Below are 57,671 nucleotides of genomic sequence, written 5' to 3' on the forward strand. Positions count from 1 at the left end.
CTCATCCGTCTCGGCGCTGCGCGCCGATCCACCTTCTCCCACAAGGGGAGAAGGGAAGAGTGTGCTACGGCATCAACTGATACTCATAAAGCTTCTGGTATAGCCCACCCTGCTTGAGCAAGGTCTTGTGCGGGCCGCTTTCCACCACCTTGCCGGCTTCGAGCACCACGATCGTGTCTGCCTGGTGCACCGTCGATAGACGGTGCGCGATGACGATCGTCGTGCGGCCTTCCGTCAATTGCTGCAGCGCGTCGCGGAACAGCGCTTCCGATTCGGCATCAAGCGCGCTGGTCGCTTCGTCCAGCAGCAGGATCTCGGCATTGCGCAGCATGGCGCGTGCGATCGAGATCCGTTGACGCTGGCCGCCCGATAGCAGGCCGCCATTCTCACCCACATCCGTCTCGTAGCCTTTCGCCTGTGCGCTGATGAAGTCATGGGCGTTGGCCGCCTTGGCGGCGGCGATCACCTCTTCGTCGGTCGCACCCTCGCGCCCAAGCCGGATGTTGTGCATGATGGTGCCGGCAAACAGGAATGTATCCTGGCTGACATAGGCGATCTTTTCCCGCAGCGATGCGAGCGTCGCATGGGAAATATCCTGGCCGTCGAGCAGCACCCTGCCGCTCTTCGGGTCGTACATGCGCATGATCAAGTTCAGAACGGTCGACTTGCCGCCGCCGGAAGGCCCGACCAGCGCCGTCATCTTGCCGGGCGCAAGCGTCAGATCGAACCTGTCCAGCACCGGCGGCCCGTTTTGATAAGCGAAGTCGACGGCGTCGAACCGGATCTCGCCCGGTCCGGCCAGAAGCGGCTTCGCGTCGGGCTTCTCCACCAGAGTCAGCGGCTGGTCGGCGAGCTCGAACATCATGCGCACGCCGACAATACCGCTTTCCAGCGATATGCGCACGCGCGCAAGGCGCTTTGCCGGCTCATAGGCAAACAGGAGCGCCCCGATGAAGGCCATGATGTTTCCCGGCATCTGGCCGCCCTGCAAGACCAGGAAGCCGCTGACGAAGATGGCCCCGGCAATTGCCAGCCCGGCCAGCGTCTCCATCACTGGGCTTGTCGCAGCCTCCAGCGTCGCGATGTTATTGGCCCGGTTCTCGACGTCCGACACGGCCTTGTACATGCGGTTGCGCATTGCGCCTTCGAGGTTGAAGGATTTGACGACGCGCACGCCGATTGCCGTTTCCTGCATCACCTGCACGATCTGGCCGACCGAGCGAAACTCCATCGCGGCGAACTTGCGAACACGTTTGAGGATGCGGTTGACCCCGTAGATAGCCAAGGGGCCGACGACGAAGCAGATTATAGACAAGGCTGGCTGCTGCCAGACCATGACTCCTACCAGGACAACCAGCGACAACAGATCGCGCACATAGGACGTGACAACGAGGTCGAGCACGTTGCGCGCCGCCTGCGCATTGTTGGTCATGCGTGTGATCAGGTCGGACGACGAGGTCGAATGGTAGAATTCGATGCCTTGCGCCAGGATTCGGTCGTAGATCTTGCGCTGGCGATCGGCGATGATGGCGTTGCCGACCCGGCTCATGAAATAAGCCTGGATGAAGTTGGCGAGACCCTTGAGAATGAAGATCGTGGCGACCCCCGCCGCAATCAGGTTGACGCGGTCAATCCGCTTGAAGACCACGAATTCGTCGGTGATCTCTTTGAGAATCCAGGCGCTGGCGCCGGTCGTGGCGGCCACCACAAGCATCGACAAGATGGCGGCGCCGTAGCCAAACCTGTGCTGATAAAAGGATTCCCGGATCAACCTCGCAACGAGGCGCTGGTTTTCCGTCGAGCGGAAGAAACGAAACAAACGGCGGATCCTTGAAACCGGGACAACGAAGGCGGCTTATAGAGGGAGTTGCGGCCGGATGGAACCATCCGCGGCCGCCGCGGACAAACCGCTGTTGCAAGCGGCATCGACGGGATGCGATTTTCAGCCTCGGCACTATCAGATGATTCTTTTGACGGGATGACGACAGATGGCTTTCGACCTTATCGTTCGCGGCGGCACACTGCCTGATGGCAGGGTTGCCGACATAGGCATCAGCAGTGAGACGATCGCGGCGATCGAGCCCACCCTGCAGGGTCCTGCGCGGACCGAGGTCGACGCCCGCGGCAATCTGGTCTCGCCACCCTTCGTCGATCCGCATTTCCACATGGACGCGACGCTCTCCTACGGCATTCCGCGCATCAACGCGTCGGGTACGCTGCTCGAAGGCATTTCGCTATGGGGCGAGTTGAAGCCGCTTTTGACGCATGAGGCGGTGCGTGATCGCGCATTGGCCTATTGCGACTGGGCGGTGTCGATGGGCCTGCTCGCAATCCGCACCCATGTCGATGTCTGCGATGACAGGCTGCTGGCGGTCGAGGCGCTGCTCGAGGTCAAGAAGACGGTCGCTCCCTATATCGACCTGCAACTGGTCGCTTTCCCGCAGGACGGGTTTTATCGCGCTCCATCGGCGCGTGAAAACACCATTCGCGCGCTCGACATGGGCGTCGACATTGTCGGCGGCATCCCGCATTTCGAGCGCACCATGGCCGACGGCACGCGCTCGGTAACGGAGCTGTGCGAGATCGCGGCCAGGCGCGGCCTGATGGTCGACCTGCATTGCGACGAGACCGATGATCCGCTGTCGCGTCACATCGAACAGCTTGCGTATGAGACGCAGCGCCTTGGTCTGCAGGGCAAGGTCGCCGGTTCGCACCTCACCTCGATGCATTCGATGGACAATTACTATGTCTCGAAGCTGCTGCCGCTGATCGCCGAGGCCGACGTCTCGGTCATTCCCAATCCGCTGATCAACATCATGCTGCAGGGCCGCCACGACACCTTCCCGAAGCGCCGGGGCCTGACTCGGGTCAAGGAAATGCTGGCGCTCGGCATTCGCGTCGGCTGGGGCCAGGATTGCGTGCTCGATCCCTGGTATTCGCTAGGCACCGCCGACATGCTCGATGTCGCCTTCATGGGCCTGCACGTCGCTCAGATGTCGAGCCCGGCCGAGATGGCGCGCTGCTTCGACATGGTCACCAACGTCAATGCCGCGATCATGGGCCTCGATCATCTCGGCCTGGCGGTCGGCAAGCGCGCCAGCCTGGTCGTCCTCGATGCCGGCAATCCGGTGGAGGCCCTGCGCCTGCGCGCCGAACGCCTGTGCGTCATCGCCAGGGGCAAGGTGGTGGCGGAGCGGACGAAGCAGGAAACCAGGCTGTCCATCGACGGAAGGCCGGTACTTGTGAACCGACGGCACCATTCGCATCAGGACCAATAGGACACCGCATCTGCATCAAGGCTCTGAGCTTCGCCCGTCCGGAAATAAGTCTACATTAAGGCTCCACTTTTATTCGAGGAGGATTCCATGTGGCGCAAGACTGTGATGGCGGTGGCGTTGACGGTGCTTTGCACCGGCTGCACGACGGTGACGGCAGAGGACCGCCGCGCCGCCGACGAAGCGAAATGCCGGTCCTACGGCTTCGTCAAGAAGAATGATGCCTTTGCCGAGTGTCTGCAGCGCATCGATCTGGAGCGGCGTGCGGAGCTCAGACGCACCCCGGCTTTCGACCCCTGGGACAGGCCGGTGATCTATCGGCCCATTATTCTCAGGCCGCAGCCAAAAGGGAACTGAATCGCGCAGACCCAGCCGATTCCCGAGGCTGGCCTTGCCGATTTCCGGTTTTCTCCTCGTCAAAGCCGCCGCTTCCGTCTACGACGCGGCTAACTAGGGAGGAATCGGGATCGGCATGACGCAGCCCGTGGCGCAGAATTCGACGATCAGGAATGTGCTTCTGGCCGGCATTCTGCTGATGCTGGCCGGCGACTTCCTGTTTGCGCTGAACGACGCCATGGGCAAGTGGCTGGTCGCCAGCTTCTCCGTCGGCCAGGTGGTGCTGATCCGCTCTATCGGCGCCTTCTTCGTGCTCGGCCCGATGATCGCCAATCAGGGCCCGGCCAAGCTGTTTCGCATGGAACGCCTGGAGCTGCAGCTGCTGCGGGTGGTGATGACCACGCTCGACACCGCGCTATTCTATGCCGCCGTGGTCTATCTGCCGCTTGCCGATGTGATGAGTTTCTACATGGCCGGGCCGATCTACGTTGCGGCACTCTCGCACCTCCTGCTTGGCGAAAAGGTCGGCTGGCGCCGCTGGATGGCGATCCTGCTCGGCTTCTGCGGCGTTTTGATCATGCTGAAACCGTCCTCGGCGGCGTTCTCGCTGTCATCGGGTTTTGCGCTGGTAGGCAGCATCTCCTTCGCCTTCGCCATCATCCTCAACCGCCGCCTGCGTGGCACCAGCGACACCAATCTGGTGACATGGCAGACCATCGGCACGCTGCTGGTCGGCGGTGTGCTGACCATCGGCGCCTGGCAGACGCCGTCGGCACTCGATCTCGGCGCCATGCTGCTGCTCGGTATCGTCTCCTGCGGCGCCCACCTGATGATCACCAGGGCGCTCAAGCTGGCGCCGGCTTCGACATTGGCGCCGCTGCACTACACACTGCTGCTGTGGGCGGTGGTGTTCGGCCTGGTGTTCTTCGGCGACGTTCCCGGTCCGCGCATCCTGATCGGCTCGGCCATCGTTGTTCTCGCCGGCCTGTTCATCTTCCATCGCCAGAAAGTGGTCGAGACCACTGTGCCGCCCGAAAACGTGCCGAAGGGCGTGAGTTAGTCCAGGCTCAGCCCCGGTGTATTGCTGCCAGATGCCGCGAAAACTCCGGCGTCTCCATCAGCGCCTTGCAGCGAGCGAAACGGCCATCGGCATAAGCGCGAAAATCATCGACCGGGTTGTTGTTGGCAAGCTGGATCAGCCCCCACAAGGTCCACAACAGGTCGCACATCGCCTTGTAGATGACGATGCGGCCGCGCTCCGCCGGCCTTGCCTCGCCGCCGAAATAGGCGCGCATCATCTCTTCGTCCTGGGCCGTGTCGAATTTGCCTTCCACGCTGAGGTCGCCAAGGTCCCAGAGCGGATCGTTCATGCCCGAATATTCCCAGTCGACTATCCACATCCGCTCGCCCGTATCGAGAAAGTTCTCGCACAGCGGATCACAGTGGCAGGCGACGATCGGCAGCGGATGGGCGGCCAGCGCCGAGCGGACGCTCTCGGCGTCTCGCACCACGTCATGATAACCGGCGGGCAGGGCGACCTCCTTGGTGGATAGCACCTTGAGGTAATCGTCGATCATCGCGAACAATTCGAAGCGGAAGGGAAACACCGCGCCTGAATCGTGCAGCTTGCGAAAGGCTTCGCCGGCGCGTGCCGGACTGCCCGGACGTGTCCGGAATTTCTCCGGCGACATCGTTTCGGCGCCGGCGATGTAGCGTGTCACCATCACCCCGGTACCGGGGTCGACATGCAGCACCTCGGGACTGACCCCCGCTTTTGCAGCTTCGCGCGCGGCCACCGCTTCGTTGGCCCGGTTGATGTATTCCTCGGTGCCCTTGCCGGGAATGCGCAGGCAGAAGTCGCCGGCCTTGAAGACGAGATTGGTGAGGCCGCCCAGCCGTTCCAGCGGCCCGCTGTAGCCGGCCAGCATGGGAATGGCGTCCAGTGCGGCACGCGCCTCGTCTGTCACCATGCCTGCGCCCCCACGCTGTTATTTGTCGCAGCGACGGTTCCACAATTTTCGCGCTTTGGCTATCATCACTGCGAGATCAAAAATTGGCGGACTGGATAAAAGTGGCGGACAGCAAACATCAGGGCGCGCTCGGCGCGGCCTACGCGGCAAAACGGCCCGAAGAGGTGGCTGCACTCTATGACCGCTGGTCGGAAACCTATGACGCCGACATGTCGGCCGCCGGCTATCGCCATCCGACGATCTGCCTTGCGTTGCTGGCCCGCCATCTGCCGCGCGGTTCAGCACCGCTGCTCGATGCCGGGGCCGGCACCGGGCTCATCGGTGAATGGCTTGATATTGCTGGTTATCCCTTGGTCGAGGCACTCGATATTTCACAAGGCATGCTGGACCAGGCGGCCCGCAAGGGCATCTATTCCGCGTTTCATTGTCTGGCGCTGGGCGGTCATCTGCCTTTTGACGACGATGCCTATGCCGGGATCATCTCGGCCGGCGTCTTCACCTCGGGCCATGTCGGCGTCGAGGGGCTGGACGAGCTAATCCGCATCTGCCGTCCGGGCGGCGTGATCGTGCTGACGGTCAAGAACACGCTGTGGGATGCCGGCTTTGCCACGCGTGTCGGCGAGATCGAGGCGCAAGGCCTCATCACCCGCGTCGAGGAAACGCGTCCTTACGTCTCGATGCCCGGCGAGGCCGACACGGTACCAAGCCGCGGCCTCGCTTTGCGCGTTATTTGACCTACGCTTTGACTCTGGCGCCTGCCGGATCATACATCGGCTCGAGGTGGATATTGGCCTGCGTCCTCTCCATCGCAACCACCAGTTCATAGTCGCCGGAAGCGAGAAAATCATCGCTCACCCCGTCGGCGTTGCGCACATAGCCGTAGCCGATGTTCCTGCCCAGCGTGTAGCCATAACCGCCGCTGCTGAGATAACCGACCGGCTCGCCATTGCGCAGGATGGTTTCGCGGCCGAGCAGCACGATCTCGGGGTCTTCGACCGTGAAGCCGGCAAAGCGTTTCTTCAGTGCCGCGCCGCTGGTCTTTTCCAGCGCGCGCCGTCCAACGAAATCGGTGTTCTTGCGCAGCTTGACCGCCCAACCGAGCCCGGCTTCCTGTGGCGTGTCGTTGGGGGTGATGTCGGATCCCCAGGCGCGATAGCCTTTTTCCAGCCTTAGCGATTCCAGCGCCCGATAGCCGACCGGTCGGATGTCATGCTTCTCGCCTGCCGCCATCAGTGCGTCGAAGACTTCGCCGGTGGCCGCGATCGGCACATGCAGTTCCCAGCCGAGTTCGCCGACATAGGTGACGCGCAGTGCCCGAACCGTGTGGCCGGCGATGGCAATCTCGCGCACATGGCCGAACGGGAAGCCGGCATTCGACACGTCGGCTCCGGTCGCCACCGAGAGCACGTCGCGCGCCCGGGGACCCATCAGCGACAGCGTGCCGAAATCCTCGGTGACGTCGACAAGCATGGTGTCGAGCCCTTCGCCGATATGATCGCTGATCCATGAGAAATCATGCGTGCGGAAACCGGTGCCGGTGACGATATAGAACTTCTCTTCGGCCAGCCGCGCCACCGTCAGATCGGCCTCGATGCCGCCGCGCGTGTTGAGAAGCTGCGTATAGGTCAGCCGGCCGACCGGCTTGCTGACGTCGTTGGCGCAGATCCAGTCCAGCGCCTTCAACGCATCTGGCCCGGTCAGCTCGTATTTGGCGAAAGACGATTGATCGAAGATGCCGACCTTATCCCGCACATGCCGGTGTTCGTCGCCGACCGCCGCGAACCAGTTCTGCCGGCCCATCGAATAGATGTCCTGCGGCTCGACGCCTTGCGGCGCGAACCAGTTCGGCCGCTCCCAGCCGAGCTTCGAGCCGAACACGGCGCACTGCTGTTTCAGCCTGTCGTAGAGCGGCGAGACGATGCGGGGTCTCCCGGTGGCATACTCCTCATGCGGGAAGCCGATCGTGTAATGCTTGCCATAGGCCTCCAGCGTGCGGTCGCAGACCCACTGCCGGTCGCGGTGCAGTTTGGAAAAGCGCCTGATGTCGACCACCCACAGGTCGAGCGGCGCTTCGCCGTCGACCACCCATTGGGCCAGCACCCAGCCGGCGCCGCCGCCCGAGGCGATGCCGAAGGCGTTGAAGCCGGCGCCGACGAACATGTTGGCGCATTCGGGCGCTTTACCGAGAATGGAATTGCCGTCCGGCGTAAAACTCTCCGGCCCGTTGATCATCTGCTTGACGCCGACGGTTTCCAGCGCCGGCACACGCGCGATCGCTTGGCTCATGTGCTGCTCGAAATGGTCGTAGTCGTCGTCGAACAGCCTGAATTCCCAATCATTGGGAACGTCGTCGCCGGGGAGACCAGTCGCCCAGGCCTGCGGGTTAGGCTCATAGCCGCCCATCACCAGCCCGCCGACCTCTTCCTTGAAATAGGTGCGCCGATCCGGGTCGCGGATGGTCGGCGCGTCGGTCGCCAGCCCGTCGATCTTCTCGGTGATGATGTACTGGTGCTTCACCGGCTGCAGCGGCACGTTGATGCCGGCCATAGCGCCGACCTGCCGCGCCCATTGGCCGGCGCAGTTGACCACCTTGTCGCAAGCGATGTCGCCCTTGTTGGTCTTCACCACCGTGATGCGGCCGTCCTTCATCTCGAAGCCGGTGACGCGGACATCCTCGAACAGTTTGGCGCCATGCATGCGCGCGCCCTTGGCCAGCGACTGCGTGATGTCGGAGGGGCTCGCCTGGCCGTCGGTCGGCAGCCAGGAGGCGCCGACGAGATCGCCGGTCTCCAGCAGCGGCCACATTCTTTTCACCTCGTCCGGCGACAGCAATTGCATGTCCATGCCGAAGCTTTTTGCTGTCGTCGCCAGCCTTTTGTACTCGGTCCAGCGGTCGGCATTGGTGGCGAGCCTGAGGCAGCCGGTCATCTTCCAGCCGGTGGCGAGACCGGTCTCGGCCTCCAGTCCCTTGTATAGGTCGACGGAGTATTTCAGCACGCGGGTGATAGACGCCGACGAGCGCAATTGCCCGACAAGGCCGGCGGCATGCCAGGTCGAACCCGAGGTCAGCTTGCCCTGCTCCAGCAGCACCACGTCAGCCTTGTGGTCGCGCGCCAGATGATAGGCCGTCGAACAGCCGATGATGCCGCCGCCGATGACGACGATGGCGGCCTGGCTCGGCAATGTCATGATTTCTGTATCCCGTATTTTGTCCGGTAGTTTTCCAGTGCCGCGTCGAGCCGGGCGAGGTTTTCCTCGGTGTAGGCGACGTAGTCGATGCCCGGTGCGTCGAGATAGAGCTCGGAGACCATGCTCCACATCGCCTCGCGCAGCAGCGAGGCGCATTGCATGGCCGCGTGCGAACGGCGGATCGCCTCGTCCGGTTCCTTCATGAAGTAGGCGGTCAGGAAGGCAAAGGATTCCTCGTCGCTCATGCCGGCGTTGGAGGCGGCGCCTGCGAGGTCGAACATCGCCGTGTTGAAGCCGGCATATTCGAAGTCGATCAGCCATAGTCTGTTGCCGTCGTCGAGAATATTGGCCGGCAACAGGTCATTGTGGCCAAAGACGATCGGCAGCAGTTTCTGCGCGCGCTCCAGTTCGTCGGCCAGTGTCAAAAGGCGCGGCAAGTCGCTGCGCTTGCGGCTGCCGCCTTCCTCAAGCGTGCGTGCATAGTCGCGGATGACATGGAACACCCAGAACATGAAGCCGGCGCCCGAGACGTGATTGGGCATCTCCCGGTGGAAGGCGCGCATCAGGGCCGCGACCCGGCCGAGATTGGCGCGCACGTCTTCCGCCAGATAGGTTTTCGCACCGAGAAATTCCGTCACCAGTATGCCTGGCTCGGCATGGCGGACGGCTGGCGCGAAACCGGCGGCATGCGCCGCCCGCGCGGTCATAACCTCGCGCTCGCGAAAGACATGGTGGAACGGATAGTCCTTGCCGAAGCGCACGACATGTCGTCCGGCCGCGTCCTTGACCACATAATTCGCGTTGCTCAGGCCGCCGGGCAGCGGTGCGATCTCGATGCCACCGGTCCAGCAGGGCAGGGCGCGGATGCGATCTTCGGCGGTCACGGAACATCCCTGGTTTGCTGGGCTTCGACAAGGCGCCGTGAACAGCGCAACGATGGCGGGAGAAACGTAAATGATCTCGTCGGTGCGGGACGCCAGGATCGGTATCCCGCACCGCACCGACGAGCCCCTTGGCCAGGTTTTTGAGCCCGGCATCCGCCCCCGCGGATCTGAAAATTCCTTGAACAGGCACGTTCCAAACGGCCTGACCACTGAGTTGCGGCTCTGCCCCCAGTCGCAGATCTGAAGCCTATTGATGTCTTCGATTTCACGCCAGGGCTGCCCGCTTGTCAATAAAAAGGTGTGACTTTTTTTGGGTATTTTGCCCGAAAGCGTAAGGTAGTTCCTTTAAAAGCACTTGAATTACCTTAAAATCGGTCAGGAGCATCAGTTCGGGAAACCAGATGGCCCAGTCCAAACGACACGGCGAGATCCTGCGGCTCCTGCAGGAAGAGGGCACCGTCACCATCGCCAGTCTGGCCGACCGGCTGGGCGTGTCGCTCGAGACGGTGCGCCGCGACGTCAAGCCACTGACTGGTGATGGCTCTGTCCTCAAGATGCATGGCGCCATCGGCCTGCCGTCGATGATCGGCGAAGCGCCGTTCGAGCGGCGTATGCGTGAGAACGCCGACGCCAAGCGCGTCATTGCCCGCATGGTCGCCGCCACCATACGCGACGGCGAATCGATCATGCTCGACACCGGCACGACGACCTCGTTCCTTGCGCGTGAACTGCTCGGCCACCGGCGCCTGACGGTCGTCACCAATTCCTCGGATATTGCCCGCACCCTGGCCACCATCAACGGCAACAAGGTCTATATGGCGGGCGGCGAGCTGCGCAGCGATTCCGGTGCTGCTTTCGGTGCCTCGGCGATTGATTTTGTCAGTCGCTTCTCGGTCAGCCACGCCATCATTTCCACCGGGGGCGTCGACGCGGTGATGGGCGTCATGGATTTTGATCTGGATGAGGCCGAGTTCGCCCGCATGGTGCTGTCGCGCGGCCAGCGGTCCCTCGTCATCACCGATCACTCGAAATTCGGCCGTCTTGGTCTGGTCCAGGTCTGCGGCTTCGACAGCTTTTCCGAACTCGCCACCGACCGCTCGCCGCCGCACGACCTGGCTGCCGCCCTGGCCCAGGCCGGCGCGCGGCTCAGCATCGCCGGCGAGGAAGCCGGGTTCTAGCCGAACACCAGCGACTGGTGGGCGCAGACGCCCGCAAAGGTGCCACCCGATACCGCAAAGGCAATATTGTGCATCGAGCGTGCCGCGTCGCCGGCGGCGTAGACGCCGGGCACGGTCGTCTGCTGCCTGTCATCGACTGATATCACCGGGCCGAGGAGGCCTTCGGAGAAGCCGCAGCCGAGCTGTTCGGCCAGCGGGCTGGCCATGATGTTGCGCGGAGCGGTGAACATCGCCCTGACGCCGGCCTTTCGGCTATCGTCGAGGTGGACGATCAACCCGCCGGAGCCGTCTTCCCGCAACTCGGCAACGCTGGTGGGCTCAAACCGCACCTTTCGGCTCTCCAACGCGCGCATCTGATCTGTGTCGGGTTCGAACAGGCCATTGCCGAACAGTGTGACATCACCCCAATCGGCGATCAGCTGTGCCTGATGCAGGGACATCGGGCCGGTTGCGAGCACGCCGAGCGGCCCGCCGGAAACCTCGTAGCCGTGGCAATAGGGGCAGTGCAGCACGCTCCTGCCCCAGAGCTCGGCAAGCCCGGCAACCTCCGGCAGGATATCGCGCACCCCGGTGGCCAGCACCAATCGTGCGGCACCGAATGTCTCGTCGCCATCGGTGGTGATTTCGAAATCGCTGCTGCCGGCGGCAACGGCCTTGTCGGCGCGCCCGTCGACAACCCTGGCTGTCGGGTAGGCCAGCAGCTGCCGCCTTGCGTCAGCCAGGATTGCGCCAGGCGCACGCCCGTCCTGGCCGAGGAAGCCGTGCGAATACTCGGCAAAGCGGTTGCGCGGCTGGCCGGCGTCGATCACCAGCACCTTGCGTCCTGCCCGCGCCACCTGGATGGCGGCGGACAGGCCGGCAAAGCTGCCGCCGATGACGGCAAGATCATACTGCATGGCTGGAGACTCCAATGAGATCAAAACGGCGGCGGAAATCGGCGGTCAGGTCGGCCAGCGTGATGCTGCTCAGCTTCTCCGCCAGCAGCCTTTCGGCGGCGATGCGAAAATCGTCGAGGACGGCGATCACCGCCTGCTCGACGAGGCAGCCGGGGCTTTCCGGCTCGGTGCTGAACGGCAGCAGCGTCTCGCCAAGGGCGACGCTGATCTCGGCCAGGGATATTTTCTCGGGCGCCCGCCCGAGCAGCCAGCCGCCACCGTGCCCGCGCGACGAGGTGACGATGCCGGCGTCGCGCAAGCCTGCGATGGTGCGGCGGACCACAACCGGATTGGTGTGGATGAAGGTGGCAAGCTGCTCGGAGGTCAGCGCCTGTTCGGGCTTCTCGGCCATGTGGACGAGAATGTGCAAGGTCGAGGACAGTCGGCTGTTGCGTTTCATGTAACTTAGTTAGTTACGATTGGCGAAGCCGTCAAGTGTTCGCCGGTCGCCACTTCCCAGCATCGCGTCCGCCGTGTTTAGTCCGGCCATGGCTTTCACCATCCGCCAGTTGCAGTTCTTCATCGCCGTCGCCGAGCAAGGCACGGTTTCGGGCGCCGCGCAGAACCTGTCAATCTCGCAGTCGTCGGTCACCGAAGCGATCAAGGAGCTTGAAAGCGATCTCGGCGTCGAATTGTTCGAACGCCATCCGCGTGGCCTCAACATCACCCACAAGGGCCACCAGTTCCTGCGCCACGCGACGAAAATCCTCGCGGACGTTTCCGACGCGCGCCGCTCTTTCTCCGGCGAGCAGGCGGTGGCGGCCGGCCGGCTGCAGCTCGGCGTCACCTCGCTGGTTGCTGGTTATGTGCTGTCGGATCTGCTTGCCCGCTACCGCCGCGCCTATCCCGGTGTCGAGGTCTCGGCCATCGAGGACAATGGCGATTATCTCGAACACCTCCTGATCGGCGGCAAGCTCGACATTGCCGTCATGGTCACCTCCAATTTGCGCGACCGCACCGCGTTGCAGTCGGAAATCCTCGAAGTCTCGGCCTATCGGCTGTGGCTGCCGCTCGGTCATCCGCTCGTCGGCGCCGACATCATCAGCATTGGCGACATTGCCTCCGAAACGCTGATCATGCTGACCGTCGACGAGATCGAGGAGAATACCGGCAAGCTGCTGACGGCAATCGGCGCCAAGCCGCATGTCGCCTTCCGCACCCGTTCCGTGGAAGCCGTGCGCAGTCTCGTCGCCACCGGCGCCGGCGTGGCGCTGCTGCCCGACCTCGTCTACCGGCCCTGGTCGCTGGAAGGCGACCGCATCGAATCGCGCGATATTTCCGGCTCCTTGCCGGTGGTCCAGGTCGGCATGGTCTGGCGGCGCGGCTCCGGTCTGCCGCAGGCCGCGCGCGATTTCATCGGCCTTGCCCAGTCGCAACGGACGGTTCGCCAGCGTCCCTGAGAGATCGGCTGCAACCTATCGGAAAAACCGATATCGCCCTTCTGATAAATGAATTTGCGAAACCGGAATTTTCAAAGCACTTTCGGTTCAGGGACCAAAGCCGCCATCAGAGCGGCATCAAGCCCAACGGACGAACTGACAGTTTTCAGTCCGCGCGTGACCCCTAGCGAAGACCGAAACCGGCTTTCAGGGTCAGGCGCCTAAATGGGAGATCGACAATGAATTCATTCCTGAAGTCATGCACTGCTCTGACGGTCGCGCTGACCTTTTCCGGTCAGGCCGTCGCCCAGGTCAAGGAACTTGGCAAGGGCGAAGGTCAGGTCAACATCGTTGCCTGGCCGGGCTATATCGAGCGCGGCGAAACCGACAAGGGCTATGACTGGGTGACCTCCTTCGAGAAGGAGACCGGCTGCAAGGTCAACGTCAAGACCGCCAACACCTCCGACGAGATGGTCTCGCTGATGAATGAGGGCGGTTTCGACCTCGTCACCGCTTCGGGCGATGCCTCGCTGCGCCTCGTTGCCGGCAAGCGTGTGCAGCCGATCAACACCGATCTCATCCCGAGCTGGAAGACCGTCGACGAGCGCCTCAAGGACGCGCCGTGGTTCACCGTTGGCGGCGCCCACTACGGCGTTCCCTACCAGTGGGGTCCCAACGTCCTGATGTACAACACCGACGTGTTCAAGGAAGCTCCCAAGAGCTGGAATGTCGTCTTCGAGGAAATGAAGCTGCCGGACGGCAAGTCCAACAAGGGCCGCGTCCAGGCCTATGACGGGCCGATCCACGTCGCGGACGCCGCCAACTATCTGATGTTCCACAAGCCGGAACTTGGCATCAAGGATCCCTACGAACTGAACGAGGACCAGTACAAGGCGGCACTCGACCTGCTGCGCGTCCAGCGCACGCTGGTCGGCCGCTACTGGCATGACGCCGCCATTCAGGTCGACGATTTCCAGAACGAGGGCGTCGTCGCTTCCGGCTCGTGGCCTTTCCAGGTCAACACGCTGGTCGCCGCCAAGAAGCCGATAGCGTCCACCATTCCGGAGGAGGGCGCGACCGGTTGGGCCGACACCACGATGATGGAAGCCGATTCGGCCAACCCCAACTGCGCCTATATGTGGATGGAACATTCGCTGTCGCCCAAGGTGCAGGGCGATGTCTCGGCCTGGTTCGGTTCGCTGCCCGTGGTGCCCGCCGCCTGCAAGGGCAATGAGCTTTTGACCGACGAGGGCTGCAAGACCAACGGCTACGAGAACTTCGACAAGATCAAGTTCTGGAAGACCCCGGTGTCGAAATGCGCCACCCAGAACGACCAATGCGTGCCGTACTACCGCTGGGTGTCGGACTATATCGGCGTCATCGGCGGAAGGTGATTCCGCGCTTCGCCTGAGAGTGCAGCGCCGCCCCTCACCTTACCCTCTCCCCGTGAAGAAGCGGGGAGAGGGGGGTCACCGGTCTTGGAGTGCTTCCCTTCTCCCCGTCACTGTACGGGGAGAAGGTGCCGGCAGGCGGATGAGGGGCAGCGCAAACGCCCGCTAGAAGAACGCTGCACCGCAGCCCGAATTGATTTGCCTGACAGATCAGGACAGCCCATGACCTCCGCCGTCTCCTTCCAGAAAGCCTCGCGCCATTTCGGCAGCGTGCGCGCCGTCGACGCGGTCGATCTCGACATCGTGCCGGGCGAATTCTTCGCCATGCTCGGCCCGTCAGGTTCCGGCAAGACCACCTGCCTGCGCCTCATCGCCGGCTTCGAGCAGCCGACATCGGGCTCGATCTCGATCTTCGGCGAACGCGCCGAGGGCGTTCCGCCCTATCGCCGCAACGTCAACACCGTGTTCCAGGACTATGCGCTGTTCCCGCATCTGAACGTGCTCGACAACGTCGCCTACGGGCTGATGGTCAAGGGCGTCGGCAAGGCTCAGCGGCACAAGGCGGCGGAAGAGGCGCTGTCACTGGTGCGGCTGCCCGGCTATGGCGCCCGCCGCCCCGGCCAGCTTTCCGGCGGCCAGCGCCAGCGCGTCGCGCTCGCCCGTGCGCTGGTCAACCAGCCAAAGGTGCTGCTGCTCGACGAGCCGCTCGGCGCGCTCGATCTCAAATTGCGCGAGAACATGCAGGAGGAGCTGAAGTCGCTGCAGAAGGCGCTCGGCATCACCTTCGTCTTCGTCACCCACGATCAGGGCGAAGCACTGTCGATGGCCGACCGTGTCGCTGTCTTCAACGATGGCAAGATCATGCAGATCGGTACACCGGAGGATATCTACCAGCGGCCAAGGACGCGCTTCGTCGCCGATTTCGTCGGCTCCTCCAACGTGCTGCCGCCGGATTTCGTCCAGCGCTATTCCGGCCAGCATCGCTGGGGGAGTCTTCGCCCCGAATCCATTCGCGTCGGCCGCGCGGCCAGCGCGGGCACAAGTGGCGAAGGCGTATCCGCCCGCCTCGTCTCGACCAACTATCTCGGCGCCACGACGAAGCTGGCGCTCGACGCCGACGGGCTGCGGCTGCACGCCATCGTGCCCGCCGGCACGGCCTTGCCTGGGGAAGGCGAGGCGGTGGTGCTCACCTTCAACCGCGAGCACCTGCATCTGATGGACGAGCCGGCATGAGCCTCGACGCCGCCATGATGCGTGCAACAGCGCCCGCCATCCTGCCCGGCAGCGGCGGCTTGCGCGGCGCGCTATCGGACCTTTTCTGGCGCAAGCCGAAGGTCCTGCTGCTGCTCATGCTGCTGCCTCCGGTTCTGTGGCTGGGTATCGTCTATATCGGCTCGCTGTTTGCGCTCCTGGCGCAGAGCTTTTTCTCCATCGACGAGTTTTCCGGCCTCATCAACCGTGAGTTCACGCTCAAGACCTATGGCGACCTGTTCCAGGCCGCCAATCTCGACATCATCCTGCGCACGGTGACGATGGCGGCCTTGGTCACGCTGGCCTCGGCCGTCATCGCTTTCCCCATCGCCTATTACGCGGCGCGCTATGCGCGCGGTCGCTGGAAGGCGCTGTTCTATCTCGGCATCATGCTGCCGCTGTGGTCGAGCTATCTGGTCAAGATCTACGCCTGGAAGCTGATCCTGGCCAAGGAGGGCATCCTCACCTGGCTCCTCGCCAAGCTGCATTTGTTGTGGGTTCTCGACGCCTGGCTGTCGCTGCCGATCGTCGGCGGCAATTCGCTGTCGGTATCGTTCACCGGCACCTTCATCGTCTTCGTCTATGTCTGGCTGCCGTTCATGATCCTGCCGGTGCAGGCGGCGCTGGAGCGCGTGCCGGGCAATCTGGTCGAGGCCTCGTCCGATTTGGGGGCTTCGCCGGGACAGACCTTCCGCAACGTGCTGTTCCCGCTGGCCCTGCCGGGCATTGTCGCCGGTTCGATCTTCACCTTCTCGCTGACGCTCGGCGACTACATCATCCCGCAGATCATCGGCACCTCGCGGCTGTTCATCGGCCAGGCGGTCTATTCGCAGCAAGGCACCGCCGGCAACATCCCGCTCGCCGCCGCCTTCACCGTGGTGCCGATCGTCATCATGGGCTTCTACCTCTGGGGCGCCAAGCGCATGGGGGCCTTCGATGCGCTCTGATGGTTCCCAGTCGGCTCCGCTCGGCCTGAAGATAGCCGCCGCCTGCGGCCTGCTGTTCCTGCATCTGCCCATCCTGCTGATCTTCGTCTACGCCTTCACCACCGAGGAGAAGAGCTTCGTCTGGCCGCCGCCAGGGCTGACCACGCAATGGTTCGCCGTGACCTGGAACCGGCCGGATGTCTGGCAGGCGCTGTCGCTATCGGTCAGGGTTGCCTCCATCTCGACTGCGATTGCTTTGGTCCTCGGGACGCTCTGTTCGGCGGCGGTGTCGCGGACAAAATTCTTCGGCCGCGAAACCATCTCGCTGCTGGTCATCCTGCCGATCGCCCTGCCCGGCATCATCACCGGCATCGCGCTGCGCTCGGCCTTTTCGCTGGCCGACATCCCGTTCTCGTTCTGGACGATCGTGCTCGGCCACGCCACCTTCTGCGTCGTGGTCGTCTACAACAACGCCGTCGCCCGTTTCCGCCGCACCTCCGGTTCGATGATCGAGGCCTCGATGGATCTCGGCGCCGACGGTTTTCAGACTTTTCGCCATGTCGTGCTGCCCAACATCGCCACGGCACTGCTTGCCGGCGGCATGCTGGCTTTCGCTTTGTCCTTCGACGAGGTCATCGTCACCACCTTCACCGCCGGACAGCAGCAGACGCTGCCGATCTGGATGCTGGAAGAGCTGATCCGCCCGCGCCAGCGCCCGGTCACCAATGTCGTCGCTATGGTCGTCATGCTGGTGACGCTGCTGCCGATCCTTGCGGCCTATTACCTTACCCGCGATGGCGACCAGATCGCTGGAAGCGGGAAATGAAAAACAGCGAATAGGGAGTGGCGAATAGCGAATAAGGAAGATCGACGGTCAAACCCTACTCGCTTTCAGCTACTCGCTAATCGCTCCTGTTAAGGGAGAATCCAATGGACACCCAGATGCTGATCGGCTCGAAATTCGAGAAGGGCACCGAGACCGAGGAGCCGATCCTCAATCCAAAGACCGGGGCGACCATCTTCAGCCTGCCCGAGGCCAGCCAGGCGCAGATCGAGGCGGCGGTTACCGCCGCCGAACAGGCGTTCGTCTTGTGGTCGCGCACCACGCCGGCGCAGCGCTCCGGCTATTTGCTGAAGATCGCCGACCGCATCGAAGCCGACGCGAAGGAGTTCGCCACGCTCGAGGCGCTCAACTGCGGCAAGCCGATCAACGCTGTGCTCAATGACGAAATCCCGGCGATCGTCGACTGCTACCGCTTCTTCGCCGGCGCCGTCCGTTCGATGCCGGGCGTCGTGGCCGGCGAATACATTCCCGGCCACACCTCGATGGTCAGGCGCGACCCGATCGGCATCGTCGCTTCCATCGCGCCGTGGAACTACCCGCTGATGATGATGGCCTGGAAGCTGGCGCCGGCAATCGCCGGCGGCAACACGGTCGTGTTCAAGCCGTCGGAGCAGACTCCGCTGACGGCGCTGAAGCTTGCCAAGATCCTTGCGGAAATCCTGCCCGAGGGTGTCGTCAATGTCGTGCTCGGCCGCGGCGACAGCGTCGGCAACACGCTGATCAACCATCCCAAGGTCAACATGATCTCGATCACCGGTGATGTCGCCACCGGCAAGAAGGTGCTGCAGGCCGCCGCCAAGTCGGTCAAGCGCACGCATCTCGAACTCGGCGGCAAGGCGCCGGTCATCGTCTTCGATGACGCCGACCTCGGTGCCGTGGTCAACGGCCTGCGCGCCTTCGGTTATTACAATGCCGGCCAGGACTGCACCGCCGCCTGCCGCATCTACGCCGGCAAGAAGATCTACGACAAGCTCGTCGCCGATCTGTCCTCGGCCGTCTCGACCATCAAGTACAACCGTCCCGACGACACTGAAAACGAGATTGGCCCGCTCATCTCCCGCCGCCAGCGCGACCGCGTGTCGAGCTTCGTCGAGCGGGCCTCGGAACTGAAGCACATCGAGATCACCACCGGCGGCAGGCCGGGCGAGGGTTCTGGCTTCTACTACCAGCCGACCGTCGTCGCCGGCGCGCTGCAGGAAGACGAGATTGTCCGCCGCGAAGTGTTCGGCCCGGTCGTCTCGGTTACCCGTTTTTCGGAGGTCGACGAGGCGGTGAACTGGGCCAATGACAGCGACTACGGCCTGGCGTCATCGGTATGGACCAAGGATGTCTCGCGCGCCATGGCGACGGCCGCCCGCCTGCAATATGGCTGCACCTGGATCAACACCCACTTCATGCTGACCAACGAGATGCCGCATGGCGGGCTGAAACAGTCCGGTTACGGCAAGGACATGTCGCTCTACGCGCTGGAAGACTACACCGCCGTGCGCCATGTGATGGTGGCTCACAGCTAGCGCCTTCCCTTCTCCCCGTTTTACGGGGAGAAGGTGGCCCGAAGGGCCGGATGAGGGGCAGCACGTCCCTGGCAAAGCCGGCTCCGCCCCTCATCTGCCTGCCGGCATCTTCTCCCCGTGAAACGAGGAGAAGAATCACTACTCCACAATGCGATAAATATTCCACAGGCTGGTGCCCGACACGACATAGGGCTCGATCTCCTTGCCCCATTTGGCATGGGCGTCGATCTTGCCGATCTTGGCGAAGAACGCCTCCAGCTGGGCCAGGCTTTCGACCTGATGATGGGACTCTACCGTCGCCTCCCGCGCGCCGATCGAACCGGTCATGATCTGGAATTCCAGCTCGTCGATGCCGACCTGCGAGCCGATTTCGCGTTCCCATTTCTTCAACAGGTCGAGCACGGTCTGCTTGTGTCCGAACTTGGCGTCGATCTGCCATCTGGCGCTGAACATCGTCTTCTCCTCCAGGTTTGCGGCCCAGGCCGCGGTTGATCCACCGGCTGTTGGTCTACTCGTCCCAGGCCTGCACGACGGTCTGACTTGCGATCCGCCCGTCCTTCAGCTCCAGCATCGCCGCGCAGAACACCTTCGTGCCGTCCGGATAGGCGCAGGCTTGGGTGAAGGCGAGACTGTCGCCGTCGGCGATGGTGGTATCGACCTTGTGGGTCATCGCGCGGCTGCAGATGTCGTCCCAGAATGTGGTGATCGCGGCGCGTCCGCGGATCTCGCGCGGCTTGCTCGGCGGGTTGTTGCGGTCGATCACCCGCACCAGCGCGTCGTCGGCATAAAAGCTCGACAGCATCTTGCCGTCACGGGTTTCGATGGCCTTCTTGATCGCCGCACCATCCACTGTTTGGGTCTTGGTCAGCATGTCATCCTCCATTGGCCCGTCTTCCGGGCGGTTGATGGTCGAAGTGCTGCCGGGCGCTTGTCGCCAGGCAGTGGTTGTTACTGCGACTTCGCCTTGACGGCCGCGAACACGTCGTCGGCCTGCTCCTTGAAGGTCGTCAGATCGACCTGGCTGCCGTTGAGCATCGTTGACCAGCGGCGCACGATCGCGGACATCGCCGCCTCCTCCTTGATCTCCTCATCGCTGGCGCCCTGCCGCTATCGCAAGCGATTTGAGTGTTTGGTTCGACGTCAGCATTTCCTCCTCCGTTCGCAGCACCTTTCCCGACGACATCCGCCTGGCCTGCATGGAGAGAATTGATAGCGCTGACCCGCCCATGGCCGCTTCGCCCGAAAGCGCCATGGCTCTCATGGTCCGTGCGGGCCAGGGTGCCTGGCCGAAAACGCCGCCGCCGCCGCCCGCGACGGCAGGTCCAGCTTGAGCAGTATGTTGGCGACATGGCGCTTGACCGTGTGTTCGCTCAGCCTCAATTCGGCGGCGATCGCGGCATTGCTCTTGCCGTCGGCGACGAGGCTCACCACCTCGCTTTCGCGCGCCGTCAATGCGGCCGGCTCGGCAACCCTGGGTTTGGGCCGGCAGGCGGGTTCCAGATGCTGTTCGGACGTCGCATGGACCAGCGCCAGCCGCTCCTCCAACTCGTCGACGCTGATGCGCCCGGCGTCGGTGAAGTGCAGGCCCGACCCAGCCGCCAGATCGGCGATCAGACGCGACGCGATAATGTCGCCGCGGCCGGCATGGGCGGCCAACTGCATCGCCACCCGCGCCGTCATCCCAACGGGCGGACCGCGCATTTCGATCTCGCCGACATGCGCCCCTTGCGCGCTTGCCACGCCGATTTCCTGCGCCGCCTCGCGCAGGGCTGCCGCGCAGCGTATGGCGCGTGCCGGGCCGTCGAAGCGCGAAATCATCAACTCGCCATGCAGGCCCACAGAGCGCCCACCATGGCGTCCGACCAGCAGCCGCCAGGTTTCTTGGAAGCGTTGGCTGCGTTCGCTCCACATGCGGTCGCCGAGCCGCGCCGTATCGTAGATGCGTGTCACCAGAAGTGCCGCCAGCACGCGGTCCACTTCGCCTACGGCGCGCTCGCCGGTCAGGAATTCCTCTATCAGGTCGGCCACCCCATCGACATCGCCGGTCCAGATCGGATGGTCGCGTCCGTCAATCTCGACCAGCCGGGCGCCGGGAATCTTCTGTGCAAGGAAGCGGCTGGCATCGGGGTCGACCCGCGCATCGTTGCGGCGATGAATCACAAGCGTCGGCGCGCTGATCACGTTCAGGATGTGGCGGATGTCGACGTCGGCGTTCATGCGCGCCAGCGCCGCCGCCGCCGTCGGGCTCGCCGACAATCGTTCGAAACGTGCCCACCACTGGGCGAAATGCGCGTCGTCGACCCGGCTCGGCGCGAAATGGGGCAGAGTGGCGCCGGTGCCCCAGGCTGTCTCCGCCATCTCGATGAAAGCGTCGAGGCGTTCGGGCGACATCACCCATTTGTGGAAATGCGCATAGCCGCCATAGAGCGCCAGCGCCCGCGTCCGCTCCGGATAGGTGGCGGCGAACAGCATCGCCATCGGCGCGCCTTCGGAGGAGCCGAGCAGGGCTGCACGGCCGCTGCCGGCGGCGTCCATAACTGCGCGCACATCGTCCATCCGCGTTTCGAGACTGGGCAGGTTATGCGCGTCGACGCGGTCGGACAGACCCGTGCCGCGCTTGTCGAGCAGGATCAGCCGCGAGAATGCCGAAAGCCGCTTCAAGAGCCTGGTATAGCCCTCGTCTTCCCAGTGCAGGTCGAGGTTGGAAATGAAGCCCGGCACGAAGACCAGATCGAGCGATCCCTGCCCGACCACCTGATAGGCGATCCTCATATCGCCGCTACGGGCGTATCGCGTCTCGATCGGCCTCACGAGATTTCCACCCCGGCCTGACGATTTCTGGTCGTCAAACCATAGCAGAACAGCGCGGATGCGGCAGCTTAAACTTTAGCGATGGCGAATGTAAGCCGGCGCGGCTTGGCGATTATTCCTGCGAGGCGGCGACGTCGGCAGGGGAGGGCTCGAGTCCGAGTTTGAGGTCGGCCGCGGCCGGCGTGATCGGCCGCCTGATCCTGGCGGAGGCGGCCACCACCAACTCGTTGAAGTTCCCGGTGCCGTCGTCCAGCATTTCGAAGAACTGCCGCCGCATCCTCGGCTCCCAGAACTTGTTGATGTGCTCGGCGACGCCGGCAATGCCTTCCTCGCGCGGCTTGGAATGGAAGAAATCGGCGATCTGGTTTGCCATGCGCACCAGCTTCTCGGCGGTGCTCATAATGTGTTCTTCGTCATGCGACATGCTTGGCAACTCCGCAAACCACCCGGTCGGGGTGGGTGAAAATATCAAAATCGTCGCCGCGAACCAGCGCCACCAGCGTCATGCCAGCCTCTTGCGCCGTGCGGATGGCAAGGGCGGTCGGCGCCGAGACGGCGATGATGAAGGCCGAGCCGATAGAAGCCGTCTTCTGCACCATTTCGACCGACACCCTGGATGTCACCACGACGGCACCGGATGCGCCATCGATGCCGGCCTTGGCCAGCGCACCGGCCAGCTTGTCGAGCGCATTGTGACGGCCGACATCTTCGCGCGCCATGACGATGCCCTTGCCAGGCATATAGAAACCGGCGGCGTGTACCGCTCCGGTCTCGGTGTGCAGCGGCTGCACTTTGGACAAAAGCTTGACCGAACGGGCGATGTCGTCGGCATCAAGCGTAAGGCTTGAGGCACCAACCGCATCGACCGAGCGCATTGCTTCCTCGATCGATTCGATGCCGCAAAGCCCGCAGCCGACCGGGCCGGCGAGCCTTCGCCGCCGCGCTTCGAAACGTGTGTCGGCTCGGTCCTTCAGGCGGATCTGAATGTCGATGCCGGCGCCATGGTCCTCGACCTCGATCGCTTCGATCTCTTCCGGCGCAGCCACAATGCCTTCGGTCAGCGAGAAGCCAAGCGCGAAATCCTCGAAATCGGCCGGGCTTGCCATCATCACCGCATGCGTGGTGCCGGCGAAGGAGAACGCCACCGGCGTCTCCTCCGGCACCATCCGGTCGGCAGCCGTCGTTCCAACCGCGCGGTGCGCCAGCCGCGATACCTGCGTCGTGGCTTTGCGGCGCGGGCTCAAGACTACTCCGCCGCCTGCAAAGACGCGATGCGCCGGCTCTGCTTGGCTTGCTCGTCATAGTCGCGCTGCCATTCCGACGGTCCGTTGGAGGCGCCGACCTGCACCGCCGTCACCTTGTATTCCGGACAATTGGTCGCCCAGTCGGAGAAGTCGGTGGTGATGACGTTGGCCTGCGTGTCCGGATGATGGAACGTCGTGTAGACCACACCGGGCGACACCCGGTCGGTGATCAGCGCGCGCAGCGTCGTCTCGCCCGAGCGGCTGGTCAGCCGAACCCAGTCGCCGTCGCGCAAGCCCCGGTTCTCGGCATCGTGCGGATGGATCTCAAGCCGGTCCTCCGAGTGCCACATGCTGTTGTCGGTGCGCCTGGTCTGCGCGCCGACATTGTACTGCGACAGGATGCGGCCGGTGGTGAGCAGCAGCGGGAAGCGCGGTCCCGTCCTTTCGTCCGTCGCCACATATTCGGTCCGGATGAACTTGCCCTTGCCGCGCACGAACCCGTCAATATGCATGATCGGGGTGCCGAGCGGCGCCTTCTCGTTGCAGGGCCATTGCACGGATCCGACACGGTCGAGCAACTCGAAGGAGACGCCGGCGAAGCTCGGCGTGGTCATCGCGATCTCGTCCATGATCTCGGAGGGATGCTGATAGTTCCAGTCCAGCCCGATCGCGCGGGCAAGCTCCTGCGTCGCCTCCCAATCGGCGTAGCGCGCCTTCGGCTCAAGAACCTTGCGCACCATGTTGATGCGGCGCTCGGCGTTGGTGAAGGTGCCGTCCTTCTCCAGGAAGGTCGAGCCCGGCAGGAAGACATGCGCGTAGTTCGCCGTCTCGTTGAGGAACAGGTCATGCACGACGACGCATTCCATCGCGGCAAGGCCGGCGGCGACATGTTTGGTGTCGGGATCGGACTGCAGAATGTCTTCGCCCTGGATGTAGATGCCCTTGAAGCTGCCGTCGACGGCGGCGTCGAGCATGTTGGGGATGCGCAGGCCGGGTTCGTCATCCAGCTTCACGCCCCACAAGGTCTCATAGATATCGCGCACGGCTTCGCCGGAGATGTGGCGATAGCCCGGCAGTTCGTGCGGGAAGGAGCCCATGTCGCAGGAGCCCTGCACGTTGTTCTGGCCGCGCAGCGGATTCACGCCGACGCCGGGCCGGCCGATATTGCCGGTGGCCATGGCGAGATTGGCGATTGCCATCACAGTAGTCGAGCCCTGGCTGTGTTCCGTCACGCCGAGGCCGTAATAGATCGCACCGTTGCCGCCGGTGGCGTAGAGCCGCGCAGCGCCCCGGATCAGCTCTGGATCGACGCCGGACAATTTGCCGACGGTTTCGGGGCTGTTTTCCGGCAAGGCTACGAACGATGCCCAATCCTGGAACTCCGTCCAGTCGCAGCGTTCGCGGATGAAGGCTTCGTCGAACAGGCCCTCGGTGACGATCACATGCGCCAGCGCCGTCAGCACGGCCACATTGGTGCCGGGCTTCAGCGGCAGGTGATAATCCGCTTCGATATGGGCCGACTTGACCATCTCGGTGCGGCGCGGATCGAGCACGATCAGCTTGGCGCCCTGGCGCAGCCGCTTCTTCAGCCGCGAGGCGAACACCGGGTGAGCGGAAGCCGGATTGGCGCCGATGATGACGGCGACGTCGGTGAAGTCGACGGAATCGAAATCCTGCGTGCCGGCCGAGGTGCCATAGGTCTGGCCGAGCCCGTAGCCCGTCGGCGAATGGCAGACGCGTGCGCAGGTGTCGACATTGTTGTTGCGGAAACCCTGCCGCACCATCTTCTGGACGAGATAGGTTTCCTCGTTGGTGCAGCGCGACGAGGTGATGCCGCCGATCGAGGTGCGTCCATACTGGTACTGGATACGGCGGAATTCCTTGGCCGTATGGGCGATCGCCTCTTCCCAGCTCACTTCGCGCCACGGGTCGGTGACCTTTTCGCGGATCATCGGCGACAGGATGCGGTCCTTGTGGGTGGCGTAGCCATAGGCGAAACGGCCCTTGACGCAGGAATGGCCGTGGTTCGCCTTCCCCTCCTTATAGGGCATCATGCGAACGACTTCGTCACCCTTCACCTCGGCCTTGAACGAGCAGCCGACGCCGCAATAGGCGCAGGTGGTAACAGCCGAGCGCTCCGGCAGGCCCTTGGCAAGCACCGTCTTCTCGCGCAGCGCATCGGTCGGACAGGCCTGCACGCAGGCGCCGCAGGACACGCATTCCGAATCGATGAACGCCTCGTGCATCCCCGCCGAAACCCGGGATTCGAAGCCTCGTCCCTCGATGGTCAGCGCGAAGGTGCCCTGCACCTCTTCGCAGGCCCGCACGCAGCGCGAGCAGACGATGCATTGCGAGGCATCATAGGTGAAATAGGGGTTGGATTCATCGCGGGCGATGTAGTCGACCGCCAGCGAGCCATGGCCGGGCGCCACGCCACCTTCCGGCTTGACGTGGTTGCGGCCTTCGATGCCGTAGCGGTTCTCGGTCAGGCCGATCGACTTCGCCACCGCATCGAACTCGCTCGCGCCGGTTCCGGCCTGTTCGTTCCAGCCGGTCGGATGGTCCGAGACATAGAGTTCCATGACGCCGCGGCGAATGGCGTCAAGCCGCTCGGTCTGCGTGCGCACGATCATGCCTTCGCCGACGGGCGTCGTGCACGATGCCGGCGTGCCGCCGCGTCCTTCGATCTCGACAAGGCAGACACGGCACGAACCGAAGGAGTCCAGCATGTCGGTGGCGCAAAGCTTCGGGATCTCGACCCCGCCTTCCATCGCGGCACGCATGATCGAGGTGCCTTCCGGCACGGTGATGCTGCGCCCGTCGACATTCAGCGTGACCTGCTTCTGCGCCTTCGATTGGGGGGTTCCGTAGTCGATCTCTTCGACGAGGGAAGGGAAGTCGGCCTTGATGTTCATCTGCCAGCTCCTATTCGGCAGCCACGCGCACGGGCGCGGGCTTGAAGTCGTCGGGGAAATGGGTAATCGAGCTCATCACGGGATAGGGCGTGAAGCCGCCCAGCGCGCAGAGCGAACCGAACTTCATCGTGTTGCAGAGGTCGGTGACCAGAGCGAGGTTCTTCTCCGGCTCGATGCCCGCGACTATTCTGTCGATGGTCTCGACACCGCGCGTCGAGCCGATGCGGCAGGGCGTGCACTTGCCGCAGCTTTCGATGGCGCAGAACTCCATGGCAAAGCGCGCCTGTTTCAGCATATCGGCGGTGTCGTCGAACACCACGATGCCGGCATGGCCGATCAGCCCGTCCTTTGCCGCGAAGGCTTCATAATCGAACGGCGTGTCGAACAGCGCGCGCGGGAAATAGGCGCCGAGCGGCCCGCCGACCTGCACCGCCTTGACCGGACGTCCCGTGGCCGTACCGCCGCCGATATCGTCGATGATTTCGCCCAGCGTCATGCCGAAAGCGGCTTCGAACAGGCCGGCATATTTGACGTTGCCGGCGATCTGGATCGGGATCGTGCCGCGCGAGCGGCCCATGCCGAAATCCTTGTAGAAGGCCGCACCCTTGTCCATGATGACAGGCACCGAGGCCAGCGAGATGACATTGTTGATCACCGTCGGCTTGCCGAAAAGCCCCTTATGCGCCGGCAGCGGCGGCTTTGCGCGCACCATGCCGCGCTTGCCCTCGAGCGAATCGAGCAGCGCCGTCTCCTCCCCGCAGACATAGGCTCCGGCGCCGACCCGGATCTCCATGTCGAACGCGTAAGGTGAACCCAGCACGCTGGCGCCAAGAACGCCGGCCTTGCGGGCGACCTCGACGGCCTTGTTCATCACCGCCACCGCATGCGGATATTCCGAGCGGACATAGACAAAGCCCTTGGTCGCGCCCGTGGCTATACCGGCGATCGTCATGCCTTCGATCAGCACAAACGGATCGCCCTCCATGATCATGCGGTCGGCGAAGGTGCCTGAATCGCCTTCGTCGGCGTTGCAGACGATGTATTTGCGGTCGCCTGCGGTATCGAGCACCGTTTTCCACTTGATGCCGGTCGGGAAGCCGGCGCCGCCGCGCCCGCGCAGGCCCGATTCGGTAACCTGGGCGACGATGTCGGCAGGCGTCAGCGCCAGCGCGTTCGTCAGTCCGTTCAACCCGCCATGCTTCTTGTAGGATTCGAGCGAAAGCGGATCCGTGACGCCGCAGCGCGCGAAGGTCAGCCGCGTCTGCTTGGCGAAGAAGGGGATCTTGTCCGGTGAGCCCAGCCAGCGCTTGTGATGGCCGCCGGTGAGGAAGCCGCCGTCGAACAGGCTTTTGACGTCGGACGGCTTTACCGGCCCATAGGCGACGCGGCCGTTCGCTGTCGCAACTTCGACCATTGGTTCGAGGAAATAGGCGCCGCGCGACCCGTTGCGCACGATCTTGGCTTCGATGCCGCGCTCGGCGAGCTCGCCGGCGATCGCCTTGGCGACCTTTTCGGCGCCCAGCGCCAGTGCGCCGGAATCGCCGGGAATGTAGATACGCGGGATCATGAGCGCACCTCTGCAACGATCTCGTCGAGCTTCTCGTCATTGAGTCGCCCGATCACCTCGCCATCCAGCATTGCGGCGGGCGAACAAGCGCAAAGGCCCAGACAATAGACCGGCTCCAGCGTCACCGAACCGTCGCGGGTCGTCTCATGGAAGCCGATGCCCAGCAATTGCTTCAGCTTGGCGGCGATGGCGTCCGAACCCATCGACTGGCAGGATTCCGCCTGGCAGAGCTTCAGCACATGCCGGCCTGCCGGGTGGCTGCGGTAATCATGATAAAAGCTGACGACGCCGTGCACCTCGGCCCTGGAAATGTTCAGCGCCTCGGCGATGACCGGCAGCGCATCCTTGGGCACATGGCCGAACTCTTCCTGGATGCCGTGGAGGATCGGCAGCAACGGGCCTTCGAGGCCCTTCATCTCCTGGATGATCGCGGCCGTGCGCGACGTGATCTCGGTACTTGCAGGCTGCATTGTCATGCAGCGCCCTCCCTATCGTAGCGACCCATACATATCGGCCAGAAGCATCAAGCTGTTTTGGAACAACGACATGCGCGTGCCGCTTTATCGCTAAGTGCTTAAGAAACCAGAGAAAACCTCTGAAATCAATAAAGCGGTTTCGTTGCACGATAGAAATTTTCTATCGCTCCGTTCGGCTAACTCTGTCTAGCGGAACGGTTGGCGTGGAAATCGTCCGCCAGCGCCATTGCCTCGTCCAGCAGCGCCGAGACCAAAGGTGTGTGCGGTTCGCGCGGTGTCGCCACCAGGCCGACCGTGTGGCTGGCATCCGGCTCGACAATCGGAATGGCCCGGATCGGCTCGGAAAAGCCGAATGTTTCCGCAAGGTTGAGCGGCATGATCGACGACCATTTGCCGGTGCGGATGTGCGAAAACAGCACGATCATCGAATTGGATTCCAGCGTCGGTCGCACCTGCACGCCGGCTTCGGCCAGATGCTGATCGATGATGCGGCGGTTCTGCATGTCTGGCGTCAACAGGCACAGCGGCAGGCTTGAGAGCTCTGCCCATGTCACTTTGTCGCGGTCGGAATAGGGATTTCCCATCGCGGTGATCAGTTGGTAGCGCTCGTCATAGAGCGGCACGCTGGTCACCCGCCCCAGCGGCTCGTTGTCGAGATAGGTGATGCCGGCATCGATGTCGAAATTGCCGAGCAGCGACAGCACCTCGATCGAGGTCCGCGACAGCACCGAAAAGGTGACGCCTGGATGCTTTTCGCGAAACGGCGTCGTCAGCCGCGGCAGCATGGCGAGCGCCGTCGGAATGGCGGCGATGCGGATACGGCCCGAAAGTCCGTGGCGCGCCGCGCGCATTTCCTCGCGCATGGTCCTGGTGTCGCCGACGATGCGGCGTGCCCACACCAGCACCTGTTTTCCCTCCGGCGTCAGCCCCTGGAAGCGTGAGCCGCGCAGGACCAGCATGACGCCAAGCTGGCCCTCCAACTGCTTGATGCCGGCCGAGAGCGTCGGCTGGGTGACGCCGCATACCTCCGCCGCTCGGCCGAAATGCTCCTCCCTGGCGAGCGCGATGAAGAATTCCAGCTTGTCGATCATGCGATCTTTCCGGTGGTTCGCTGCAAGGTCGGGGAAATCGCGCCTCACCGCAAGCGCGATGCACAATTGCCCTGCATCCACACCTTTAAGCCGGCTACCTGTTTCCCGCGGCGCGATGCGGCGCTATGTGGATGAAACTGGGAGATCGACCATGCTGGGCTGGTTCCGCAAGCTTTTGCCGCGCGAAGATCGCTTCTTCGACCTGTTCGAACGACATTCGCGCACCGTGGTCGGCGGCGCCGAGGCGCTGGAGCAGCTTCTCCAGGGCAGGGATATCGACCTCTGGTGCCAGAAAATCGTCGATCTCGAAGATGAGGCCGACCACATCACCGCGGAAGTCCTGCTGGCGGTGCGGCGCTCCTTCATCACGCCTTTCGATCGCGGCGACATCAAGGACCTGATCCAGTCGATGGATGATGCCATCGACATGATGCACAAGACGGTCAAGACGGTGAAGCTGTTCGAGCGCAAGGAATTCGATCCGCTGATGCAGGAAATGGGTGGCGTCATCGTCGCCGCCGCCAAGCTGGTGGCCGAGGCGATCCCGCTGCTCAACAAGGTCGCGACGCACACGGTGCGCCTCAACGCCATCGCCGAAGAGGTGATGCGCGTCGAAAGCCGGGCCGACGACCTGCACGAGCAAGGGCTGAAGGATCTCTTCAGGAAGCACGGCAGCAGCGATCCGATGGCGTACATGATCGGCAGCGAGATTTATGGCCAACTGGAAAAAGTGGTCGACCGCTTCGAGGACGTCGCCAACGAGATCAGCGGCATCGTCATTGAGAATGTCTAGGTGATGGAAGCCACCATTGCCTTTCCCGTGCTGGTCGGCCTCGTCGGCGTCGCGCTGTTCTTCGACTTTCTCAACGGCTTGCATGATGCCGCCAACTCCATTGCCACCATCGTCTCCACCCGCGTGCTAAGGCCGCAATACGCGGTATTGTGGGCGGCTTTCTTCAACTTCATCGCCTTCATGTTCTTCGGCCTCCACGTCGCCGAGACAGTGGGCAAGGGTATCGTCGATGTCAGCATCGTCACCCCGGCGGTTATCTTCTCGGCGCTCGTCGGCGCCATAGTCTGGAACATCGTCACCTGGATCGCCGGCATCCCGTCGAGCAGCTCGCATGCGTTGATCGGCGGCCTGGTAGGTGCCGGTGTGGCAAAGGCAGGCGTGGGCGCCATCGTCTGGACAGGGCTTGGCAAGACGGTTGCGGCAATCGTCCTGTCGCCAGCGACCGGCTTTATCCTGGCGCTCATCCTGATTTTCGTCGTCTCGTGGCTCTTCGTGCGCCAGACGCCCTTTGCGGTCGACAGTACCTTCCGCGTCATGCAGTTCTTTTCCGCCTCGCTCTATTCGCTCGGGCACGGTGGCAATGACGCGCAGAAGACCATGGGCATCATTGCCGTGCTGCTCTATTCGCAAGGCATGCTCGGCGCGACTTTCCATGTACCGCTCTGGGTTGTCCTCACCTGTCAGGCGGCGCTGGCGCTCGGCACCCTGTTCGGCGGCTGGCGCATCGTCCACACCATGGGCTCGAAGATCACGCGGCTGAACCCGATGCAGGGTTTTTGCGCCGAGACCGGCGGGGCGATCACCCTGTTTGCCGCGACCTGGCTCGGCATTCCCGTGTCGACCACGCACACCATCACTGGCGCCATTATCGGCGTCGGCGCCGCCCGCCGCGTCTCGGCCGTGCGCTGGGGCATTGCCGGCAACATCGTCATTGCCTGGATCGTCACCTTGCCGGCCACCGCTTTGATTTCGGCGCTCACCTACCTGGCGGTTGGCCTGGCGAGGTGACGTAAAGAAATCTACCTGTCCACAAGGTTCAGGATGTTGCCGTCCGGGTCCTTGAACCAGGCGACCTTCATTCCGTAACCGACGTGGAGATCGCCCTCCAGCGTCAAGCCCGGCATCTGATAGTGCTCGAAGGCGACGCCCTTCGACTTCAGTTCCTTGACGATGTTGCCGATCTCGTCGCCAACCATCCAGGTTACCGCTGTCGCCTTGTTGGTTCCGGCAAATTGAGAATGATAGACGTTGAGGGTGGTATCGCCGCTTTTGTAGACGATCAGTTCGCCGCCCTCATCGTGCACCTGTTTCAGGCCAAGCGTTCCCTCATAGAAAGCCTTGGCTTTCGCGAGATCCTTCACCGCGAGATTGGCCGTTGCATTGCTGTTTGCGAGCATGATGGTCTCCTTTCCTGGTTGTCGACCCCGTGCTGGTCACCGAAGTAGGTCGCCGCGATCGTTTGACGACTGTTGCTTGACCTGATTGTTGGCCGCATCGGCGCTCGATTATCTGGAAGACGTTTGGCGCGGATGAAATCCGACAGGACCCGCCGCTTTTCCAGGCACGCCAAGGCAGCCATTGCTCCACGGCTTGGTTCTGTCCGGAAACTGCATTATCTCAGGTGCAAGCTGCATCTCAGGCGCAAGCTGCGTAAGGAAAAACTGCCATGTCCGTCACCAAGGAAATCGTCACCGAGCGTCTGAAGACGGTCAACGGGCCGGATTTCACCGGCAACATCGTCGACCTCGGCATGGTTTCGGAGATTTTCATCGCCGACGGGAAGGTCTTCTTCTCGATTACCGTTCCCGCCGCTCGTGCCCAGGAAATGGAGCCGCTGCGCGCCGCCGCCGAGCGCGTCGTCAAGGCAATCCCCGGGGTCGCCGGCGCGGTCGTCGCGCTGACGGCCGAGAAGAAGGGCGGCGGCATGGAGGCGCCGGTTCCGTCGCGCCCCGCACCTAGGCCCGTTCCGCCGGCTGCGCCCGCTGCCGCCGCGCCGCGTGCGGCTCCGCACGCGCCCGCCTCGCACAGTTCGGGCAAACGTGGCGTGCCCGGTATCGAGGCGATCATTGCCGTTGCTTCCGGCAAGGGCGGCGTCGGCAAGTCGACCACCGCCGTCAACATCGCGCTCGGCCTCGCCGCCAACGGCCTGCGCGTCGGCGTGCTGGATGCCGACATCTACGGACCGTCCATGCCCAGGCTGCTCAACATCCACGGCCGGCCGCAGACCGTCGACGGCAAGATCCTGAAACCGATGGAGAATTACGGCCTGAAGGTAATGTCGATGGGTTTCCTCGTCGACGAGGAAACGCCGATGATCTGGCGCGGCCCGATGGTGATGTCGGCGCTGACGCAGATGCTGCGCGAGGTCGAATGGGGCCGTCTCGACGTGCTCGTCGTCGACATGCCGCCCGGCACTGGCGACGCGCAGCTGACCATGGCCCAGCAGGTGCCGCTGGCTGGTGCTGTCATCGTCTCGACCCCACAGGACCTGGCCCTGATCGACGCGCGGAAAGGCCTCAACATGTTCAAGAAGGTCGACGTCCCGTTGCTCGGCATCGTCGAGAACATGAGCTATTTCATCGCCCCGGACACCGGCAAGCGCTACGACATCTTTGGCCATGGCGGCGCCCGCCGCGAGGCCGAGCGCCTCGGCGTCACCTTCCTCGGTGAGGTGCCGCTCGAAATGGGCATTCGCGAAAGCTCGGATGCCGGCACGCCGGTTGTCGTCTCCAAGCCCGATGGCCCCGAAGCGAAAATCTACCGCGACATCGCCTCGAAGGTCTGGGACCGGGTCAACGAAGAGCGTGGTGCGGCTGCTGCTGCCGTGCCGAGTATTGTGTTTGAATAGCAGGCGCCGCCGTGCTGCAGCCTAGGCCGCGCCGACCTTCTCGCCAAAGCTGGAAAAAAACTGTCCAGCCAGTTTCTTCGAGGTCGATTCGATCAGACGGCTGCCAAGCTGTGCGATCTTGCCCCCGACATCGGCCTTGGCCGCGTAGTTCAATATCGTGGCGTCGGGTCCATCCGCCGTCAGCGTCACGTCGGCGCCCCCCTTGGCGAAGCCTGCAATGCCGCCCTTGCCTTCGCCCTGGATGGTGTAGGAGTGCGGCGGCTTCAGGTTCTTCAGCGTCACTTCGCCGTTGAACGTCGCCTTGATCGGTCCGATCTTCACCACCACGGTTGCCGCCATCTCGGTCGGCGACTTCATCTCCAGGCTCTGGCAGCCGGGAATGGTCGCCTTCAAGACCTCGGGATCGTTCAGCGCTTCCCACACTTTTTGCAGCGGTGCGGCAATGCGCTCCTCGCCTTCGATCACCAAAGCCATGAAAACCTCCCGGACAAGACTGCCCGAACCCGTAACGCACGGCTTGGTGCGTGTCTATCGCACCAAAGTCCGGTTGCGACCGCACGCCCTCTTGCCTGCTCCCGCGCGTTGCCATATCGATTTGTCTTACAAATACGGAGACCATGATGGCAGGCGCCCCCACCCACAAGAAAAAATTTCGCTCGCAGGAGTGGTTCGACAATCCCGACAATCCGGGCATGACGGCGCTCTATCTCGAGCGCTATCTCAATTACGGTCTGACGCGCGCCGAACTGATGTCCGGCAAGCCGCTGATCGGCATCGCCCAGACCGGCTCGGATCTGTCGCCTTGCAACCGTCACCATATCGAACTCGCCAAGCGTGTGCGCGAAGGCATCGTCTCGATGGGCGGCATTCCTTTCGAGTTTCCTTGCCATCCGATCCAGGAGACCGGCAAGCGCCCGACCGCGGCACTTGACCGCAACCTTGCCTATCTCAGCCTTGTCGAGGTGCTCTACGGCTATCCGCTCGATGGCGTCGTGCTGACCATCGGTTGCGACAAGACGACGCCGGCCCTGCTGATGGCGGCGGCCACCGTCAACATCCCGGCGATCGCCCTGTCGGTCGGCCCGATGCTCAATGGCTGGCACAAGGGCAAGCGCACCGGCTCCGGCACCATCGTCTGGGAATCACGCCAGCGCCTGTCGGCCGGCGAGATCGATTATGACGAGTTCATGGATATCGTTGCCTCGTCGGCGCCGTCCACCGGCTATTGCAACACCATGGGCACCGCCACCACGATGAACTCGCTGGCCGAGGCGCTTGGCATGCAGTTGCCGGGCTCGGCCGCCATTCCCGCGCCCTACCGCGAGCGCGGCCAGATTTCCTATGAGACCGGAAAACGCATCGTCGAGATGGTGCATGAGGATCTGAAGCCGTCCGACATCATGACGAGAGAGGCTTTCGAGAACGCCATCGTCGTCAATTCGGCCATTGGCGGCTCGACCAACGCGCCTATCCATCTCAACGCCATCGCCCGCCACCTCGGGGTCAAGCTTGACAATGACGACTGGCAGACGGTCGGCCTCAATGTGCCGCTGCTGGTCAATTTGCAGCCGACGGGCGAATATCTCGGCGAGGACTACCATCATGCCGGCGGCGTGCCGGCGGTCATCGCCGAACTGATGAAGGGCGGGCTGTTGCCGCATCCCGGCGCGCGCACCGTCAACGGCAAGTCGATCGGTGAGAATAGCGAGGGCGTCGCCAACGAAAACCCCGACGTCATCCGCTCTGTCGCCAAGCCGCTGAAGGCCAATGCCGGCTTCATCAATCTTCGGGGCAATCTGTTCGATTCGGCGATCATGAAGACCAGCGGCATCTCGCCGGAATTCCGCGAACGCTATCTCTCCAACCCCAAGGATCCCGAGGCTTTCGAAGGTAACGCCATGGTTTTCGACGGGCCGGAGGATTACCACGCCCGCATCGACGACCCGGCGCAAGGCATCGACGAACACACCATCCTGTTCATGCGCGGCGCTGGCCCGGTCGGCTATCCCGGCGGTGCCGAGGTCGTCAACATGCAGCCGCCGGCCTATCTCATCAAGAAGGGCATCCACGCGCTCGCTTGCATCGGTGACGGCCGCCAGTCGGGCACGTCGGGTTCGCCCTCGATACTCAACGCCTCGCCGGAAGCCGCGATCGGCGGCGGACTGGCGCTGCTCAAGACGGGCGACCGGGTTCGCATCGACTTGCGCAAGGGCACGGCCGACATCCTCGTCACCGACGACGAGATCACCCGGCGCCGCGCCGAGTTGCAGAACAATGGCGGCTTCCACTATCCCAAGCACCAGACGCCCTGGCAGGAGATCCAGCGCGGCATGGTCGCGCAGTTCTCGGAGGGGATGGTGCTGAAGCCGGCGGTGAAATACCAGGATGTCGCGCACACCAGCGGTGTCCCCAGAGACAATCATTGATCTGAATCGACGGATGGCGGCTTGATCAAATCAGGCCGCCGTCGGTTTTCCGGTCAGCGTGTTGCATCCCGGCCGGGTGGGTCGAGAACGGTCACCGTCCTTGACAAGCGCGCCCAACAAATCCACCATCATGACAAGGGGTGCATCGCGACGACCCCGTGAGGCGTCAGCCCAACGTTCGCGTCCAAGCTTCTCTTTTCAGGAGGTGGACGCCATGCCGTCAACAACCGCTATCACCGTACCGCAATTGTCCCGGCTCATAGGTCTGCCGGGTGCACCTGTCATCATCGATGTTCGCATCGAAGAAGATTTCGAAGCCGATCCGCGCCTGTTGCCGGCCTCGTGCCGGCGCGATTTCAAAACCGTTTCGACCTGGGCCGCTGCATTCGCCGGCAAGCCGGTGGCCGTCGTCTGCCAGAAGGGGCAAAAGCTCTCGCAAGGCGTCGTCGCATGGATGCGCCATGAGGGGATATCAGCCGAATCCCTTGAAGGCGGCTTTGAGGCCTGGCGCGATGCCGGGGGGCTTCTGGTCCGCACCGCCAAGTTGCCGCCACGCAATGAAAAGGGCGCCACCGTCTGGGTGACGCGATCCCGCCCGAAGGTCGACCGCATCGCTTGCCCATGGCTGATCCGGCGTTTCCTCGACCCTGACGCGGTGTTCCTGTTTGTCGAACCCGCTGAAGTACTGGCTGTTGCCGACCGCTTTCAGGCCGTGCCGTTCGACATCGACAATGTGTTCTGGAGCCATCGCGGCGAACGCTGCACCTTCGACACCATGATCGAGGAGTTCGGGTTGGAATCCGGGGCGCTCGATCGCCTGGCGTTGATCGTGCGCGCGGCCGACACCGCAAGCCTCGACCTGGTGCCCCAGGCGGCCGGTTTTCTGGCTGCCTCGCTCGGTCTGTCGCGTATGTTCCGCGACGATTTGGAACAACTGGAAGCAGGCATGCTGCTCTACGACGCGTTCTTCCGCTGGTGTCGCGACGCCACCGAAGAAACGCACAACTGGCCGGCTGCGGGGAAACCGACATGAGCGCTCTCGTCCCGGCGGATACAGCGGAAAACATCCCGGTTCCGGCTGCACCGACCTTCACCGAGGCGGTGAAGGTCTGGGCGAGGATCGGATTGCTCAGCTTTGGCGGTCCGGCCGGGCAGATCGCACTGATGCACAAGGAACTGGTCGAGGAGCGGCGCTGGATCGGGGAACGGCGTTTCCTGCATGCGTTGAATTACTGCATGCTGCTGCCTGGCCCGGAAGCCCAGCAACTCGCCATCTACATCGGTTGGCTGCTGCACAGGACGGCCGGTGGCCTTGTCGCCGGCATCCTGTTCGTCGTGCCGGGCGCGCTCGTCATGCTCGCCTTGAGCAGCCTGTACGTCCTCTATGGCGACATGCCGCTCGTCGCGGCGCTGTTTTTCGGGGTGAAGGCGGCGGTGCTCGCCATTGTCATCGAGGCGGTGATCCGGATCGGGCGACGCGCCCTCAAGAACCGGGTCATGGTGTCGATCGCGGTCGCGGCGTTCATTGCCATCTATGCGTTGAATGTGCCGTTTCCGCTCATCGTCCTTCTCGCCGGCCTGACGGGATGGCTGGGGGACCGCGTTGCTCCCGGCCTGTTTTCCGGCTCGGCCCATGGCAAGGACGGTGTTGCCGACTCCAAGGGAGCGGTCGACCTGATGTTCGAGCGTGGCGAACTGGCCCATGTCAAACCGACCAAATGGCACGCGCCGCGCACCCTCGCCATCTGGCTGCCGATCTGGCTCGGGCCTGTTCTTTTGATCTGGTGGTTCACCGGCTCTGCAAGCGTCTGGACCGAGATAGGCCGGTTCTTCAGCCTGATGGCTGTCGTCACCTTCGGTGGCGCCTATGCGGTGCTCGCCTATGTCGCGCAGGCAGCCGTCCAGTCCTTCGGCTGGCTGGCGCCGGGTGAAATGGTCGACGGTCTTGGACTTGCAGAAACGACGCCAGGACCGCTCATCCTGGTGCTGCAGTTCGTCGGCTTCATCGCCGCGTTCCGCCATTCCGGATCGCTCGACCCGTTACTTGCCGGATCGCTGGGGGCGCTGCTCACCCTGTGGGTGACGTTCACGCCCTGCTTCTTCTGGATATTCCTCGGGGCGCCCTACATCGAGGCCTTGCGCGGCAACAAGGCATTGTCGGCCGCACTGGGCGCGATCACCGCCGCAATTGTTGGGGTGATCATGAATCTGGCCCTATGGTTTGCTTTGCATGTCATTTTCCGTGAGGTGCACGCGACGGGGCTTGGCATGAACGTGCCGGTGCTTTCGTCCATCGACTGGCGTGCGGCCTTGCTATCCGTGGCCGCCATGGTCGCCATCCTGAAGCTGAAAGTCGGCATGCTGCCGACACTCGCGCTATCCGCCCTTGCAGGGGTCTTGCTGGCGGCGGCTGGTTAGACAACACCGCCTTTGTAATCCACTTGCCCACCACCTAAGTGGGCTGGAAACGGAAGGAAACATCATGGCCGGACGGCGCTCTTCCCTCGGCTTCCTCGGAATGTTCGGCCGTTCGGGCGACTTGAGGCAGCTCGACGATGCCTTGCGCGGCGCCGATCTGCATCCAGCCCTTGTGCCGGAGGGCGTGAAGCTTACCCTCGTCAACCTGATGAAGGATCGCTGGCCCGACGAGCCGCCGCCGGGCACCTATGCGTCGGTGGCACAATTATGCAGCTATTGCATCGCGGGTCCGGAAACCTTCGAGCAAGCCAATGGCCATGAGCGGACGCTGGAAGCCGAGCGTCGCATCGAGGCGGCGCTTGAAACCGGCGACAGCCTCGACGCGCAGATCGTGCTGATGACGCTGCATGCCAAGCTCATCAACGCTGAAGTCGTCGACCGATACGGGCTCAGCGCGGAATGACGCGAAAGGCAAGATCTGCCTGATCCCCTGCGGCAGCCGAGCCGATCAGGCCCGGCTGATCTCCTCGAGATACCAGCCGATGTAGCGCAGTTCATTGTATTCCATCGGCGCGATCGGTCCGGGCACGAAATAGTGCGAGCGCACGCCGCGCGCGGTGTGCTCGATGATCTTCTTGTCCTCTTCGGTGGTGACCTTCCACAGCCAGGTCAGCTTCTCCAGATCGTAGTCCTGGCCCTCGACCGCGTCGCCGCGCACCAGCCAGATCAGCTCCATCTCACAGGTACCAGCTGTTTTCGGGATGAAACGATAGATCATGCCGTGATCGGGATAACAGACGAGAAAGGTCGTACCGCCAAGATGGATCGATGTCACGCCACCATCATAGTCGGTGAAACGGCCCATCAGCGGCGCGACCGGCGAGCCGTCCTTGCTGCCGCTGGAAACGCCGTCATAGAGCGCATAGCGGAAAGTGTGGATCGCCTCCTGTCCGGCGGCCGAGTTCTGCCAGCGGTTGGCGCTGCCGATCTCGATGCCGAGCGCGCAGGTGCGTTGCTCCATCGCGGCATTGAGCTGCTCGATCATCTCGGCCGGTTTTTCCAGCGCATGCGTCTGCGAATATTCCGGATGCGCCGGCCCGCAATGGTAACATTCGACATAGTTCTCGACGGCGAGCTTCCAGTTGGCGTCGAGCGCATAGGACTGGCGATACGCCACCTTGGCGTCGCCCCAGCCATATTGGCCGCAACTCGTGCGCAGCGACTGTTCGATCGGATCGAAATCGAGCGGCGTCTCGGCGAAGGAAATGAAGACCAGCCCGGAAGCGACGCGGACATGAAGCTTCTTCAGCCCGTGCGCCGTGCGGTCGAAATCCTTCGGCATCAGGCGCGCGGCACGCAAGGATCCGTCATTGGAATAGGCCCATGCGTGGTAGGGGCACACGAACATCTTCGCATTGCCCTTCTCCTTGGTGCAGACCTCGGCACCACGGTGGCGGCAGACATTGAGCATGGCATGCACGGTGCCATCCATGCCGCGCGTCAGGATGACCGCCTCGTCACCCAGCTTGAACAGCTCGAAATCGCCCGGGTTCGCGATGACGCTGGCATGCGCCAGGCAGTGCCAGTGGCGGCGAAAGACACGTTCCATGTCGCGCTCGAAGATCGCCAGATCATGATAGAAGGCGCGCACCAGGCCGTGACCTGGCCGATGAGATGCCACCAGCCGATCGATCGCGTCGCCGTCGGTGGGTGCTTGCTGGATAGGATGCACACTCATTTGTCGTTCTGCCCGATGGTTGATCCCGGAGCAATTCCAGGAAAAGTGTGAAGCGGTTTTCTGTTCGGAATTGCGTCAAACGAAGAGCGCAATTCCAGGAAAAGTGTGAAGCGGTTTTCCGTTCTGAATTGGTTCCGGGTGGTGGCTGTATGGCTGCACGAACTCGTCTCCGGTCAGGCGCCCATTTGCGTGCGCGGCAGGTGGATCAGGTTGCCGAAGCGGGCACGCAATCTGTCGTCGACCTGTTTTGGCACGTGGCGCGGAAATCGCTCGGCAAGAATGCGTTTCTTCTCGGTGATCGCACGCAGCAATATATCAGGCCGGCCTTTTTCGTTCCATTCCTTCGGCGAGGAACGATCGCCGAGGGCGGGATAGAAGTGCTCGGTCTGCATCAGCTTGAGCGTTTGTTCGTTGTCGAGATAGTGGCCCGGACCCTTGAGGCAGACCTCGGCGATGCTGTCGATCGACAGGGCCTCGTCAGTCACGTCGATGCCACGCGCGCAGCCCAGGCAATGACCGAGCATGTCGTTGTCGATGACCAGGCTCTCCAGGCAGAAGCCGAGCAGCGAGGCATGCATGCCGGCCGCCTCGTAGACGAGGTTGAGGCCGGAGAGGCCGGCCATCACATTGGTGATGCCCTTTTCGTAGCCGGACTGAATATCGGGCAATTTCGAATCCGTCATGCCGGCGGCGGAGCCACCGGGCAGGTCGTAGAATTGCGCCATCTGGGCACAGGCCGCCGTTGCTACCGACTGCTCGGCCGACCCGCCCGCCATGGCGCCGGTGCGCAGGTCCGACATGAACGGCCATGCGCCGAAGATCGCCGGATGGCCGGGCTTGAGCGCGTTGACATAGACCAGGCCGGCCAGCACTTCGGCCACTGCTTGCACGACGGCGCCGGCCATCGCCGCGGGTGCCGTGGTGCCGGACTGGCCGGTCGACAGCAGCAGGATCGGGATGCCGCCTTCGACGCAGGCCTCAAGCACGCCGCAGGCATCCTCGGCGAACTTCATTGGCGGCACGACGAATGAGTTGGAGTTGGAAACGAACGGCCGGGCACGGAAATTCTCCTCGCCGCCGGCGATGGCGTACAGCATTTCAAGCGCAGGCTTCACGTTCTCACGCACGGTGAAGGATGTTCCGACGTGCTTCGATGTTCCCATCACACAGGCATAAAGCGTGTTGAAATCCATCTCGAGCGGATCGGCGATGTCGCGCGCCACCATCGGCCGCTGGAAGAAATGGATGTTGTCCAGCCCGTCGACGATGCGGGCGGCATCATAAATATCCTGCAGCTTGGACTCGCGGTACTCGCGCTTCTCCAGATCCACCAGGTGCACGGCGATGCCTGCTGTGCCGTAGTGCACGCGCTTGCCCTGGACCACCATGTCGTGCCTGGGGTCCTGGCCATGAAGCGTGAAATGTCGTGCCGCCCGCTTGATGGTGTCGAGCACGAGCGCGCGCGGAAAGCGGACCCGGCCATCGTCGCCGTGGACCGCCCCCACCTTGGTCAGCACCTTTATGCAGGAAGGAATGGCGTTGGCGAAACCCACTGTCTCCAAAAGCGTCAGCACGCCCTCGTGGATACGCTCGCGGTCATCCCCGCGCAGCGGCCCGTAGCCGCCGCCCTCGATGGCCTTGTGCTGTGGTCTGGTATCCTCCACCAGGGGAGATGATCGCATGGCATGTCCTGTTTCGCGAAGACCGGAGCGCTGCGGACGACGGTTCGCCGGCGTGTCCTGCTGTTCGACAGCCACTGGCATGGAAGCACTCCACCTTCGTCGGCAGGAACTCGTGGCGGTTGGTCCACCATCGGCCTGCTTCTTCCCCTGACGCCGACTATGCCGCTGGCACTGGCCCATCCTATGGGCCAGCTGGCCCAGTTCCATGTGCCAGAGCTAAAATACCGGAGCCGCTGCGAACGGCTCCGGTCACGAGAGATCGACGATGGATCAGGCGGCCGCGGGTCTGCGTCCGGCGGCCGTGGCCAGTTCGCGAATGCCTGGCTCGATGTGCTGCAGTGCGATCGACGAGATGCCCAGCCGCATGAAACGCGAAGGCTTTTCAGTGCGATCGAAGAAACGGTCGCCTGGCTCGATGATGACGCTGCGCGAGGCGGCTGCCTCGGCCAGCCCGCGCGAATCGGTGCCGCGGGGCCCTTCGAGCCACAGCGACGTGCCGCCGGCCGAATCGGTCGAACGCCATTCCGGCAGGAAGGCGGAAATCGCATGGACCAGCCGCTTGCGCCGCTCGTCGAAGGCTGAAGACAGCCGCCGCACCAGCGCCTCGTGGTGGCCGAGCGACAGGAATAGCGCTACGGCGCGCTGATTGTTGGCCGGCGGGTGACGCAGCATGAAACGGCGCAGCGCCCTGAGCTCCGCGATCAGTCCGGCGGACGCCACGATGTAGCCGAGCCGCAGGCCCGGAGCCAGCGTCTTGGACATCGAGCCGACATAGACGACGCGGCCGGAGCGATCGAGGCTCTTCAGCGCTTGCTGCGGTGCCTCGTCGAGAAGCTGGCTGTCATAGCCGTCCTCGATGATGATCTGGTTGTAGCGGTTGGCTCGCGCCAGAAGATCCTGCCGCCGCTCCGCCGACAGCGGCACCATGGTCGGGCAATGATGGCTGGGCGTGACGAAGACGAAGCCGGAATCGTTGGGGATAGAAGCAGTTACGATGCCGGACTGGTCGACCGGCACCGGCTGTATCTCCGCGCCGGCAAGGCGGAAGATCGAGCGGGCATCGGGATAGCCCGGGTCTTCCATCGCCACCTTGGAGCCTTTGGACATCAGCAGCGTCGCCAGCATGTAGAGCGCGTTCTGGGCGCCCAGCGTGACGATGATCTCGTCCGGGTTGGCAAAGATGCCGCGCCGGGGCAGGAGCCGCGCCTGGATCTGCTCGATCAGCAGCGGATCGTCACGGTCGACCATGTCGGACGCCCAGTTGCGGATTTCCAGCACGGCAAGCGCCATGCGGTTGCACTCGCGCCACTCGGCGGTCGGGAACAGCGCCGGGTCGAACTGCCCGTAGACGAAGGGATAGGACGACTTGATCCAGTTCTCGTGCTTGGCCGGCGGCGGCATGTCGCTGGCGGCGATCTTGCGGCGTGCCTTCCAGTCGATCTCGTTGGCCTGGTCGGGCGCCTTCTGGTGCGGCTTGGCCGGTGTCGCCAGCACATCGGGATTGACGAAATGTCCACGCCGCTCGCGCGCCACCAGGAAACCCTGGTCGACGAGCTGCTGGAACGCCAGCACCACGGTTCCGCGAGCCACGCCAAGTTTTTCGGCCAGGATCCGGCAGGAAGGAAGCGGCATCGAAGCGGCGATCTGGCGGTCGAGAATGGCGGCTACGATGGCCTGGCGGATCTGCGCCTGCAGGGTTTGGCCGGATTCGGCCGAAATCCGGAACAGGCCGGACCATATCGCCGTGTCGTTTCGCTGTGGCATGGGAGATTTCCTCGATGGCCAGCCTTTTTCGCTTGGCTGGACCAGCCGAACGTAACCGTGGCACAAGGGGTTGCGCCAATCAATTTTTCTGATCGTTGGGATTTATGCCAGTGATCCTTCACGTCCTTTTGATGCCGCGTTGCGGCATCCTGGGGTGACGCGGCGCCTCATCCCGGCGATGACACCGTACGTGACGTCTGCGTCATCGCCGCGTGACGTCTGCGTCATCGCTGGGTGACGGTGTGCGTCATCGCTGCGCATTGAATCGGGTGGAGTTCGGCCCGATAGATTGTCGCGACGACACGCGCCGGAAACATCCGGTCCGTAATGATGGCTCGAGGTCTCGGAGTTTGGCAGTGGATCAATCGTCCTTTCAAAAACAGCTCGCCGCCTTGCGTGACCACCGCGCGGCGGTGCCCGCCAACATGCGCCAGGCCTTCGCCGCCGATCCCAAGCGGTTCGTGGAATTCTCCGCCACCGACGGCGATCTGCTGCTCGACTGGTCGAAATGCGCGGTCGACGCGACCACCATGGATCTGCTGGAAAAGCTCGCCCAGGCCGCCGATCTCGAAGGCCGCCGCGCCGCCATGTTCGCCGGCAAGAAGATCAACGTCACCGAGGACCGTGCCGTGCTGCACACGGCGCTGCGCAACCTGACCGGCAAGGGCGTCACCGTCGATGGCCAGGACGTCAAGGCTGACGTCATCGCCGTGCTCGACGCCATGGGCGCCTTTGCTGATGCCGTGCGCTCGGGCAAGGCGGCTGGCGCCACCGGCAAGAAGATCACCGACATCGTCAACATCGGCATCGGCGGTTCCGATCTCGGCCCGGCCATGGCGACGCTGGCGCTGGCGCCCTATCATGACGGGCCGCGCGCACATTACGTTTCCAACATCGACGGCGCCCATATCCACGACACACTGAAGGGCCTGTCCGCCGAAACCACGCTTTTCATCATCGCTTCCAAGACCTTCACCACCGTCGAAACGATGACCAACGCCGAAACCGCTCGGAAATGGGTGCAGGAAGCACTGGGTAAGGAAGCGGTCGGCAAGCATTTCGCCGCCGTCTCCACCGCACTCGACCTGGTGGCCAAGTTCGGCATCGAGCCGGATCGCGTCTTCGGCTTCTGGGACTGGGTCGGCGGCCGCTATTCGCTCTGGGGCGCCATCGGCCTGCCGGTGATGATCGCTGTCGGCCCGCGGAATTTTCGCGCCTTCCTCGATGGCGCGCACGAGATGGACGAGCATTTCCGCACCGCGCCGGTGCAGGAGAACCTGCCGGCGCTGCTTGGACTGGTCGGCTGGTGGCATCGCGTCATCTGCGGCTACCCGGCGCGCGCCGTCATCCCGTATGACCAGCGCCTGTCCAGGCTGCCGGCCTATCTGCAGCAGCTCGACATGGAATCGAACGGCAAGAGCGTCACCCTCGAAGGCACAGAGGTGACGACGCCGACCGGACCGCTGGTCTGGGGCGAGCCCGGCACCAACGGCCAGCATGCCTTCTTCCAGCTGCTGCACCAGGGCACCGATTTCATCCCGGTCGAGTTCCTCGCCGCGGCGGTCGGCCACGAGCCGGAACTCAAACACCAGCACGATCTGCTGCTCGCCAACTGCCTGGCGCAGTCGGAAGCGCTGATGAAGGGCCGCACGCTGGACGAAGCCCGCGCCCAGATGCTGGCCAAGGGCATGAAGCCGGCCGAGGTCGACAAGATAGCCCCGCACCGCGTCTTCTCGGGCAACCGGCCCTCGCTGACCATCCTCTACCGCAAACTCGACCCGCGCACCTTCGGCCGGCTGATCGCGCTCTACGAGCACCGCGTCTTTGTCGAGGGCACGCTGTTCAACATCAACTCCTTCGACCAGTGGGGTGTCGAGCTCGGCAAGGAACTGGCCACCGGCCTTTTGCCTGTCGTGGAGGGCAAGGAAAGTGCCGCGAAGCGGGACGCATCGACCGCTGGCCTTGTGGGATTCATCCACCATTTGCGTGGCGCGGAGTGAAAAGTTTGGCAGACATCAAGGGAATATTGTTCGACAAGGACGGAACGCTTGTCGACTTCAACGCCACCTGGCTCGGCGTGGCCGACTTCATGGCCATGGATGCGTCCGAGGGCGATCGCTGGAAAGCCGACAGGCTGCTGGCCGCCGCCGGCTTCGATTTCGCCAACAAGCGTTTCAAACCGGACTCGATATTTGCCTCCGGCACCAATCTCGACGTCGTCGAATTGTGGTTTCCGCGCCTGTCCAACGAGGACCAGATGCTTGCGGTTGCCCGCTTCAACGAAATCACCTCGGTGCAGGGCTCGGCAATGGCCGTGGCGCTGCCGGGCATCGTCGACACGCTGACGGCACTGCACAGGAAATCCTACCGGCTTGGCGTCGCCACCAACGATTCGACCAGCGGCGCGGAAAAGACGCTGGTGACGCTCGGCGTCGCCCAACTGTTCGACGCGGCCTATGGCTACGACGCGGTGGCCAATCCGAAGCCGGCGCCCGACACCATCCTGGCTTTCAGCGACCTCACCGGCCTCAGGCCGGCGGAGATCGCCATGGTCGGCGACAACAGGCACGATCTCGAAATGGCGCGTGCCGGTGGCTGCGGGCTGGCGGTCGGCGTGCTCTCCGGCACCGGCACCCGCGAATCGCTGGCCGGCATTGCCGACATTGTTCTTGATTCGGTTGCCGATCTGCCCGATTTTTTGTCGGCGCGGGTCAAGGAGACGATCTGACGGGGAAGGCGGGGCAAAATCAACTTGGGCTTTTCCCGCCGGCGGCTGAGATTGGTGGAACGGAGACGGGCTGTTCCTTCAAAGGCGGACTTGGTCCACCGCCAGATTTGGGACCGCTACGCACCTGCAGAACGGCGCGATCGATTTTGCACGATCAGGGCTACCTCGGACGTATGATGAGTTCCCCATTCGCACAAGGGCGCGAGTACTCCGGCCAGGCTTTGACCAAAGTCGGTTAGTTCATACTCGACGTGCGGCGGCACCGTCTGAAAGTCAATGCGACGAATAACGCCATCATCCGTCAGTTCTTTCAGGTGCTGGATCAGCATTTTCTCGCTCACGTTGGTAACGAGCCTGCGGAGTTGACCGGTGCGTTTGGGCCCGCTGGCCAGATGATAGACGACAAGCGGCTTCCACTTGCCTCCAAGGATGGCAAGAACCGCTTCCAGGCCGCATTGGAAATTTGTCTCGGTCACGTCGATCTCCGAATTTTGGCACTTACCAAATAGTCGGTACTGGTTTGCAGGTCTGTTCTGACTTACCTGGATCGGACGACGGTGTCGATGTGCAAAAGCCCAAAGGAAATCACCATGGCCAAGATCCTCGTAACCGGCGCAACCGGCAATATCGGCCGAAAAACTCTCCAACATCTCCTGAAGCGGTTGCCCGCCAGCGAGCTCGTCGGCCTGGCCCGCGATCCCGCCAAGGCGGCCGATCTGGCGGCCGATAGGATTGAGATCCGCCAGGGCGACTATCTCGAATATGACGGACTGGTGCGCGCGTTCGAGGGCATTGATAAGCTAATGCTCGTATCCGCCACCGCCTTTACCGATCGCAATACCCAGCACCAAAATGCCATTAGCGCAGCTCGGCAAGCGGGCGTTAAGCACATCGTCTATATGCCGATCATCCACGAAGCAGGATCCGCCTTCACCTTGCCGGATATCACCGAGCAGGATTTGTTCGTCGAGGAAAAACTGAAGGCATCCGGCCTAGCCTACACGCTCGTCCGTCATCCGCCCTTTATCGAGAGCATCCCATTCTACATCGGCGGAAACGCCATGGAGACCGGGGTTCACGTGCCGGCTGGTGCGGGCAAGGCGGGCTATGCCAGCCGTGACAACCTGGCAGAGGCGCATGCCATTGTGATGAGCCAAGACGGCCATGAATACAAGACATACTCGCTGTATGGCGATCCTGCCGTGTCCTTCGCGGATGTCGCACAGATCCTGTCGGATGTCAGCGGCAAGCGAGTGCCGTTTGTTTCCGGCTCGGATCAGGATTACATCGCCCACTTAGTGGCGGCGGGTCTGCCCGAGCAGGCCGCCCGCTTCGCGCTTGTGTAGGTGCAAGGCATCAACGCCGGAGAATGGGGCGGCACGGCGGGGGATCTCGAGAAACTCTTGGGCCGCAAGCCGATGACAGCGGCCGAGTTCTTGCGGGCCAACCATGCGGCACTCCAAGCTTGAGACGGTGACCTGAAGAACTGGGCGTTAGATAACGCAACATCGACATTGCCGGGGTGATGGCAGCAACGCGCCATCCCGCCGTTTTGCGACTCGCCGAGCCACCCTACGACGCCCGAATGGCGCGCCTTGGATCATACCCCAATTTTGCGCCGCCGAACGTCAGCTCTGTATGGCAGCCTTCTGGCAGTCGTACTCACCTGACAAAGGTCCGGGACGAGGTCGAACCCGGCCATTCCGAGTGACTGGGATTGATCTCAGCGTCAGCGCTCTTCCGCCTCAAACGAAAAGACACCGCTCGGCTTGGTCGCAGCACCCTTCGCGTCGCCGAAATCCGGCACCTGGTATTCGGCGAGCAACCGCAGTCGGGACAGCGGCAGATCGTTGCGACGGGGATCGCCGACCAGCACGTCGATGCCGGCTGCCAGGCAGCGATCGAGGAACGGGGTGATCCGTAAAGCAACGTCGCACCCGTAGAAAACATCGCCTGCGAGCACGAGGTCAACTGCCGGCGGCGGGCCGGCGGTGATGTCTTCGCCTATTATCGTGATGGCAACGCCGTTGGCGACCGCGTTGAGGCCGATCGCTGCAACGCCGTTGCGGTCGATCTCGGCGGCGATCACTTCGCGTGCCCCAGCCTTGGCGGCAGCGATGCCGACAAGGCCGGAGCCGGCACCAAGGTCGAGCACGCGGCGTCCCGTCACGGTTGTTGGATGGTCAAGGACATAGCGTGCGAGCACGGTGCCGCCGGCCCATGCATAGGCCCAGTAGGGCGGTTGTGGCTCCGGCGCGTCTTCCGCATCGTCTTCGGGCTCGACGAGCCGCCTCAATCCGCTGCCGGGGTGAGCTGTATAAAACTGGATTTCTGGAAGCGCAGGCACGGGGACAAGGCGCATGTTCGCCTTGATGAAGGTTGCCGGGTCGAGGCGTGAGCATCGATCCAGAGCATCGTTGTCGGCAAGATCGCCGTCCACTATTCGCGCAAAGCTCGCCGCAGGATCTTGCCGACCGGCGTCTTCGGCAGCTCGGTCCTGAATTCTATGTATTTGGGCCGCTTGTAGCCGGTCAGGTTCTCGCGGCAGAAGGCGGTGAGCGTCTCTGCGGTCAGCGCCGGATCCTTCTTGACCACGAACAGTTTCGGCACCTCGCCCGAATGCTCGTCCGGCACGCCGACCGCCGCCACTTCGAGCACGCCCGGATGCATGGCCACGACTTCCTCAAGTTCGTTCGGATAGACGTTGAAGCCCGAAACCAGGATCATGTCCTTCTTGCGGTCGACGATCTTGGTGTAGCCGCGCTCGTCCATGAAGCCCATGTCGCCGGATTTGAAGTAGCCGTCCTTGGTCATCACCTTGGCGGTCTCATCGGGCCGGTTCCAGTAGCCCGCCATCACTTGCGGTCCTCGGATGCAGACCTCGCCGACCTCGCCGAGCGGCAAATTGTTGCCGTCGTCGTCGCGGATGGCGATCTCGGTCGAGGGCAGCGGCAAGCCGATGGTGCCGGTGAAGTCGCCGGCGGTGAACTTGTTGGCGGTGGCCACCGGCGAGGTTTCCGAGAGGCCGTAGCCTTCGGTGACCGAACAACCGGTCAGCGTCTTCCAGCGTTCGGCGACGCCCTTCTGCACCGCCATGCCGCCGCCAAGCGTCAGCACCAGCGGCTTGAAGTCGAGCTTGCGGAAATTCTCATTGTTGAGCAGCGCGTTGAACAGCGTGTTGAGGCCGGGAAAGATGTGCACCGGATATTTCTGCAATTCCTTGACGAAGCCGGGAATGTCGCGCGGATTGGGAATGAGCACATTGCGGGCGCCCTGCTGCATGCCCATCAGCGCGTTCACCGTCAGCGCGAAGATATGATAGAGCGGCAGCGCGCAGATGAAGTTGGGGTGCGCCGGTTTCGGCTTGATCGTGTAGGCGTCCTCCATCCACTGCGCGTTCTGCGCGACGTTGGCGAGCACGTTTCTGTGCAGCAGTGTGGCGCCCTTCGACACGCCCGTGGTGCCGCCCGTGTATTGCAGGAAGGCGACATCGTCGGCTTCCACCTTGGCTGGCTTGAAGCCCATGCCGGCGCCGGCCTTCATGGCGGCATTGAACTTGACATGGCCGGGCAAGGACCATGCCGGCACCATCTTCTTCACGCGGCGCACGACGAAATTGACGATGGTGCCCTTCAGGCCGCCGAGCATGTCGCCCATCGCGGCGACCACCACATGCTTGACCGCCGTCCTCGCGATCACCGCCTGCAAGGTGTTGGCGAAGTTTTCCAGGATGACGATGGCTTGCGCACCGGAATCCTTCAACTGGTGTTCGAGCTCGCGCGGCGTGTAGAGCGGATTGATGTTCACCACGACATAGCCGGCGCGCAAGATCGCCATCATCGCCACCGGATATTGCAGCACGTTCGGCATCATCAGCGCGACGCGCGCGCCTTTCTGCAGGCCTTTCGATTGCAGGTAGGCGCCGAAGGCCGCCGACAGCCGCTCGACATCGGTGTAGCTGATGGACTTGTCCATGCAGGTGAAGGCCGGCTGCGCGGAAAACTGCTTGCAGGCGCCGACGAGGAAATCGCCGATCGAGCTGTAGGGCAGGGCGCCGATCTCCGCCTGCACGTTTTTCGGATAGCTCTTGAGCCACGGCTTTTCCGGCAAGCCGGCGGCCAGCGCCGTCAATGCTTTCGGCAATCGGTTGGCGGTGGCGTCGGCCGGCCTTGCCGCCGGTGGGGCCTTCACCGCCGCCGCAGCCTTCGACGCCGGCCTGACAGCGGGCTTTGCCGCACCCGCTTTACTCCCCGGCGCCGTCTTTCCGGCTGCGGCCTTGGCCGGGGCTTTCACCGCCGGCTTTGTGCTTGCCCTTACGGGCGCCGCGGCCGCCTTCGGCGTGGCGGCTTTGGCAACGGGTGCTTTCGGCTTGGCAGTACCGGCTGCTTTCGACGGCGCCTTGGCTCCCGCTTTCACCGTCGTCGTCCTTGATGCTTTTGCCACCCGTTCCTCCCTGGACAAGTTTGTTCATTCGCGCCGCGCTCGCCCCTGAATTGACCTCGCCTCTGAATTGACAAGGGCGCCCTCCGCTGCGGCCGTTATACCCTATGTATTGCCTCCCTTGGTGACCGTGCAAGTCTTGCCCTTGCGGCAACACGGCGAAAGATTTGCCGTCGAAAGTCCTTGCCGCTCCCGGCGCTGCCAAATGGTGTCCTGGCGCATCCCTCGGCCGCTCGGAAGCGCGGGGAACATTTATATCGTCAGCTTGGCGATCAATAAAAAAATTCGGTTGTTAATAATCTCGTGAATGGAAGAAACTGCTAATTTTTTCTGCAATCTGGCAAAATAGCGGATTTTTTTCCTGCTTCCCGCGGGGTAAGCAAACGGGGTGTTCCAAAGCCGGAAAAACGGTGCTTATATGCGCGCTTCGCGAGCCTGATAGAGGGGCTTGGAAGAACATCAGGGAGTGCTCAATGAATAAGAAGCTGACTTTTGCAGCCGCGTTGCTGGCTGCAAGCGTCCTGGGCGGCGTGGCCAATGCGAAAACTCTGGTCTACTGCGCGGAAGCTTCGCCGGAAGGTTTCGATCCGGCGCCGTATACCGCAGGCCAGACGTTCGACGCGTCATCGCGCACCGTCTTCAACCGCCTTGTCGAATTCGATCACGGCAAGACGACGACCTCGCCGGGCCTGGCCGAGAGCTGGACGATCTCCGACGATGGCAAGGAATATGTCTTCAAGCTGCGCAAGGGCGTCAAGTTCGCCGCGACCGACTATTTCACCCCGACGCGCGACTTCAACGCTGACGACGTGGTGTTCTCGTTCGAACGCCAGGTCGACAAGAACGGCCCTTGGTTTCAGTACATTCCGGGCATTGCATACCAGTATTACAATGACCAGTTCGGCGAAAACATCGCCAAGGTCGAGAAGGTCGACGACCTGACGGTGAAGTTCACCCTCAAGGAGCCGGCGATCACTTTCATTCCAACGCTGGGCATGGATTTCGCTTCGGTCGTCTCCAAGGAATATGCCGACAAGCTGCAGGCCGACAAGACGCCTGAGCTGTTCAACCAGAAGCCGATCGGCACCGGTCCGTTCATCTTCGTCGACTACCAGACCGACGCCGCCATCCGTTACAAGGCCAACCCGGACTATTGGGGCGGCAAGCAGAAGATCGACGATCTGGTCTTCGCCATCACCACCGATCCGGCGGTGCGCGCGCAGAAGCTCAAGGCCGGCGAATGCAACATCATGTCGTACCCGGCACCGGCCGACATCGCCGGCCTGCAGGCCGATCCGAACCTGAAGGTCGAGGAGCAGGAAGGCCTCAATGTCGGCGCGCTGATGTACAACACCCAGCAGAAGCCGTTCGACGACGTGCGCGTCCGCAAGGCGCTCAACATGGCCATCAACAAGAAGGCCATCATCGACGCCGTCTTCCAGGGCGCCGGCCAGGTGGCGATCAATCCGATCCCGCCGACCATGTGGTCTTACAACAAGGAAGTGAAGGACGATCCTTACGATCCGGATGCAGCCAAGAAGCTGCTTGAAGAGGCCGGCGTCAAGGACCTCAAGATGAACGTCTGGGCCATGCCGGTGTCGCGCCCGTACATGCCGAATGCGCGCCGCACCGCCGAGCTGATCCAGGCGGACTTCGCCAAGGTCGGCGTCACCGTCGAGATCGTCAGCTACGATTGGGGTGAATACCTCAAGCGCGCTTCCGCGGTCGATCACGACGGCGCCGTCATCGTCGGCTGGACCGGCGACAATGGCGATCCGGACAACTTCCTCGGCGTGCTCCTGAGCTGCGCTTCCGTCGGTTCGAACAACCGCGCGGAATGGTGCAACAAGGACTTCGATGCGCTCATCAACAAGGCCAAGACCGTTTCGGACCAGGCCGAGCGCACCAAGCTCTATGAACAGGCACAGGTCATCTTCAAGGAACAGGCACCCTGGGCGACGCTCGCTCACTCCAAGGTGTTCATGCCGATGCAGAAGACCGTCACCGGCTTTGCGATGGATCCGCTCGGTATCCATCGCTTCGACGGCGTCGATATCGCCGAATAAGGTTGCGAAACGGGGGCGCCGCCCATGTGGTGACGCCCCCACTCGCCCGCCATGCTGCGTTATATCCTCGGCAAGCTCGCCCTCATCATCCCGACCTTCATCGGGATAACCATCCTCGCCTTTGGCTTCGTGCGCATCCTGCCCGGTGATCCGGTGCTGGTGCTTGCGGGCGAACGCGGCCTGTCGCCCGAACGTCACTCGGCGCTGATGCACCAGTTCGGTTTCGATCTGCCGATCTGGCAACAATATCTGACTTATCTGATGAATGTGCTGAGCGGTGATTTCGGTACCTCGTTTTCAACCAAGACCCCGGTGCTCAAGGATTTCCTGGTTCGCTTCCCGGCAACGGTCGAGCTCGCCATCTTCGCCATGATCTTTGCCGTCATCCTGGGTGTCGCCGCCGGCATCTTCGCCGCGATCCGTCGCGGTTCCTGGTTCGATCAGCTGACGATGGGCACGGCGCTGGCGGGCTATTCCATGCCGATCTTCTGGTGGGGCCTGCTGCTGATCATCGTGTTCTCTGGCACGCTGCACTGGACGCCGGTTTCCGGCCGCATCGACCTTCTCTATTTCTTCAAGCCGGTGACCGGCTTCATGACCATCGATTCGCTGATCTCGGGCCAGAAGGGCGCATTCCGCTCGGCACTGTCGCACCTCGTCCTGCCCACGATCGTTCTCGGCACTATCCCGCTCGCAGTCATCGCCAGGCAGACCCGCTCGGCGATGCTCGAAGTGCTGGGTGAGGACTATGTTCGCACCGCGCGCGCAAAGGGCCTGGCGCCGCGCCGCGTCATCGGCCTGCACGCCTTCCGCAACGCGCTGATCCCGGTCGTCACCACCATCGGCCTGCAGGTCGGCACGCTTTTGACCGGCGCCATCCTGACCGAGAGCATCTTCTCCTGGCCCGGCATCGGCAAATGGATGATCGACGCCATTTCCAAGCGCGACTATTTCACCGTGCAGGGCGGGTTGCTTTTGATCGCGCTGATCGTCATGTCGGTCAACCTCATCGTCGACGTGCTCTACGCCGTCATCAACCCACGCATCCGGGCCAACTGACATGAGCAACGAAGGCCCAGCCACCATCGAAGCCGCGACCGTCGTCAAGCCGCAGGACGCGAGGCTGCAGATGTTCGGCGAGTTCTGGCACTACTTCTCCGTCAACAAGGGCGCGGTGATCGGGCTCTTCGTCTTTGCGCTGCTGATCCTGATCGCCATCTTCGCGCCGCTGCTGGCGCCCCATTCGCCGGACGATCAGTTCCGCGACTTCTTCCTGACGCCGCCGGCCTGGCAGGAAGGCGGCAACGCGCAGTTCCTGCTCGGCACCGACGCTGTCGGCCGCGATATGCTGTCGCGGCTGATCTACGGCTCGCGGTTCTCGCTCGCCATCGGCTTCGTCGTCGTCACGTCAGCGCTGATCTCAGGCGTCATTCTCGGCCTGCTCGCCGGCTACTGCCGCGGCTGGGTCGACACGCTGATCATGCGCATCATGGACATCATCCTGGCCTTCCCGTCGCTGCTGCTGGCCCTGGTGCTTGTCGCGGTTCTCGGCCCTGGCCTCGTCAACGCCATGATCGCCATCGCCTTCGTGCTGCAGCCGCATTTCGCCCGGCTCACCCGCGCCGCCGTGATGGCCGAGAAGACCCGCGAATATGTCGTCTCGGCCAAGGTCGCCGGGGCCAGCCATCTCAGGCTGATGCTGGTCACCATCCTGCCCAACTGCATCGCGCCGCTGATCGTGCAGGCGACGCTGTCCTTCTCCAACGCCATCCTCGAGGCGGCGGCCCTTGGCTTCCTCGGCATGGGCGCGCAGCCGCCGACGCCGGAATGGGGAACCATGCTGGCCGAAGCGCGCGAGTTCATCCTGCGCGCCTGGTGGGTGGTGACCTTCCCGGGTCTCGCCATCCTGATCACCGTCTTCGCCATCAACCTGATCGGCGACGGCCTGCGCGACGCGCTCGACCCCAAGCTGAAGAGGTCGTGAGCATGCCTCTGCTCGAGATCAAGAACCTCACCGTTTCCTTCGACACCGCGGCCGGACCGTTCATGGCCGTGCAAGGCATCGACCTCTCGATCGAGCCGCGCGAAGTGCTGGCGATTGTAGGCGAGTCCGGTTCCGGCAAGTCCGTGGCGATGCTCGCGGTGATGGGCCTGTTGCCCAACACGGCAACCGTCAAGGCAGACCGCATGGCCTTCGACGGCGTCGATCTCCTGAAGCTCAGTCCGTCCGAACGCCGCAAGATCGTCGGCAAGGACATCTCGATGATCTTCCAGGAGCCGATCGCCAGCCTCAATCCGTGCTTCACCGTCGGCTTCCAGATCGAGGAGGTGCTGCGTTTCCATATGGGTATGGATCGCGCTCAGCGGCGGGCCCGCGCCATCGAATTGATGAAGCTGGTCGGCATCGCCGATCCGGAAGAGCGGCTGAGCTCGTTTCCGCACCAGATGTCGGGCGGCCAATGCCAGCGCGTCATGATCGCCATAGCCATCGCCTGCAATCCGAAGCTGCTGATCGCCGACGAGCCGACGACGGCGCTCGACGTCACCATCCAGAAGCAGATCCTCGATCTGCTGGTTTCGCTGCAGGCCAAATACGGCATGGGCCTGATCATGATCACCCACAATATGGGCGTGGTGGCCGAGACCGCCGATCGCGTCATCGTCCAGTACAAGGGCCGCAAGATGGAAGAGGCCGACGTGCTGTCGTTGTTCGAATCGCCGAAAAGCAATTACACGCGGGCGCTGTTGTCGGCTTTGCCGGAGAACGCCGTCGGCGACCGGCTGCCGACCGTTTCCGACATGCTGTTCGAGCCGGCCCCCTCTGCCGCGGGAGCCGCCTCATGAGCACCACGGTCCTCGAAGGCAAGAACATCGTCCGCGACTACCATATCGGTGGTGGCCTGTTCACCGGGCCGCGCACCGTGCACGCGGTCAAGGGCGTGTCCTTCAAGGTAGACAAGGGCAAGACGCTGGCCATCGTCGGCGAAAGCGGCTGCGGCAAGTCGACGCTCGCCCGCATCATCACGCTGATCGATCCGGCGACGTCAGGCGACCTGTTCATCGACGGCAACAAGGTCGACATCGCCAAGGGCGGATTGACCAAAGAGATGCGCCGCAAGGTCCAGATCGTCTTCCAGAACCCCTATGGATCGCTCAATCCGCGCCAGAAGATCGGCGACGTGCTGGGCGAGCCTCTGCTGATCAACACCGACAAGCCGGCGGCCGAGCGGCGCGACCTTGCGATGAAGATGCTGAAGAAGGTCGGCCTCGGTCACGAGCACTACAACCGCTACCCGCACATGTTCTCGGGCGGCCAGCGCCAGCGCATTGCCATTGCCCGCGCGCTGATGCTCAACCCAAGCCTGCTGGTGCTGGACGAGCCGGTCTCGGCGCTCGATCTTTCCGTGCAGGCACAGGTGCTCAACCTGCTCGCCGACCTGCAGGACGAGTTCCAACTGACCTATGTCTTCATCAGCCACGATCTGTCCGTGGTGCGCTACATCGCCGACGATGTGATGGTGATGTATTTCGGCGAGGCGGTCGAATACGGCTCGCGCGACGAGGGCTTCGCCGACCCCAAGCACAGCTACACCAGGACGCTGTTCGCCGCGACCCCGCGCGCCGACGTCGCCTCGATCAAGGCGAGGCTGGCGAAGAAGAAGGCGGCTTAACGTCTCTTCGTCATCCTAGGGCAGAGCGGCGCGAAGCGTCGCGCAGACCCTAGGATCCATGCCGTTACCTCAGCCGAAGGGTGCAGCGGAGCAGAATTCTGCACCGTGGCAACACTCGAACATCACGGCATGGATCCTCGGGTCTGCACTGCGTCGCTACGCTCCTTGTTCCGCCCGTGGATGACGACGCTGGAGAGGCCGCCTCTCACGACAGCTTCGCGATAATCGCGCGCAGTGCCTCGCCGAAGCGCCGGACTTCCTCGACCGTGTTGTAGTGGACCAGCGAGGCGCGGATGGCGCCGCTGTCCATCGACAGGTTGAGGCGCTTCATCAGCCGTGGCGCGTACATGTGGCCGTCGCGGATGCCGATCTGCATGTCGGCCATTTCCTCGACGATCCGCTGCGGCGACAGTGTGCCGATGTTGAAGCAGAAGGTCGGCACACGCTCATTGATGCGGGCCTCGTCGGCAACGCCGTAGATGGTCGCGCCGCAACCTTTCAGCACGGCCAGCATCTCACGCGCCAGCACCAGCTCATAGTCGCGGATGGCGCCCATGCCGGCAATGATGTTGTCGCGCCGGGAGCGGTTGTTGGACGGCGCCAGATTGCGGCCGATCAGTTCCAGATACTGCACGGCCGCATCCATGCCGGAGACGTTCTCGTAGATGAAGGTGCCGGCCTCGACCTTGTAGGGCGGCTCGTTGGGGATGAAATCCTCGCGGAAGGTCGGCAGCCGCTTCAGCGTTTCGAAGCGGCCCCACAGGAAGCCCATATGCGGCGAGAAATTCTTGTAGCCGGAGCAGACGAGATAGTCGCAATCCCAGGCCTGCACGTCGATCAGCCCATGCGGTCCGTAATGCACGCAGTCGAGGAACACTTCGGCGCCGACCGCGTGCGCGATCTCTGCCACCGAAGCGACATCGACGATCGAGCCGATCGAATGCGCGGTGACCGTGCAGGCGACGAGGCGGGTACGGTCGGAAACCAGCGGGCGCAGATCGTCGACATGCAGATTGCCGTCCTCGCGCATGCGCCACCATTTGAACTTGGCGCCGGCCGATTCCAGCGCCAGCCAGGTCGCGATGTTGGCGTCATGGTCCATGTCGGTGACGACGATCTCGTCGCGCTCCTGCAGCATCTGGCCGATGCCGAGGCTGACCAGGCGGATGAACGAGGTGGCGTTCATGCCGAAGCAGATTTCCGCCGGGCCATAGGCATTGATCAGCAGCGCGACGCTTGTCCGCGCATCGGCGACCGACTGGTCGACCGTGACGCTGCGGCCATAGCGGCCGCCACGCTGCACATTGTGCGAAACCAGATGGTTGGTCACCGCGTCGAGCACGCTCTGCGGAATTTGCGCGCCGGCGGCATTGTCCAAAAAGATGAAGTCGCCGGCCCGTTGCAGGGCTGGAAACATGGCGCGGATGGCGTCGACGGGGAACGCGGTGGCATTCGCATTGTCGGTTTGATGCTTGTTCACGGGGTAGGCTCCTGCGGAGGACTTGGGCGGGGTGGGATCGGTTGACGAGGTCAGCGCTTCTTTTCGGTCTTGAAGCGCTCTTCAAGCAGGCTGACGAGGCGGACCATCGGCCAGAGAAAGATGAGATAGACAAGGGCTGCGCCGATCAGCGGCGAGGGGTTGGCGTAAAGCGACTGCGCGTTGGTCGCTTCCTTCAAGAGTTCCGGCAGCGCCACGGTCGAGGCGAGCGAGGTGTCCTTGAACATCGAAACGCAGTTGCTGGTCATCGGCGGGATGACGACGCGGATCGCTTGGGGCAGCACCACTTTGCGCAAAGTCAGGAGGAACGGCAGGCCAAGCGCCTGCGACGCCTCGAATTGGCCACGCGGAATGCTTTCGATGCCGGAGCGGAACACTTCTGCCGAGTAAGCCGACATGATGAAGGCGAAGGCCGTCACCGCC

At 63.2% G+C, this 57,671-nt stretch carries 51 protein-coding genes (1 of these 51 running past the window's edge); 26 read left to right on the plus strand and 25 right to left on the minus strand.

The window, feature by feature from the left end; all coding sequences use genetic code 11:
* Positions 1-64: 64 nt before the first annotated feature.
* Entirely contained in the window at positions 65-1,819 is a 1,755-nt protein-coding gene (locus EOB80_RS26030; protein ID WP_127330669.1) for an ABC transporter ATP-binding protein, read from the minus strand.
* A 169-nt stretch (positions 1,820-1,988) separates the two neighbouring features.
* On the opposite strand from EOB80_RS26030, the gene EOB80_RS26035 reads away from it, so the two are divergent.
* From EOB80_RS26035 to EOB80_RS26045, 3 genes are all read left to right on the plus strand, one after another.
* Positions 1,989-3,278, plus strand: a complete 1,290-nt coding sequence (locus tag EOB80_RS26035) for an amidohydrolase family protein (RefSeq protein ID WP_127330671.1) — start codon at positions 1,989-1,991, stop codon at positions 3,276-3,278.
* Between the two features lie 87 nt (positions 3,279-3,365).
* Entirely contained in the window at positions 3,366-3,632 is a 267-nt protein-coding gene (locus EOB80_RS26040; RefSeq protein ID WP_127267473.1) for a hypothetical protein, read from the plus strand.
* A gap of 115 nt (positions 3,633-3,747) precedes the next feature.
* Positions 3,748-4,671: a DMT family transporter gene (locus EOB80_RS26045; protein ID WP_127319198.1), complete on the plus strand. Its 924-nt coding sequence runs from the start codon at positions 3,748-3,750 to the stop codon at positions 4,669-4,671.
* Positions 4,672-4,678: 7 nt separating this feature from the next.
* On the opposite strand, the gene EOB80_RS26050 is transcribed toward EOB80_RS26045, so the two are convergent.
* Complete coding sequence (locus EOB80_RS26050) at positions 4,679-5,581, minus strand: phosphotransferase family protein (protein ID WP_127330673.1); 903 nt, start codon at positions 5,579-5,581, stop codon at positions 4,679-4,681.
* Between the two features lie 101 nt (positions 5,582-5,682).
* Here EOB80_RS26050 and EOB80_RS26055 point away from each other — a divergent pair, with 101 nt between their 5' ends.
* Positions 5,683-6,315 carry a class I SAM-dependent methyltransferase gene (locus tag EOB80_RS26055; RefSeq protein ID WP_164762725.1) on the plus strand — a complete coding sequence of 211 codons (633 nt, stop codon included), beginning with the start codon at positions 5,683-5,685 and terminating at the stop codon, positions 6,313-6,315.
* Position 6,316: 1 nt separating this feature from the next.
* Here EOB80_RS26055 and EOB80_RS26060 read toward each other — a convergent pair whose 3' ends face one another.
* Together EOB80_RS26060 and EOB80_RS26065 are read right to left on the minus strand one after the other, a co-directional pair.
* The gene (locus EOB80_RS26060; RefSeq protein ID WP_127330677.1) at positions 6,317-8,770 is read right to left on the minus strand and encodes an FAD-dependent oxidoreductase; all 2,454 of its coding nucleotides are present in this window, start codon (positions 8,768-8,770) and stop codon (positions 6,317-6,319) included.
* Positions 8,767-9,654, minus strand: coding sequence for a phosphotransferase family protein (locus EOB80_RS26065; protein ID WP_127330679.1), 888 nt, complete (start codon positions 9,652-9,654; stop codon positions 8,767-8,769). The genes EOB80_RS26060 and EOB80_RS26065 overlap by 4 nt, the downstream gene beginning before the upstream one ends.
* Before the next feature lie 401 nt (positions 9,655-10,055).
* Between EOB80_RS26065 and EOB80_RS26070 the strand changes: the two genes are divergently transcribed.
* Positions 10,056-10,832 carry a DeoR/GlpR family DNA-binding transcription regulator gene (locus EOB80_RS26070; protein WP_027039687.1) on the plus strand — a complete coding sequence of 259 codons (777 nt, stop codon included), beginning with the start codon at positions 10,056-10,058 and terminating at the stop codon, positions 10,830-10,832.
* On the opposite strand, the gene EOB80_RS26075 is transcribed toward EOB80_RS26070, so the two are convergent.
* Positions 10,829-11,728, minus strand: a complete 900-nt coding sequence (locus EOB80_RS26075; protein WP_127330681.1) for an NAD(P)/FAD-dependent oxidoreductase — start codon at positions 11,726-11,728, stop codon at positions 10,829-10,831. The two genes, EOB80_RS26070 and EOB80_RS26075, sit on opposite strands and share 4 nt — an antisense overlap.
* Entirely contained in the window at positions 11,718-12,167 is a 450-nt protein-coding gene (locus EOB80_RS26080; protein WP_127330683.1) for an Rrf2 family transcriptional regulator, read from the minus strand. Before EOB80_RS26080 ends, EOB80_RS26075 begins: the two co-directional genes overlap by 11 nt.
* Positions 12,168-12,255: 88 nt before the next feature.
* Here EOB80_RS26080 and EOB80_RS26085 point away from each other — a divergent pair, with 88 nt between their 5' ends.
* The 6 genes from EOB80_RS26085 to EOB80_RS26110 all read left to right on the plus strand — a co-directional run bounded on the left by EOB80_RS26085 (position 12,256) and on the right by EOB80_RS26110 (position 19,072).
* Entirely contained in the window at positions 12,256-13,167 is a 912-nt protein-coding gene (locus EOB80_RS26085; protein WP_013528025.1) for a LysR substrate-binding domain-containing protein, read from the plus strand.
* 218 nt (positions 13,168-13,385) lie between these two features.
* Positions 13,386-14,540, plus strand: a complete 1,155-nt coding sequence (locus EOB80_RS26090; RefSeq protein ID WP_127267885.1) for an ABC transporter substrate-binding protein — start codon at positions 13,386-13,388, stop codon at positions 14,538-14,540.
* 219 nt (positions 14,541-14,759) lie between these two features.
* On the plus strand, positions 14,760-15,770 hold the full coding sequence (locus EOB80_RS26095; RefSeq protein WP_127330685.1) for an ABC transporter ATP-binding protein: 1,011 nt from the start codon (positions 14,760-14,762) through the stop codon (positions 15,768-15,770).
* Between the two features lie 14 nt (positions 15,771-15,784).
* Positions 15,785-16,735, plus strand: a complete 951-nt coding sequence (locus EOB80_RS26100) for an ABC transporter permease (protein ID WP_197031622.1) — start codon at positions 15,785-15,787, stop codon at positions 16,733-16,735.
* Positions 16,725-17,540 carry an ABC transporter permease gene (locus EOB80_RS26105; protein ID WP_127320604.1) on the plus strand — a complete coding sequence of 272 codons (816 nt, stop codon included), beginning with the start codon at positions 16,725-16,727 and terminating at the stop codon, positions 17,538-17,540. Before EOB80_RS26100 ends, EOB80_RS26105 begins: the two co-directional genes overlap by 11 nt.
* Before the next feature lie 104 nt (positions 17,541-17,644).
* Positions 17,645-19,072 (plus strand): gamma-aminobutyraldehyde dehydrogenase, encoded by a 1,428-nt coding sequence (locus EOB80_RS26110; RefSeq protein ID WP_127330687.1) that lies wholly within the window; start codon positions 17,645-17,647, stop codon positions 19,070-19,072.
* A 138-nt stretch (positions 19,073-19,210) separates the two neighbouring features.
* Here EOB80_RS26110 and EOB80_RS26115 read toward each other — a convergent pair whose 3' ends face one another.
* The 9 genes from EOB80_RS26115 to EOB80_RS26160 form a co-directional block, all read right to left on the minus strand.
* Positions 19,211-19,525, minus strand: a complete 315-nt coding sequence (locus EOB80_RS26115) for a hypothetical protein (RefSeq protein ID WP_127267881.1) — start codon at positions 19,523-19,525, stop codon at positions 19,211-19,213.
* A gap of 55 nt (positions 19,526-19,580) precedes the next feature.
* A complete protein-coding gene (locus EOB80_RS26120; protein ID WP_127320608.1) occupies positions 19,581-19,943 on the minus strand; it encodes a nuclear transport factor 2 family protein in 363 nt (120 codons plus the stop codon).
* 386 nt (positions 19,944-20,329) lie between these two features.
* Positions 20,330-21,883 carry an alpha/beta fold hydrolase gene (locus EOB80_RS26130; protein ID WP_127330689.1) on the minus strand — a complete coding sequence of 518 codons (1,554 nt, stop codon included), beginning with the start codon at positions 21,881-21,883 and terminating at the stop codon, positions 20,330-20,332.
* 112 nt (positions 21,884-21,995) lie between these two features.
* The gene (locus tag EOB80_RS26135) at positions 21,996-22,307 is read right to left on the minus strand and encodes a formate dehydrogenase subunit delta (protein WP_023811684.1); all 312 of its coding nucleotides are present in this window, start codon (positions 22,305-22,307) and stop codon (positions 21,996-21,998) included.
* Positions 22,297-23,127 (minus strand): formate dehydrogenase accessory sulfurtransferase FdhD, encoded by an 831-nt coding sequence (fdhD, locus tag EOB80_RS26140; RefSeq protein WP_127320612.1) that lies wholly within the window; start codon positions 23,125-23,127, stop codon positions 22,297-22,299. The genes EOB80_RS26135 and fdhD overlap by 11 nt, the downstream gene beginning before the upstream one ends.
* A 2-nt stretch (positions 23,128-23,129) precedes the next feature.
* The gene (gene fdhF / locus EOB80_RS26145; protein ID WP_127330691.1) at positions 23,130-26,042 is read right to left on the minus strand and encodes a formate dehydrogenase subunit alpha; all 2,913 of its coding nucleotides are present in this window, start codon (positions 26,040-26,042) and stop codon (positions 23,130-23,132) included.
* A gap of 10 nt (positions 26,043-26,052) precedes the next feature.
* Positions 26,053-27,609 (minus strand): NADH-quinone oxidoreductase subunit NuoF, encoded by a 1,557-nt coding sequence (locus tag EOB80_RS26150; protein ID WP_127330693.1) that lies wholly within the window; start codon positions 27,607-27,609, stop codon positions 26,053-26,055.
* Entirely contained in the window at positions 27,606-28,085 is a 480-nt protein-coding gene (locus tag EOB80_RS26155; protein WP_127317731.1) for a formate dehydrogenase subunit gamma, read from the minus strand. The genes EOB80_RS26150 and EOB80_RS26155 overlap by 4 nt, the downstream gene beginning before the upstream one ends.
* A 176-nt stretch (positions 28,086-28,261) precedes the next feature.
* Positions 28,262-29,176, minus strand: coding sequence for a LysR family transcriptional regulator (locus EOB80_RS26160; RefSeq protein ID WP_127267008.1), 915 nt, complete (start codon positions 29,174-29,176; stop codon positions 28,262-28,264).
* A 151-nt stretch (positions 29,177-29,327) separates the two neighbouring features.
* On the opposite strand from EOB80_RS26160, the gene EOB80_RS26165 reads away from it, so the two are divergent.
* Together EOB80_RS26165 and EOB80_RS26170 are read left to right on the plus strand one after the other, a co-directional pair.
* A complete protein-coding gene (locus EOB80_RS26165) occupies positions 29,328-29,969 on the plus strand; it encodes a DUF47 domain-containing protein (protein ID WP_127267007.1) in 642 nt (213 codons plus the stop codon).
* A gap of 3 nt (positions 29,970-29,972) precedes the next feature.
* Positions 29,973-30,977, plus strand: a complete 1,005-nt coding sequence (locus EOB80_RS26170; protein ID WP_127267014.1) for an inorganic phosphate transporter — start codon at positions 29,973-29,975, stop codon at positions 30,975-30,977.
* 11 nt (positions 30,978-30,988) lie between these two features.
* On the opposite strand, the gene EOB80_RS26175 is transcribed toward EOB80_RS26170, so the two are convergent.
* Positions 30,989-31,366 (minus strand): VOC family protein, encoded by a 378-nt coding sequence (locus EOB80_RS26175; protein ID WP_027039668.1) that lies wholly within the window; start codon positions 31,364-31,366, stop codon positions 30,989-30,991.
* A 269-nt stretch (positions 31,367-31,635) separates the two neighbouring features.
* Here EOB80_RS26175 and EOB80_RS26180 point away from each other — a divergent pair, with 269 nt between their 5' ends.
* Positions 31,636-32,817, plus strand: coding sequence for an Mrp/NBP35 family ATP-binding protein (locus tag EOB80_RS26180; RefSeq protein ID WP_127317737.1), 1,182 nt, complete (start codon positions 31,636-31,638; stop codon positions 32,815-32,817).
* A 21-nt stretch (positions 32,818-32,838) separates the two neighbouring features.
* Here the strand turns inward: EOB80_RS26180 and EOB80_RS26185 are convergent, their stop codons facing one another.
* A complete protein-coding gene (locus EOB80_RS26185) occupies positions 32,839-33,291 on the minus strand; it encodes a carbon monoxide dehydrogenase subunit G (protein ID WP_013528005.1) in 453 nt (150 codons plus the stop codon).
* 146 nt (positions 33,292-33,437) lie between these two features.
* Between EOB80_RS26185 and EOB80_RS26190 the strand changes: the two genes are divergently transcribed.
* The 4 genes from EOB80_RS26190 (at position 33,438) to EOB80_RS26205 (ending at position 38,124) form a co-directional block, all read left to right on the plus strand.
* Complete coding sequence (locus EOB80_RS26190; protein WP_023811496.1) at positions 33,438-35,243, plus strand: IlvD/Edd family dehydratase; 1,806 nt, start codon at positions 33,438-33,440, stop codon at positions 35,241-35,243.
* Between the two features lie 214 nt (positions 35,244-35,457).
* Complete coding sequence (locus EOB80_RS26195; protein WP_127317741.1) at positions 35,458-36,276, plus strand: chromate resistance protein ChrB domain-containing protein; 819 nt, start codon at positions 35,458-35,460, stop codon at positions 36,274-36,276.
* The gene (chrA, locus tag EOB80_RS26200) at positions 36,273-37,661 is read left to right on the plus strand and encodes a chromate transporter (protein WP_127317743.1); all 1,389 of its coding nucleotides are present in this window, start codon (positions 36,273-36,275) and stop codon (positions 37,659-37,661) included. The genes EOB80_RS26195 and chrA overlap by 4 nt, the downstream gene beginning before the upstream one ends.
* A gap of 64 nt (positions 37,662-37,725) precedes the next feature.
* Positions 37,726-38,124: a hypothetical protein gene (locus tag EOB80_RS26205; protein ID WP_127330695.1), complete on the plus strand. Its 399-nt coding sequence runs from the start codon at positions 37,726-37,728 to the stop codon at positions 38,122-38,124.
* Positions 38,125-38,169: 45 nt separating this feature from the next.
* On the opposite strand, the gene EOB80_RS26210 is transcribed toward EOB80_RS26205, so the two are convergent.
* The 3 genes from EOB80_RS26210 to EOB80_RS26220 all read right to left on the minus strand — a co-directional run bounded on the left by EOB80_RS26210 (position 38,170) and on the right by EOB80_RS26220 (position 42,845).
* Positions 38,170-39,399, minus strand: coding sequence for an aromatic ring-hydroxylating dioxygenase subunit alpha (locus EOB80_RS26210; RefSeq protein ID WP_127330725.1), 1,230 nt, complete (start codon positions 39,397-39,399; stop codon positions 38,170-38,172).
* 173 nt (positions 39,400-39,572) lie between these two features.
* Complete coding sequence (locus tag EOB80_RS26215; protein WP_127271378.1) at positions 39,573-41,162, minus strand: trimethylamine methyltransferase family protein; 1,590 nt, start codon at positions 41,160-41,162, stop codon at positions 39,573-39,575.
* Between the two features lie 189 nt (positions 41,163-41,351).
* Positions 41,352-42,845, minus strand: coding sequence for a PLP-dependent aminotransferase family protein (locus tag EOB80_RS26220; protein ID WP_024503382.1), 1,494 nt, complete (start codon positions 42,843-42,845; stop codon positions 41,352-41,354).
* A 356-nt stretch (positions 42,846-43,201) separates the two neighbouring features.
* Here EOB80_RS26220 and pgi point away from each other — a divergent pair, with 356 nt between their 5' ends.
* A complete protein-coding gene (gene pgi / locus EOB80_RS26225) occupies positions 43,202-44,845 on the plus strand; it encodes a glucose-6-phosphate isomerase (protein ID WP_127330697.1) in 1,644 nt (547 codons plus the stop codon).
* Positions 44,846-44,850: 5 nt separating this feature from the next.
* Positions 44,851-45,573: an HAD family hydrolase gene (locus EOB80_RS26230; protein ID WP_127330699.1), complete on the plus strand. Its 723-nt coding sequence runs from the start codon at positions 44,851-44,853 to the stop codon at positions 45,571-45,573.
* Positions 45,574-45,689: 116 nt separating this feature from the next.
* On the opposite strand, the gene EOB80_RS26235 is transcribed toward EOB80_RS26230, so the two are convergent.
* Positions 45,690-46,049 carry a helix-turn-helix domain-containing protein gene (locus EOB80_RS26235; protein ID WP_127330701.1) on the minus strand — a complete coding sequence of 120 codons (360 nt, stop codon included), beginning with the start codon at positions 46,047-46,049 and terminating at the stop codon, positions 45,690-45,692.
* A gap of 114 nt (positions 46,050-46,163) precedes the next feature.
* On the opposite strand from EOB80_RS26235, the gene EOB80_RS26240 reads away from it, so the two are divergent.
* Positions 46,164-46,919: an NAD(P)H-binding protein gene (locus EOB80_RS26240; protein ID WP_245466445.1), complete on the plus strand. Its 756-nt coding sequence runs from the start codon at positions 46,164-46,166 to the stop codon at positions 46,917-46,919.
* A gap of 383 nt (positions 46,920-47,302) precedes the next feature.
* On the opposite strand, the gene EOB80_RS26245 is transcribed toward EOB80_RS26240, so the two are convergent.
* Entirely contained in the window at positions 47,303-48,013 is a 711-nt protein-coding gene (locus EOB80_RS26245; protein WP_245466446.1) for a methyltransferase, read from the minus strand.
* Positions 48,013-50,016 (minus strand): long-chain fatty acid--CoA ligase, encoded by a 2,004-nt coding sequence (locus tag EOB80_RS26250; protein ID WP_127330703.1) that lies wholly within the window; start codon positions 50,014-50,016, stop codon positions 48,013-48,015. The genes EOB80_RS26245 and EOB80_RS26250 overlap by 1 nt, the downstream gene beginning before the upstream one ends.
* Positions 50,017-50,486: 470 nt before the next feature.
* Here EOB80_RS26250 and EOB80_RS26255 point away from each other — a divergent pair, with 470 nt between their 5' ends.
* The 5 genes from EOB80_RS26255 (at position 50,487) to EOB80_RS26275 (ending at position 55,750) form a co-directional block, all read left to right on the plus strand.
* Positions 50,487-52,079, plus strand: a complete 1,593-nt coding sequence (locus tag EOB80_RS26255) for an ABC transporter substrate-binding protein (protein WP_127330705.1) — start codon at positions 50,487-50,489, stop codon at positions 52,077-52,079.
* 51 nt (positions 52,080-52,130) lie between these two features.
* The gene (locus EOB80_RS26260) at positions 52,131-53,138 is read left to right on the plus strand and encodes an ABC transporter permease subunit (RefSeq protein ID WP_127330707.1); all 1,008 of its coding nucleotides are present in this window, start codon (positions 52,131-52,133) and stop codon (positions 53,136-53,138) included.
* Between the two features lie 70 nt (positions 53,139-53,208).
* On the plus strand, positions 53,209-54,063 hold the full coding sequence (locus EOB80_RS26265; protein ID WP_224618710.1) for an ABC transporter permease subunit: 855 nt from the start codon (positions 53,209-53,211) through the stop codon (positions 54,061-54,063).
* Between the two features lie 2 nt (positions 54,064-54,065).
* Positions 54,066-54,923 carry an ABC transporter ATP-binding protein gene (locus EOB80_RS26270; RefSeq protein ID WP_127267322.1) on the plus strand — a complete coding sequence of 286 codons (858 nt, stop codon included), beginning with the start codon at positions 54,066-54,068 and terminating at the stop codon, positions 54,921-54,923.
* Positions 54,920-55,750: a dipeptide ABC transporter ATP-binding protein gene (locus EOB80_RS26275; protein ID WP_127330709.1), complete on the plus strand. Its 831-nt coding sequence runs from the start codon at positions 54,920-54,922 to the stop codon at positions 55,748-55,750. The genes EOB80_RS26270 and EOB80_RS26275 overlap by 4 nt, the downstream gene beginning before the upstream one ends.
* 205 nt (positions 55,751-55,955) lie before the next feature.
* Here the strand turns inward: EOB80_RS26275 and EOB80_RS26280 are convergent, their stop codons facing one another.
* Entirely contained in the window at positions 55,956-57,230 is a 1,275-nt protein-coding gene (locus EOB80_RS26280) for a cysteine desulfurase-like protein (RefSeq protein WP_127330711.1), read from the minus strand.
* A gap of 50 nt (positions 57,231-57,280) precedes the next feature.
* A protein-coding gene (locus EOB80_RS26285) for an amino acid ABC transporter permease (RefSeq protein WP_127330713.1) crosses the window boundary here: on the minus strand, positions 57,281-57,671 show its 3' portion. 284 nt of this gene lie beyond the right edge of the window; the window shows 391 of its 675 coding nt (coding positions 285-675); its start codon lies beyond the right edge, outside the window; the stop codon is at positions 57,281-57,283.

This window comes from Mesorhizobium sp. M7A.F.Ca.MR.245.00.0.0 (assembly GCF_003997415.1).
Taxonomy (GTDB): Bacteria; Pseudomonadota; Alphaproteobacteria; order Rhizobiales; family Rhizobiaceae; genus Mesorhizobium.

Bases quoted from the DNA above. Each gene is read 5' to 3' on its own strand.
- EOB80_RS26095 (WP_127330685.1), top strand. From the start codon at position 14,760: ATGACCTCCGCCGTCTCCTTCCAGAAAGCCTCGCGCCATTTCGGCAGC.
- EOB80_RS26045 (WP_127319198.1), top strand. From the start codon at position 3,748: ATGACGCAGCCCGTGGCGCAGAATTCGACGATCAGGAATGTGCTTCTG.
- EOB80_RS26175 (WP_027039668.1), bottom strand. From the start codon at position 31,366: ATGCTCGCAAACAGCAATGCAACGGCCAATCTCGCGGTGAAGGATCTC.
- EOB80_RS26160 (WP_127267008.1), bottom strand. From the start codon at position 29,176: ATGATCGACAAGCTGGAATTCTTCATCGCGCTCGCCAGGGAGGAGCAT.
- EOB80_RS26100 (WP_197031622.1), top strand. From the start codon at position 15,785: ATGATGCGTGCAACAGCGCCCGCCATCCTGCCCGGCAGCGGCGGCTTG.
- EOB80_RS26090 (WP_127267885.1), top strand. From the start codon at position 13,386: ATGAATTCATTCCTGAAGTCATGCACTGCTCTGACGGTCGCGCTGACC.
- EOB80_RS26170 (WP_127267014.1), top strand. From the start codon at position 29,973: ATGGAAGCCACCATTGCCTTTCCCGTGCTGGTCGGCCTCGTCGGCGTC.
- EOB80_RS26075 (WP_127330681.1), bottom strand. From the start codon at position 11,728: ATGCAGTATGATCTTGCCGTCATCGGCGGCAGCTTTGCCGGCCTGTCC.
- EOB80_RS26215 (WP_127271378.1), bottom strand. From the start codon at position 41,162: ATGCCAGTGGCTGTCGAACAGCAGGACACGCCGGCGAACCGTCGTCCG.
- EOB80_RS26120 (WP_127320608.1), bottom strand. From the start codon at position 19,943: ATGCTGACCAAGACCCAAACAGTGGATGGTGCGGCGATCAAGAAGGCC.
- EOB80_RS26115 (WP_127267881.1), bottom strand. From the start codon at position 19,525: ATGTTCAGCGCCAGATGGCAGATCGACGCCAAGTTCGGACACAAGCAG.
- EOB80_RS26195 (WP_127317741.1), top strand. From the start codon at position 35,458: ATGCCGTCAACAACCGCTATCACCGTACCGCAATTGTCCCGGCTCATA.
- EOB80_RS26135 (WP_023811684.1), bottom strand. From the start codon at position 22,307: ATGTCGCATGACGAAGAACACATTATGAGCACCGCCGAGAAGCTGGTG.
- EOB80_RS26275 (WP_127330709.1), top strand. From the start codon at position 54,920: ATGAGCACCACGGTCCTCGAAGGCAAGAACATCGTCCGCGACTACCAT.
- EOB80_RS26035 (WP_127330671.1), top strand. From the start codon at position 1,989: ATGGCTTTCGACCTTATCGTTCGCGGCGGCACACTGCCTGATGGCAGG.
- EOB80_RS26190 (WP_023811496.1), top strand. From the start codon at position 33,438: ATGGCAGGCGCCCCCACCCACAAGAAAAAATTTCGCTCGCAGGAGTGG.
- EOB80_RS26260 (WP_127330707.1), top strand. From the start codon at position 52,131: ATGCTGCGTTATATCCTCGGCAAGCTCGCCCTCATCATCCCGACCTTC.
- EOB80_RS26155 (WP_127317731.1), bottom strand. From the start codon at position 28,085: ATGACAATGCAGCCTGCAAGTACCGAGATCACGTCGCGCACGGCCGCG.
- EOB80_RS26185 (WP_013528005.1), bottom strand. From the start codon at position 33,291: ATGGCTTTGGTGATCGAAGGCGAGGAGCGCATTGCCGCACCGCTGCAA.
- EOB80_RS26050 (WP_127330673.1), bottom strand. From the start codon at position 5,581: ATGGTGACAGACGAGGCGCGTGCCGCACTGGACGCCATTCCCATGCTG.
- fdhF (WP_127330691.1), bottom strand. From the start codon at position 26,042: ATGAACATCAAGGCCGACTTCCCTTCCCTCGTCGAAGAGATCGACTAC.
- EOB80_RS26265 (WP_224618710.1), top strand. From the start codon at position 53,209: ATGTTCGGCGAGTTCTGGCACTACTTCTCCGTCAACAAGGGCGCGGTG.
- EOB80_RS26270 (WP_127267322.1), top strand. From the start codon at position 54,066: ATGCCTCTGCTCGAGATCAAGAACCTCACCGTTTCCTTCGACACCGCG.
- EOB80_RS26070 (WP_027039687.1), top strand. From the start codon at position 10,056: ATGGCCCAGTCCAAACGACACGGCGAGATCCTGCGGCTCCTGCAGGAA.
- EOB80_RS26240 (WP_245466445.1), top strand. From the start codon at position 46,164: ATGGCCAAGATCCTCGTAACCGGCGCAACCGGCAATATCGGCCGAAAA.
- EOB80_RS26040 (WP_127267473.1), top strand. From the start codon at position 3,366: ATGTGGCGCAAGACTGTGATGGCGGTGGCGTTGACGGTGCTTTGCACC.
- EOB80_RS26205 (WP_127330695.1), top strand. From the start codon at position 37,726: ATGGCCGGACGGCGCTCTTCCCTCGGCTTCCTCGGAATGTTCGGCCGT.
- EOB80_RS26060 (WP_127330677.1), bottom strand. From the start codon at position 8,770: ATGACATTGCCGAGCCAGGCCGCCATCGTCGTCATCGGCGGCGGCATC.
- chrA (WP_127317743.1), top strand. From the start codon at position 36,273: ATGAGCGCTCTCGTCCCGGCGGATACAGCGGAAAACATCCCGGTTCCG.
- EOB80_RS26220 (WP_024503382.1), bottom strand. From the start codon at position 42,845: ATGCCACAGCGAAACGACACGGCGATATGGTCCGGCCTGTTCCGGATT.
- EOB80_RS26085 (WP_013528025.1), top strand. From the start codon at position 12,256: ATGGCTTTCACCATCCGCCAGTTGCAGTTCTTCATCGCCGTCGCCGAG.
- EOB80_RS26150 (WP_127330693.1), bottom strand. From the start codon at position 27,609: ATGATCCCGCGTATCTACATTCCCGGCGATTCCGGCGCACTGGCGCTG.
- EOB80_RS26080 (WP_127330683.1), bottom strand. From the start codon at position 12,167: ATGAAACGCAACAGCCGACTGTCCTCGACCTTGCACATTCTCGTCCAC.
- EOB80_RS26210 (WP_127330725.1), bottom strand. From the start codon at position 39,399: ATGAGTGTGCATCCTATCCAGCAAGCACCCACCGACGGCGACGCGATC.
- EOB80_RS26180 (WP_127317737.1), top strand. From the start codon at position 31,636: ATGTCCGTCACCAAGGAAATCGTCACCGAGCGTCTGAAGACGGTCAAC.
- EOB80_RS26255 (WP_127330705.1), top strand. From the start codon at position 50,487: ATGAATAAGAAGCTGACTTTTGCAGCCGCGTTGCTGGCTGCAAGCGTC.
- EOB80_RS26110 (WP_127330687.1), top strand. From the start codon at position 17,645: ATGGACACCCAGATGCTGATCGGCTCGAAATTCGAGAAGGGCACCGAG.
- EOB80_RS26105 (WP_127320604.1), top strand. From the start codon at position 16,725: ATGCGCTCTGATGGTTCCCAGTCGGCTCCGCTCGGCCTGAAGATAGCC.
- EOB80_RS26165 (WP_127267007.1), top strand. From the start codon at position 29,328: ATGCTGGGCTGGTTCCGCAAGCTTTTGCCGCGCGAAGATCGCTTCTTC.